The organism is Shewanella sp. 10N.7 (assembly GCF_020806285.1).
GTDB classification, from domain to species: domain Bacteria; phylum Pseudomonadota; class Gammaproteobacteria; order Enterobacterales; family Shewanellaceae; genus Shewanella; species Shewanella electrodiphila.
The window spans coordinates 1-57,671 of the sequence record NZ_JAJGZS010000018.1 but is presented as its reverse complement, the minus strand read 5'-3'; the positions used below and the strand labels follow the sequence as shown (position 1 = coordinate 57,671).

The window sequence follows — 57,671 nt, the reverse complement described above, 5'->3', positions numbered from 1 at the left end:
TGCCACTTCTGAAGTTACGGTTACTAAAGACAGTATTGTCAGCTGGGATCGCGGTTTTGACAGTAACGATAAACAAGTGTGGGGCGCTGAAAAAGCAGGCTATATTTTCTTGAAAGAGTAAATAGCCTCCATACAATTAAGTTGAAGCCGCGCACCTTTTCAGTCTGCGTGGTTTCAACTTTTAAGCTTCAAAACCTTTCCCAATCCCCCCAAAAAAAATTGACTCTTTTAAAATAAAAAACACTGGTCAAAGCTGACTTAGTCTATAGCTATGATAAAGTGAGTTATCTAGCAGGTTTTGTCGTTAAGTTGCCGTTTTTTAAGAGGGTGTTGTGGAAGAACTGAATATCGTCATCGACTTTTTAGCAACCTATAAGTTGTTTGTAACCGTATTAATCATCCTATTACTGTCGATGCTTAAACGCTTTGTGGTGTCTAAAATTCGCGGTGATATTGCGTTTGTCAGTGAAGGGCAACGTAAATGGATGTCACGAACGAAAAATGGCACTTTTATCTTAATTGTCATGATCCTGTTTTTATTGTGGCAAACCGAAATCAATAAATTTGCCCTGTCAGTGACTGCAATTGCGATTGCCTTTGTGGTGGCATCTAAAGAAATTATCTTATGTTTTACTGGCTCGATTCAGCGGGCGAGTTCTCGCTCATTTGTGATTGGGGATTGGATTGAAGTGGGTAAGCTTTGTGGTGAGGTCATTGAGCACAACTTAATGGCAACGGTGATCCAAGAAATCGATTTGCACCATGGCCAGTATCACTACACGGGTAAAACAGTCACCTTCCCTAACAGCATGTTTTTTAGCTATGCGGTGAAAAACCTCAATTTCATGAAGCGTTATGTTTACCATAGCTTTACGATTACTGTGGTTGAGTTTGTAAATCTGTACCCTTTATTTCCAGCGTTAACCAGCAAGATTGAAGCGCATTGTGAAGACTTTTTAGAAGTGGCAACCCGCTATAACAATATTATCGAAAGACATGCTGGCGTTGACTTACCAGGACCTGAGCCACACATTCATATCCATAGTGGACCTGCGGGTGAACAAATGGTGCATATTATGATTTTTTGCCCAACAGAGCGCGCAACCCATTTAGAACAACACATTAGAGAAGACTTTATGATTGCTTATCATGAAGCATTTCCTAAAGCGGCTGACGCTATTACTTTGAGCTAATTCTTTGAGCTAGTACTTTGAGCTAATAGTTCGAGCTAATAGTTCTAGCTAACGATTTACCAAAAAGAAGCCACTCAATCGAGTGGCTTCTTTTTATGCTAAACAGACGAGCAGCCTACTTCACAGCATGCAACTCATCATGCAGTTGATGCAAATCTTTCACTTCAAAAGTAGGAGTAATCCCATCAACGGTCTCTTTGCCGTGATGATTAAGCCAGCAAGTATCGATACCTGCATTCACGCCACCTAAAATATCGGAATGTAAGTTATCACCTACCATCAAAACGGTATTTTTATCTGGGTTACCCATGAGCTCAAAGGTATGCTCGAAAATGCTCACATCGGGTTTCGCTTTGCCAAATTGCTCTGAAATCACCACATGTTCAAATGAAGACTTAAAGCCTGTGCGCTCTAGGCGTACATTTTGTAGTTCAGTCAAACCATTAGTGATAATGCCCAGTGTCGCTTTACCTTCTAAACTTGATACCAGTTTTTTTGCACCAGGTAAGGGCTGACAAATGTCTGCCATGGCAGCTAAAAAGTCACTGTTCAAGCGCTTAGTGGTAACCCCAAGTTTTTCAGACCAATGTAAAAAACGCGTATGTTGTAATTGCGCTGCATCGATCAAGCCTTGTTGATAATCGACCCAGAGTTGTTTGTTTACCGACTGATAAAAAGCAAAATCATTGTTATCAAAGTCGATATCAAAACGGGAAAACATGAGTTTTAAGCCAGCAAAAATATCGAAATCAAACAAGGTTTCGTCTGCGTCAAACAATATCCATTGGTACTTCATTGCTTACTCTTTATGTTTTTAAATAAGGAAGATTTAAATAATCGAAATCGCCAATTTAATCAAGATTTTTTAACCAACAAGACCTTTATTAAATTAGGCGCTTATTCAAAAAGTCTTATTCAAAAAATGCCTTAAGTGACGACTCTTGTGCAACTAAACTTTTGAATACGGTAAGCTGGTTAGCTGCGCGATCTAGGTTATGACCTTCGCGATGAATACCAAAGTACACGTCACCATTTAAATGGTCGGCTAAAAAGCGAGAACCCAACATGAGAGCCATCACTTTAATGCCTAACCAAAGGCTGCGCTTTTCAAGCGGGGTGAGAATATCTGCCAATTGCTCGGTATAGGCTTCACAAGCCGCTTTGATAATTTCTGGTCGTGCAATGACTTTATCAAGCGCTGTTGAGTCTTCTTCCTCTGGCGAGCAAAACGCGCGCACCATGTCACCAAAGTCATACATTAAGTAGCCTTTCATGCAGGTGTCGATATCGATGACTGCCATGCTCGACATATCACGCTTATCAAACAGCATATTGTTGATTTTGGTGTCGTTATGGCAAATACGAAGTGGCAGCTGACTTTCCACGTGCTTAAGCTCATCAAACAAGCTTTGCTGCGACAAGACAAGCTCTGCCCATTCGCGGCAATCAACCAATCGTGCTGACTTATCATCTGCTATTGCTTGTTTAAGCTGAGTAATACGCTGCGGGAGATTTAAAAAATTAGGAATAACATCATTTAGGCTATTAGCATCTAAATCACTTAATGCATGGGCGAAATGCCCAAAGGCACTAGCGGCCATTTTGGCTTCTGCTTGATTAGTTACGACTTCAATAGTGTGGCTGTTAGCTAAATAGCTGATGGCGCGCCAAAATCCTTTATCGCCTAAATCGGCAGATAAGCGACCGTCTTTTAGCACTACCGGAGAAATCACATCGAGCTGATACTCACCATTGTTGGCTTTTTGAATGAGGTGATGGCTGACTTTAGCGGCATTTTCGATTAACACTTCAGGCTCAGTAAACACTGTAGTATTAATTTTTTGTAGCACTATCTGGCCTGTTGCCCATCTTACTAAGTAAGTTTGGTTAATATGGCCATTGCCTAACGGCGAAATACTCGCATGTTCATCATTAATTCCATACAAAGGCAAAATCGTTTGCCTAATAAACTCAACCACCCAACTCTCCATATCTTTTCATTGCGAGCGAGACAGTTTAATACGATTGATATAAACCACAACACTTACTTACAAAGACATTTACTCGCGAATTAACACCGTTTAGTGTAATTCGCGATGTTTTCTATCATAAACCTTTAATGTATTTCTCAAAGGCAGGTTGACTTGATAGCGTGGCTTGGCTGCCTTTCAAGCTAAAGTTATAGCCACATAATTTAAAGCTGCCGCGCATGGCGACATTATTAATAATGCGGCTATTATCTAATGGTGAGAATCTGGCTTCTGTGCCACTGTCAGCCATTAAATCGACCTGCATTGGCCTAAACTTGCTGCCATCATTAAAGGTCATTTCAGCACAGCGCTTATCACCTTTTGCGGTATCAAGTCGCCAAATAGATTGTGCGTCGCCTTCGTCGCCTAACCAGCGAAGTACTAATACTTCATCTTCAAGAATTAACCAAAAACCATCGGGTAATTTAACCCTTGTGGTGTCGTTAATGGCAACGGGCGCTTCAATCGGGGCTGTTTCTAATGGTGCTTGCTCTACTTCTTCGCCGGTAAATAGCAAACTGATCAAATAGATAATAATGCTTATTGCTAGGACAACGCCTAAGCCTTTAGCGACCATTATCAACATTTTTTGATTGCCCTGCGCCCAAATCAGCCAAGATTTAAGTAATTCAGACAATGAACCAGACTCTAGTGCACCGCGATCAACCCGATAACTTGGTTTGTCATCTGCGCCGTATTGGGATTCACTATCTTCAGGTATTTCACTATGGTTTGCTGCCGTTGGCGTTTCTTTATATACGGTTTCTTGTTGGTAACCTGGCTCATATCCATGCTCTTCATCGTAAAAGCTGGCGTCACTTCCACTGTCAACGTCCTCAGTATTAAAGCTACTTTGGTTTTGCTCACCAATGGTTGGCTCTCTTCTTCGGCGTGCGTGCCCATGGCCTGCATCATCTTTGTTATGCGGGCCGTTATAGCCTTGCACATAGACTGTTTTACGTTGATTCGTTTTAGAATCAGCAAACCAACCAAACCCAGCAGCCACCGCTACGCCAAGTATAAACAGCACACTGGATACAACCGCGGGAAAACTAAGGCTTAACGATAAACTAAAGAGTAATAATAAGGTCACAGGCACAGCGACAAGAGAGCTAGGTTTAGCGGCGTCTCGTAAACGGCGTAAACAGCTTAGGGCACAAACAGGTAACGCAATGACAGCTGCGATTAAGGTCACAACGGTATTGGCAAATAATAGCGAGATGAGTAATACCAACACTAAACAACTTATTTGAATAGCGATAGCTCTTAGGCCGTTGTCTCGACCTTGACGACAAAATAAGGATGCGAATGACACAAGAAATCCTAATATCTAAAAAATGATCTGTTGGCAGACTAAACAATTTCACCGCCAAAGTCAGTGAAACCACCAAAAAATGGCTTAAAAAATTCTAAAAATGTCAATTTGAACCTAAATCGGCTCGAAAGCTTAATCAGTCTGCTTTTTAATTAAGGTTAATTTCAGTCTATCTGGGGGTTAAGCGCATGCCACAAAGGCGTTAGCAAACAATGGCGCTGCATTAAATCTGTTTTTTCAAAGCTCAGATTTGTGCACTTTTATCCGTCACGTATCTCGCAAATTTTATCGCTTTGAGTATAATACTCGCCCTGATAAATAATCTGGTTGGAAATTGCACTATGAGCGCTCGTGGAAATCTATTTATTGTGTCTGCCCCAAGTGGCGCCGGTAAGTCTTCACTTATCTCTGCATTACTAAAAGATAAACCTAGCGACATGCAAGTGTCTGTGTCACACACCACCCGTAAACCGCGTCCAGGTGAAGTTAATGGTCAACATTATCACTTTGTTTCGGTTGAAGAATTTAAAGCACTTATCGCTGATGAAGCTTTTTTTGAATGGGCGGAAGTGTTTGGTAATTACTACGGCACATCCCGCACGGTTATTGAACAAACATTAGCGAACGGTATTGATGTATTTTTAGATATTGATTGGCAAGGCGCCGAACAAGCTAAAAAATTGATGCCTGACGCGATTGGGGTATTTATTTTACCTCCTTCTAGAGCTGAACTTGAACGTCGCCTAACTGGTCGCGGTCAAGACAGTCAAGAAGTCATCGATGGACGTATGGCTGAAGCCGTATCAGAAATGTCACACTATAAAGATGCAGATTATATTATTGTTAATGATGATTTTGACGTCGCTTTAGGCGATCTTTGCGCGATCATTCGCAGTCAAAGATCAACCTGTGCTAGTCAGATCCATACTCACAATGATATGATAAACGATCTGTTGGCAGATTAATTGTCATAGTGTACAATTTTGCGTCATTTTTTCCCATATATAACACTGGAGTTTCACCACATGGCTCGCGTAACTGTAGAAGACGCCGTAGAACAAATCGGCAACCGTTTTGATATGATCCTGGTTGCAGCGCGTCGTGCACGCCAAATCGCTGTGCAAGGTAAAGACCCAATGGTAGAAGAGATGAATGATAAGCCAACGGTTATCGCTTTACGCGAAATCGAATTAGGCTTAGTCACCTCTAACACTTTAGACGCTGATGAGCGTCAAACTGTTCGCGAACGTGAAGCCGCTGAAATTGCTGCAGTAGCTGCAATTGCTGAAGGCCGTACGCTTTAAGGAGTAGCGCCACTTGTATCTGTTTGAAGGTCTAAAGGAGTCTGCGTCAGGTTATTTAGAACCCGCGCAAGTAGAGTTACTCAAGCAGGCGTACATTGTTGCGCGTGATGCCCATGAAGGGCAAATGCGCACAAGTGGCGAGCCTTATATTACTCATCCCGTTGCGGTTGCCCGCATCGTGGCTGACATGCGTCTTGATCACGAGACATTAATGGCAGCCCTGCTCCATGACACCATCGAAGACACCCCAGTTACCAAAGAAGAACTCACTGAGTTATTCGGCGTTACTGTGGCTGAACTTGTCGAAGGCGTGTCAAAGCTCGACAAAATTAAGTTCCGCGATAAAAAAGAAGCCCAAGCTGAAAACTTTCGCAAGATGATGATGGCAATGACGCAGGATATCCGCGTTATTCTAATCAAACTTGCTGATAGAACGCATAACATGCGCACTTTGGGTGCGTTACGTCCTGACAAACGTCGTCGTATCGCCCGCGAAACCTTAGAAATTTATGCTCCGATCGCCAACCGTCTTGGTATTCATAATATCAAAAGCGAGTTAGAGGATTTAGGTTTCCAAGCCTATTATCCAATGCGTTATCGTGTGCTTAAAGAAGTCGTCAAAGCAGCCCGTGGTAATAGAAAAGAACTGATTAATAGTATTGAAGGTGCTATTACGACTCGTCTTGAAGATGCCGGCATTAAAGGCACCGTCAAAGGTCGTGAGAAAAACCTTTATTCCATCTATCGTAAGATGAGTAATAAAGAACTGCAGTTTCAAGAAGTCATGGACATCTATGCGTTCAGAGTCATGGTCGATACCATTGATACCTGTTACCGCGTGTTAGGTGCCATGCATGGTCTTTATAAGCCACATCCTGGCCGCTTTAAAGATTATATTGCCATACCTAAAGCCAATGGTTACCAATCATTGCATACCTCATTATTTGGCCCTCATGCGGTTCCTGTTGAAGTACAAATTCGTACTGAAGAAATGGATCTCATGGCGGATAAAGGGGTTGCTGCTCACTGGATGTATAAGAGCGGCACCAATAGTTCACAACAAAGTACCACTCAAATTCGCGCCCATAAGTGGATGCAAAGCTTGCTGGAGCTGCAACAAAGTGCCAGCAGTTCGTTTGAGTTTGTGGAAAACGTTAAGACCGAACTATTCCCAGAAGAAATTTACGTCTTCACCCCAGAAGGCCGTATTTTAGAATTACCGGTTAACTCAACTGCAGTCGATTTTGCTTACGAAGTCCACACCGATGTAGGTAATACCTGTGTTGGCGCACGCGTTAACCGTCAAGCATATCCGTTAAGTCAGCCATTAATCTCAGGTCAAACCGTTGAGATTATTACTGCTAAAGGCGCTCGCCCGAATGCGGCGTGGCTAAACTTTGTGGTGACCGGTAAAGCCCGCGGCAAAATACGCCAAGTGTTAAAGAGCTTAACCAGTGATGATGCAGTTGCACTCGGTAAACGCCTATTGAATCACGCTTTGGGTGAAACCAAGCTTGATAGCATTGACCCTGAACAACTCAATAAAGTGATTTCAGAAACCAAGCATGACGACTTAGCGTCATTGCTGGCTGATATCGGTTTAGGCAACGCCATGAGTATTGTGATTGCTCAGCGCTTGTTAGGTCAAAAGCTGACGACAACCGATAAAGATGACGACACTGAAGAGCACTTGATGCCAATCCGTGGCGCTGAAGGTATGTTAGTGACCTTTGCTAACTGTTGTCGCCCTATTCCAGGTGATGCGGTTGTTGCCCACGTAAGTCCAGGTAAAGGCTTAGTGGTCCACATGGAAAACTGCGCCAATATCCGTGGTTACCAAGGTGAGCCTGACAAGTATATTCCAGTGCATTGGGATAACGTCGAAGGCGAAACTTACCAAGCAAATCTTCGTGTTGAGATTGTTAACCATCAAGGCGCTTTGGCTAAAATTACCAATATCATCGCAGCTGCAGGCTCAAATATTCATAACTTGAGCACTGAAGAACGCGATGGGCGAGTTTATTTAATTAACCTGCGTATCTCGGTCGACGACCGTGTTCACCTCGCCAATGTAATGCGCCGTATTCGTGTATTACCGGAAGTCTTGCGTACCTCACGTAATCGCTAGTAAGATTAAAGCAACTACCTAAGCTGAATGATTCTTTTATAAAATTCAGGCTTAGGTTTGCTTGCATCTAATTTAAATTACCCAGAGGGCGTCATGGCAGAAAAAATCATTATCGCAACTGATAAAGCTCCACAAGCAATTGGCACATATTCTCAAGCAGTAAAAGTAGGTAGCACTGTTTACCTGTCTGGCCAAATTCCACTTGTACCAAGCACCATGAAAATGGTTAGCGATGACTTTTCAGAACAAGTCGTTCAAGTATTTGAAAACTTAACAGCTGTTACCGAAGCGGCTGGCGGCAGCATGGCTGATATCGTTAAGCTAAATATCTTCCTGACTGACTTATCTCACTTTGCCACGGTAAATGAAATCATGGCACGATACTTCACTCAACCTTACCCAGCACGTGCTGCTATTGGCGTAAAACAACTGCCAAAAGACTCTTTAGTCGAAATGGATGGAATAATGGAGATCTAGGTCACAAACCGACTTTTCCACTACAGGCGCCTATTGGCGCCTTTTTTATTAGAGTTATTACTCGATGTCGGTTCACTTTTCAGCAAAACCTGCTAGTTTATTAGTCGTAATTGCCTAAATTTTATAGGTTATCGTTTGCGCAGGTATCTTTATAAAGCCATACTGATACCGATCGTATTGAATATCTTATCGTTCACTGGGGGCTGATCAAGGTACGCTTTTTAGTTTTAACATTCAGTATTGGCTATTCGCTTTTACTGCATAAAACTAATCTATAGCGAATTGAGACTGGTCTGAACTGATTAGATATTCAATAGGATTACAATAGATTATTGCGTTAATGACATTGAAATATGTACGTCCTACATTAAAACAAAAACGAACACGGAATTGTCGATGGAAAATCTAATGAAAACACCAGTAGAAATGTTATCGCACTGGGTTGAGACTCAAGGCGACGAAGTATACTTACGTCAACCAATTAACGGTCAATACGTTGACTTTACATGGCGTGAAGTACAACAAAAAGTACAGCAAGTCGCAGGTGCACTGCGTCATTTAGGTTTAGAGCCTGGTGACAAAATCGCTGTACTCTCAAAAAACTGCGCAGAGTGGTTTATTACCGATTTAGCCTTAATGCACGGCGGCTATATCAGCGTGCCTATTTACCCTACCGCTAACGCTGAAACGATTCGTTATGTCCTTGAACATAGCGGTGCAAAAGCTATTTTCACCGGTAAGTTAGATTACTGGGCAGATCAAGAAGCCGGTGTCGGCGGCGAAATCCTACGTATTTCGATGCCATATGAAACTATGCCAGCTCAGTACCACTGGGAAAAGTTTGTTCAATTAGGCACGCCATTAGTAGACGCGCCTACTCCGTCAGCTGAAGATATGATGACCTTGATTTACACGTCAGGTTCAACAGGTAAGCCAAAAGGTGCCATGCAAACCTTTGGCAGCTACGGCTGGACTTGCGAAGCAGTGGTACGCGATTTAAAAACCAATACGGCTGATCGATTACTTTCTTACCTACCTTTAGCGCACATAACTGAACGTGTGGCGATTCAAGGTTCTTCTTTCTACTCAGGCTCTTCAGTGGCTTTTGTTGAAAGTTTAGACTCGTTTGTTGCCGATGTTCAGCGATGCAGACCAACGGTATTTTTCTCAGTGCCGCGTTTGTGGACGCTATTTCAGCTCAACATTATTAACAAAGCGGGTGAGTCTAAACTGAATTTCTTACTTAAGCTGCCAATTATTAGCAGTCTAGTTAAACGCAAAATTCAAAAAGGACTAGGCCTTGAGCATTGTCGTTTATTAGGTTCAGGCTCAGCACCTATTCCGCCAACTCAATTAGAGTGGTACAACAAAATCGGTATGAATATCTCAGAAGCTTGGGGCATGACCGAGAATTGTGCTTATTCCATTATTAACTTCCCATTTGATGCCACTAAAATCGGCACTGTAGGCCGCCCTGTTGAAGGTTGCCAAGTACGTCGTACTGACGATGGTGAATTAATGGTGAAAAGCCCTGGCTTAATGACGGGTTATTACAAACAAGAAGAAGCCACTAAAGCCTGTTTTGATGAAGACGGCTTTTTCCATACGGGTGATTTATGTGAAATCGATGAAGATGGCTACATTTCAATTACTGGCCGCGTTAAAGATAACTTCAAGACGTCTAAAGGTAAGTATGTGGCGCCAGTGCCAATTGAGCGTAAGTTAGCACAGGACTCTCATATTGAATTATTGTGTGTTATTGGTTCAGGTTTACCGCACCCTGTTGCCTTAGTGCAGTTATCAGAAGGTTCAGCTCTTCAGCCTCGCGAAGAAGTGCGCTCGTCACTCAAAGCAACGCTTGATAGCATCAACCCTAATCTTGAATCACACGAACATGTCGATGCCGTTGTGATAGTCAAAGAACCATGGACTGTTGAAAACGATGCACTAACGCCGACATTAAAAATTAAGCGTCATGTGCTTGAAAAGCAGTTTAGTGCCAAAGTTGATGGTGTACGCGGTGCTAAAGTGGTCTGGGAAGATGAACTGTAATTTCCTTGCGTAACCACGCCGATTTATAACACTTAAAAGCACACATCATTGTGTGCTTTTTTATTGGTTGAATTAATGAATTTTAATCACTCGATTGGATAAATTAGATTGCGTATTATTAAAAAATACCTATGCTTGCCATCCTTTTCGATTTAACCCATTTGTGAGCCTTGTTCATGTTAATTCTATTATCGATTATTGGTGGTTTTGTCATCCTAACTATTGGGGCTGAAGCCCTTGTGCGTGGTGCAAGTCAAATTGCCCTAAAGCTAGGACTAACCCCCTTAATTATCGGTTTGACTATTGTAGCCTTTGGTACCAGTGCACCAGAGCTTGCCGTGAGTGTAAAATCTGCACTGGCAGGCAATAGTGGTATAGCTTTAGGCAATGTGATTGGTTCAAACATTGCCAATATTGGCCTTATTTTAGGTATTACGGCATTAATACGCCCGATTAAAATTGAGTCACAAATGGTGCGCCGTGACATTCCTATTATGATTGCCGCATCACTGCTATTTTGGAGTTTGTTACTCGATGGCGGCTTAAGCTTTTGGGATGGAATGCTGCTGACCTGTTTATTAATCGGTTACCTGTCTTTTAGCTACCTAACCGCTGATAAACAAAGCAATGAAGATGGTTTAGCAGTTAATGCGCAAAGTAACTGGTTGTCGATAATCTTGATTATTATTGGTATTTCTATGCTTGTAGGTGGCGGTATTTTGTTTGTTGATGGCGCAGTAGCCATGGCTAAGTCATTTGGTATTAGTGAAGTTATTATTGGTTTAACTATCGTCGCTATTGGTACTAGCATGCCAGAATTAGTCACCTCCATTGTTGCGGCAATGAAAGGTGAAAGTGATATCGCCATTGGTAATGTGATTGGATCAAACCTATTTAATATTCTAGGTATATTAGGGGTTACCGCCTTGATCCATCCAATATTAAACAGCGAGATAAGCTCGATTGATTGGATAACGATGATCGCACTTGCCGTAGTATTGCTGCCATTTGCTTACACAGGTTTACGGATTGGTCGCCGTGAGGCTGTTGTATTAGTTCTCAGTTATCTTGCCTATATCGGCTACCTGATCGTACAAGTATAAGCCTGACAGGCTTAGAGGTTTATAAGCTTCACAATACCGTTAATGAACGCCAGCCTATTAACCCGATAGGCTGGCGTTTTTGTTAGTCATTGCTACCGCTTTTGCTTATCACTTGATATCGAATGTTTTCACTGATGACATTTGTCACCTCAAACTGATGACGTTTGTGCCTGCACAGTTTACGCCCATTCTTAGATACTAACTCCGAAGCAACAAACCTTTAATTGAATAAACGGAGTTAATCATGAAAACATTATTTATTACAGTCACCCTTTCATTAGTCAGCCAAAGTAGCATGGCAGATATTAGCGCAATTGATTCAGCAGCAAACGCGATGAACATAAATGAGCTTAAACAAATCAGCGAACAAAGCGTGGATTACGAACATGCTTACGCAGAATATCGCACCGCAATTACCGCGAATATTGTCGGACAGCGTGGCATGTTCAAGCGCTCATTAGATGAAGCTCAAACCACTCTCGAAAATATTCTTGGCCGTGAAGATGATGTTGAGTCAATGGCATTACTCGCATCAGTGTATGGCATGCAAATTTCAAATGATCCAACGAAGGGGCAAACATTGGGCATGAAAGCTGGCACTCTACTCGCACAAGCTGAGCAGATTGCCCCCAATAATCCTCGTATTGCATTGGTGAAAGCCATGAGTGCTTATTACACACCGACTCAATATGGCGGCGGTATGGATAAAGCAAAACAATATGCCTCTGTTGCTATCGAGCGCTTCCAAAGTCCATGTGATGACATTTGTTGGGGACACAGCGAAGCTTATACGTGGCGCGGACTTGCTCAGCAAGAGCTAGGTAATCAACAAGATGCCGAGCAAGACTGGCAGCAGGCTATCGATATTGACCCTAACTATAGCTGGGCTAATTTTTTACTTAATCCACCGACTTCAGCGCAGCAGTATTAATAAATCCCAGTATTCACACAACTTGAGTTACTTAAGCGGCTGACGAGTAACGTCAAACTGCTTGATAGTGTAAAACGAGCATACAGTTGCAGGTTTTTAATCTGCTACTGTATGCTAACTCAGCAAGGAGAGGTTATGAATCATCAACGATTAGCCCAGCAAATTGAGCAAGGAAAGGTTCACCAGAAAATGACCAACAGCGACACAATTCAACCTGAACGTGACTATAAGCAAAAAACCGCTTGGGTATACTTACTTAACTTGATTTTTTACTTCATCCCATTGTGGTTTATGCGGGACGACGTATTACGTATCAGCGTGAGTTTGTTGCTCCTAATCCCTTTTGTATACAGTTACTATTGGGCATTTAAAAGCGCCTCAGCTAAAGCCATTTACCCCATTGGGTTAATGCTACTTACCGCCAGTGTTGCAGCACCATTTACCAGTGGTGCCATTTCACTTTTCAGTTTTGCCGCCTTTTTTATTGGTTTTTTCTATTCGCTTCGCACCGCAGTATTCTGCTTTTTCATTTTATCTGGATGGTTGTGGACTCTGGATTTTCTGATTGGATTTGAAGCCTATTACTTCCCGCTCTATGGCATGCTCATCATGTTTGTCGTGGGATTACTTGGCGTGATTGAACACAACAGCGAGCGAGTGAGACGTCAGCAGCGTCAATCAAGCGATGAAATAGCCAGCCTCGCAACCGCGTTAGAACGAGAACGTATTGCCCGTGATTTACATGACATTATGGGTCACAACTTGTCGTCTATTGCCCTTAAAGCCCAGCTGGCTGAAAAATTAGTTGAAACAGGGAATTTACCTTTAGCCCAACAACACTTGAGTCAACTGGCCGATATTGCTCGTGAAAGCCTAAGCCAAATACGTCAGACGGTATCGGACTATAAACATAAAGGGCTAACCGATACGCTGCAGCAGTTAACGGGGTTATTGCGTGAACAAAGTATTGAAGTGCATCTCAAAGGGACATTACCCAAGATGCCTGCATTACATGAATCACAATTAGGGTTAATGTTCACCGAATTGGTCAATAATACAATTAAACATGGCAATGCCACTGAATGTGTATGGCAGTTCGCCCATGAAGATGAACAACTGAGCATTAGCTTTAGCGACAATGCATCGACTAAGGAGATCATTGAAGGCAACGGGCTTAAAGGAATCAGAGAACGAGTCGAGTTGTTATCAGGTGAGTTTAATTACACTACGGAAGAGGGTTATCGATTTATAATTTCTTTACCACTTTCAGCCCAACAAATAGCACAAAACAAGGACGTGGTTGAATGAGAATTTTACTGGCAGAAGATCAAGCTATGGTGCGTGGGGCACTTTCTGCATTGCTAACCCTGACAGACGATGCCGCACTCGGTAAGGTAGAAGTCACCGAAGCCGAAGATGGCGCCCAAGCGATGGCGTTATTAAAACAGCAGTCCTTTGATTTACTGCTCAGTGATATTGAGATGCCACAACATACGGGGCTCGAACTCGCACAATGGCTGCAGCAATATCAAGCTGACTCATCCCATAAAACTAAGATTATTATCCTGACAACCTTTGGCCGTGCGGGTTACATAAAGCGCGCACTAACCGCTGGGGTTGAAGGTTTTTTACTTAAAGATGCCCCAACCGAGAGCTTACTGTCAGCCATTAAGCAGGTGATGTCTGGTAAAAAGGTTATTGATCCCGAATTGGCGATCAGCGCAATTGGCGATATCGATCCACTCAATGATAAAGAGCGCAAAGCCTTAAGGCTTGCCAGCGAAGGCTTATCAACCAGTGATATTGCAGCACAATTATTTATTGCCGAAGGCACATTACGTAATTACCTGTCCGAAGCAATCAGTAAGCTAAATGCCACCAATCGCATTGATGCAGCGCGGATTGCTAAACAAAAAGGCTGGTTATAGAGTCGCTTAGCATAGAATCAGGTAATATTATTGCCTTGTTTTAAAACTCTGCTAAGATAAGCCATACATATGTATATATTTACAGTACTATTGTCCCTAGCATTGATTAACGCTGCAAAGTGAGTTGTATAACTCTTTGGATAACTCTCTTTGCCTGCTAAGCGCAAAATGAGATAAACCGTAAATAAAGTCGTTACCAGACACTATAAAGGCATTGTGGATTTGCAACCATTGGATCAGGTTCCTATAACCGACTTAAAAGGCGTCGCGAAAAAAGTCGCCGAAAAGCTCGAAAAACTGGGTATTAAAACAGTGCAAGATATACTGTTTCATTTGCCTATGCGCTATGAAGACCGCACCCAAATCTATCCTATTGCCAGTCTATATCCTGCCATGTACGGCACTGTTGAAGCTGAAATCGTTTCGACCCAAATCGTACCCGGTCGCAGACGTATGCTGACCTGCACCATAGCTGATGACAGCGGCATGCTGACTCTGCGCTTTTTCAACTTCTCAGTTGCCCAACGTAATGGCATGCAAAACGGCGCCATCATTCGTGCTTATGGCGAAATAAAACGTGGCAAACGTCACTTCGAGATCATTCATCCCGAATACAAAATCATCAAAGAAGGTGAAAACCCTGCTTTGAGTGATTCGCTTACGCCTATTTATCCATCCACTGAAGGCCTAAAGCAAGCCAGCTGGATTAAACTGACCGAACAAGCCTTAAATCAATTAACACAAGGTGGATTAACCGAGTTATTGCCTAGCGAGTTACAGCCCAATAATATGAGCATTGGCCGCGCGCTTCACCTCATTCATCGCCCCCCAAACGACATTGAACAGTCTGATTTAGAGCTTGGTATGCACCCAGCTCAGCAGCGCTTAGTGCAAGAAGAGTTACTGGCACATAACTTAAGCATGCTGAAACTACGTCAGCGTAATAACCTTGATAAGGCTGTGACCTTGCCCGCTACAGGTCAGTTGCTAAATCCATTTTTGAAAGCATTGCCATTTAAGCCGACAGGCGCACAACAACGAGTCGGCGCTGATATTAGCCGTGATATCGAACAACCCACCCCAATGATGCGTTTAGTGCAAGGGGATGTAGGCTCCGGAAAAACCTTAGTCGCGGCGCTCGCGGCGCTACAAGCAATAGAAAATGGCTACCAAGTCGCTATGATGGCGCCCACTGAATTGCTGGCAGAACAACACGCGGTTAACTTTGCTGCATGGTTTGAGCCACTGGGGCTAAAAATTGGCTGGCTTGCAGGAAAATTAAAAGGCAAAGCAAGAGCGCAATCGTTAGCGGACATCGCAGATGGCAGCGCGCAAATGGTGATTGGCACTCACGCCATTTTCCAAGAGCAAGTTAGCTTTAATAAACTCGCATTAATTATCATTGATGAGCAACACCGTTTTGGGGTGCATCAACGTTTAGGCTTGCGTGAAAAAGGCGTCAGCCAAGGTTTTCATCCTCATCAGTTAATTATGACGGCGACACCTATTCCCCGAACTCTCGCTATGACGGCTTACGCCGATTTAGAAACCTCGGTGATTGATGAGTTGCCACCAGGTCGAACGCCAGTATCTACTGTCGCCATCAGTGATAATCGCCGTGATCAAGTGATTGAGCGAGTGAAACAAGCTGCACTAAATGACAATCGACAAATTTATTGGGTCTGTACCTTAATTGAAGAGTCTGAAGTGCTCGAGTGCCAAGCCGCTGAAGATACAGCCGAAGAACTCAGTCATTTACTACCAGAGCTTAAAATAGGCCTAGTTCATGGGCGGATGAAAAGCGCTGAGAAGCAACAAATAATGGCCCAATTTAAAGCAGGTGAGCTACATTTATTAGTAGCAACCACTGTGATTGAAGTCGGTGTGGATGTGCCCAATGCCAGCTTAATGATTATCGAAAACCCTGAACGTTTAGGCTTAGCGCAACTACATCAGTTACGTGGTCGCGTGGGACGTGGCTCGATTGCCAGTCACTGTGTATTACTCTATAAAGCGCCTTTATCGCAAACGGCGACCAAACGTTTAGGGGTGTTACGCGAAACCAGTGATGGCTTTGTGATTGCACAAAAAGATTTAGAAATTCGTGGCCCAGGTGAAGTCCTAGGTACACGTCAAACAGGGCTCGCAGAGATGAAAATTGCCGACTTGGTCAGAGACCAGTATTTAATTGATAATACGCAAAAGTTAGCCGCACATGTCATGCAACAAGTCCCTGATAATGTTGATGGCATCATTCACCGTTGGTTAGGTGATCGCCAACAATACGTACAAGCATAAATTATTGTTAACCTAAGCTGTTATCACTAGACAAGTCTTAGGAATATTGCAGAATGAGATTTGAGCTTAAGGCTAAATAGTCTGATTTTAAGTTAGATAGACTTTATCCCGTGTTCAGTTCCACTTTCGACGTTTAAAGCTAAGGAATAGAAATGCAAGTCAATCAAGAAGACAGAGCGACACCACAATCAGATAAATCAAGTGGTAGCAATGCAGGCGTCATTGGGATCACGGTAGCCGTATTATTAGCGGGGGCGGGGTATTTCTATTTCACTTCAGAAAAGGAACCTGAAATCATTGAGCCTATCCCTGTTCAATTACCAGAACCTGTGCCAGAGCAGCCAATCGAGCAAGAGCCAATTGAAGAAGTGATTGTTGAACCTGAAATCATTGAGCCTGAAGTTATTCCTGCAGAACCTGAAGTGGTCGTTGAGCCTTTACCTGCACTGACTGAAAGCGATGATTTTGTGGAACAAAAAACCATTGCTATGGCTGATGGCATGAAAATCGAATCGATGATCCTTAAAAAGGATATCGCACGCCAATTTGTGGTCTTTGTCGATAACATGGCACAAGGCGAAGTCATTCACAAAGCTAGCCCATTAAAGGGCCCTAAAGACAACTTTAGCGTCAGTGAAATCACTAACAAAACTTACTTAAATCCAGACAGCTACCACCGTTACGATTTATATGCAGACATGATTGCAGGTATGAATGACGAGCAGCTTGTTAGTACCTTTGAAGAGTTATCGCCTTTGTTCAATGAAGCTTTTGAAGAGCTAGGCTACAGCGACATGAGCTTTGATGAACGCATGCTTGAAGCTTTCCAGATGATTTTAGCAGCGCCGATTATTGAAGACCCTATTGAGCTGTCATCTATCAGCGTGAATTATCAATTTGTTGACACTAAGCTTGAAGCCTTACCTAATGTGCAAAAGCTGATGGTCAGAATGGGCCCTGAAAACACCCGTAAAATCAAAACTGCCGTCAGAAAACTGCAGCAGCAACTGAGCAAATAACGAATAGCGTAACGCTATATCGTGAATGCTGGTTCCATATTTATTTGGAATTTTTGCATAGCTATGTGAGCTTGATAAAAATAGTGACATTCGTGTCGCTATTTTTATTTCTGCTCATTGCAAAAAGCTTCATTAAGTCGCAATTATTACGGTACAATTATTACGGTTCAGCCTGATAGTTGTTTTAGAGCAACGCATTAATAAATCAAAAGCACGGAAAATGTCACCCAGTTAGGGATAACGGGGTCATATCAGAGGCAAAATAGTGCAATTAGTATTTGATATCCTGTCGTGGGGTGCATGGTCTGTGGACTTTCAAGATAAAGAAAGCTGGACTCATTGGGATAAAAGCACCGCACCGTCATTAGACAAAAAAGATTCTCCTGCATTAGCCCATGTTCCTGCGATGCAGCGTCGCCGTTTTAGTCGTTTAACTAAAATGATGCTCTCTGCTGCCCATGATTGTCAGCCAGCCCAAGATTGCCGTAGTGTATTTTCCTCACGTCATGGTGAACTCACGCGCACCCTTGGCTTACTAGAAGATATTGTTGCTAAAGAAGCCTTATCTCCCCTCGCCTTTAGTCAGTCAGTACATAATACCGCCAGTGGGATATATGGCATCGTAACTGGCAATACTGCGCCTTCAACGTCAATTGCTGCAGGTGAAGAAACCTTATCTCAAGCCGTGATCGAAACTTATGCTCAGTTAACTGAAAACCCAGCTCCTGTATTATTAGTGTTTGGCGATGATCCGGTGCCTGCGGTTTATAATCAGTATACCCAAGAGAATGAACTACCATTAGCCATGGGTTTGTATTTAGCACCAGCAAATAATGGCCAACAACCCGCTATTGCCCAGCTGACATTAAGCTCTTCAAACGAACAAGCTATGGCAGATAACGTAAACGGCCAGAAAACATTAAGCTTTGCAGAGTTCATCAATGGCATCGCTTGCCAGAAATCACTATCAGGCCATATAAGTCAGTGGCACTGGCAGTTAACAGCCATTTCTGACTCTGTTGGGCGGTTGTAGTCAATGAGCCTAACTCATCAAGGTCACTTTAAGCATCCAAAGCCATTCCCATATTTAACAGGAATGGCCTATATCCCTCGCTGGATTGGTGGCGTGATGTGTTATGTGGTCTTTGGCATAGGAGGGTTATTAAGTTCATTAACCATTTTGCCTGTACTGCGTTTTTGGCCTGGCTCAAAACAGCAGCGTATCGCTAGAGTTCAAAAAGCGGTGCACTATATGTTTAAAGGTTTTGTGTGGATGCTAACCTTCACAGGGTTAATTAAAGTCAGCGCCCCAAATACCCAAGCATTAGCAGATGCCAAAGGCGTGATTGTTATTGCTAATCACCCAACATTAATCGATGTCGTGGTGCTAATAAGCCTTATCCCCAATGCAGGGTGCATTGTTAAACAATCGCTTTGGCGCAACCCATTTATGCGTGGTGTCTTATCATCAGCTGGTTATATTCCAAATCGCGGCGCAGAGTTACTACTGAAAGATTGCCAACAAGTGCTGAACGATAGCACCAACCTCATCATTTTTCCTGAAGGAACCCGCACTGTGGTTGGCACCCAAATCAACCCATTTGCTCGCGGCGCAGCAAACATTGCAATACGCACCCGCACAGATATCCTTCCTGTTTTGCTACATGTCGACGTAGCAGGACTCACTAAGCAACAACCTTGGTACGAACCGCCAAGACAAACAGTAAATATGTCTGTAGAAATTGGCGCAGCTTTTGACCAGCTAAGGTATGATATAAACCAAACTAGTGATGCAAAAATGGCTCGCGTACTGACCAGAGAGTTAGAGCAGCTTTATTCGCAGCAGATAACCGCACTACCGCCCTTATCTGCAACGACTAAGAAATAATTACAATCAAACAAATTAGAATATTAATATGAATCTACATAACGAAATTAAACAACTGATCATCGACTGCCTCGACTTAGAAGATGTCAGTATTGATGATATTGACACCGACGCACCACTTTTTGGTGAGGGACTGGGGTTAGACTCAATTGATGCGCTTGAATTAGGCTTAGCGATTAAAAAGCAATTCGACATCAAAATCGAAGCAAACTCTGATGCCACTAAAGCACACTTTTTCAGTGTGGCGAGTTTAGCTAGCTTTATCGAATCTCAACGTTCTTAGGAGTTATCATGAAAAATCGTGATCAAATCCTAGAGATGCTGACGCAAATATTAGTCGATGAGTTTGAAATCGAAGCTGAAGATATCAGCCTAGATGCTTCACTTTATGAGTCTTTAGATTTAGATAGCATTGATGCTGTTGATTTAGTGATTAAGCTACAGCAAATGACTGGCAAGAAGATTCAACCAGAGCAATTTAAAACTGTGCGCACAGTTGAAGATGTGGTCAATGCCATTGAAGGCTTAATGAAAGATTAATGGTGCTACTACTGCAAATCGTCACAGCCATCGTCATTATCTGTTACCCGTTAGCGGTTTACTTTGGCTTGCAGTACCTTCCACCAGGCACCATTGCGCTATTACTTTGCGCCATATTAATCGCACGCTTAGCGCTAAATAAACAGCAGTTAAAAACCATGGTGTTGCCCATACTGGTTGGTATTGGCTTAACTGCTGCCAGTTTTATTGCCAAACGTAATGACTGGCTACTGTATTACCCTGTAGTCATTAACATGACTATGCTGGGACTGTTTACTAGCTCGTTAATAAAAGGCCCAAGCATGATCGAACGCTTGGCCAAGTTAAAAGAGCCTGATTTACCAGATTCAGCCATTCCATATTTAAATAATGTTACTCGCCTTTGGTGCGGATTATTTATCATTAATGGATTAGCTGCATTTTATACTGCAGAGTTTGCCACATTGGAATTGTGGACACTTTATAATGGATTAATTGCCTATATCTTCATGGGTTTACTGCTCGGTGGAGAATGGATATATCGCAACTTTTGGTTGAAAAAACATGAATAACTTGCTGATAAATTGGCTTAATACTGGCCCTAAAACGCAACAATTGATTAGTTTCAATCATCATGACATCGTAACAGGCTCACTGTTTACAGCTCATGTTGCCCATCTATTCGAGCAACTCAATGCAAGCCCAATTAAGCGTTGGTTATTGGCCGCTGAAACCAGTGATTTATTTGCTGCTGGCATTTGCGCAGCGCTATTAGCAGGTAAACAAGTCATATTGCCGTCAAATACCCAGGGCGGCACATTAAACGAATTAAATCATGCTTTCGATGGCATCATTGCAGATCAGCCATTGTCTGAAGTTAAACACTTTATTCTATTAAAAAAAGAAATGGGCTTAGCCAATAAACCTTGGCCACAATCACCTCAAATCGGTGATTTAGTCCTATTCACCTCAGGCAGTAGTGGTGAACCTAAAGCGATTCAAAAATCCATTGAACAACTGGATGCCGAAGTCAGCGTACTGGAAAGTACTTTTGCGTCAAGATTACCCCAATGTAGTGTGGTATCAACGGTTTCTCACCAACATATTTACGGTTTACTGTTTAAAATCTTGTGGCCATTAGCTGCCAGCCGTCCCTTTTTAAGTGACTTAATTGAATACCCAGAAACCCTGAGTTATTACATCGCATTAATGCCAAACCTGTGTTTAGTCAGCAGTCCTGCGCAATTGTCACGATTACCTGAAGCCCTTGAGTTTGAGCAACAACAGCTTGCACCAAGCCTTATCTTCAGCTCTGGCGGTCCGTTAAGCTATGAAGCGTCGCAGCATATTCATACCTGTTATGGCCAATTTCCAATTGAAGTCTTTGGTAGCACTGAAACTGGCGGCGTTGCTTATCGTCGTCAAATGTCGCCAAACAGAACCTGGCTACCATTCAGTCAAATTGATATTGCCAGCAATCCAGAAGATGGCGCCTTAATGATCAAATCGCCATATTTAGCCTCTGATTCTGAGTGGCTAAAATGTGATGACAAAATTGAGCTTGCAGCCGACGGGCGTTTTACCTTGCTTCACCGTCTCGATCGTATCGTGAAAGTAGAAGAAAAACGCTTATCCTTGGCGCAGATGGAAGGCTTGCTATGCACTCACCCGTTTGTCAAAGAAGCTGCGGTGGTTCAATTAACAGAGCCAAGGATGATGCTAGGTGCAGCCATCACCTTAACAGAACAAGGTCTAGCACAACTGGATGAATCCGGTAAATTGAGTGTTAACAACCACCTTAAAAAACATTTACTTAGCGAGTTCGAACGAGTGACTTTACCTCGTCGTTGGCGCTACCCAGAAGCCTTACCTGTCAATGCACAAGGTAAGCGTATACAAACGGATTTATTGACAGTATTTAATGATGATTAAATCAGCTTTACCCCAAATAATCAGTCAGCAAACCACTGATGATGGCATCAGTTGGCAAATTTTTGTTGCCGCAGAACTGGATTACTTTAAAGGCCATTTTGAAGAGCAAGCAGTTTTACCTGGCGTAACCCAACTCGACTGGGCTATTCAATTAGGTTGTCAGGCATTTGGTTATCAGCCCGATGTTGCCAGCCTTGAAGTGCTTAAATTCCAGCAACTGATGCTGCCCGACAGCCAAGTGGAATTATTTATCAGCCATAACGCCGCAAAATCAAAACTCACTTTCAGCTACCGTGATGGTGAAAAACGCTATGCTTCTGGCCGTATTGCACTGACAGAAAATGCTGGTTCAAGCACTAGCAGCAAGGAGCGCCAATCATGAAATTGGCACTGATCATTCCCAATTATAATCATCAACAGGCCATCGCAGAGACCTTAGTGGCGTTAGCACCATTTGGCTTACCTTGCTATCTGATTAACGACGGTAGTAATGACGAGACTCGTTATTTATTACAATCGTTAGCGGATAAATATGACTGGGTGACGCTGTTAACTCACCCATTTAATCGTGGCAAAGGCGCTGCTGTGACGACTGGACTGCGTGCAGCCTTTGCCGATGGCTTTACTCATGCATTGCAAATCGACGCCGATGGTCAGCATTGCTTAGATGATATTCCTACTATGATTGCCGCCAGTGAAGCGGAGCCTCTTGCACTGATTTCTGGTAAACCTCAGTATGATGAATCTGTGCCTAAAGGCCGTTTATATGGTCGCTACATCACTCATTTTTGGGTATGGGTTGAAACCTTAAGTTTTGATATTCAAGATTCTATGTGTGGCTTTAGGGTTTACCCTTTAGCGGCAACTGAGCAACTCTTTCGCGAGCAAGCATTAGGTGAGCGAATGGATTTTGATATTGAAATCATGGTGAAACTGCACTGGCAAGGTGTACCAGTAACGCACATTCCAACCAAAGTGATTTACCCAGAAGATGGCATCAGCCACTTTCAGGGAGTTAAAGACAACATCCGTATTTCAGCCATGCACACTGGGTTGTTTTTCGGCATGTTAAAGCGCTTACCGAAAATACTTTCAAAAAAAAACGCTAATAAACATTGGTCTTCCATGGGAGAACGTGGCAGCTACTGGGGTATAAAGCTCATCGCCGACAGTTACCGTTTAGGCGGACATTGGCTGTGTAGAGCGATCATGTACCCAGTGATTTGTTACTTCTTCTTGACGGGTGTGACAGCTAGAAATGCTTCAATGGACTTTTTACGTCGAGTTAAACTCAAGCACCCACAACATGAACAGTTATCAGATCCTGTCACTTGGCGAGACAGCCTGAAACACTTTTTTGCCTTTGGTAATGCTGCATTAGACAGAATTGATGCTTGGTGCGATCGGATTAAACTCGCCCAAGTCGACTTTCCTGATAGGCATATCTTAGCTGACCAAGTTGAGTCAGGCCAAGGCGCGGTATTGTTAGTGTCTCACTTAGGTAATCTTGAACTCTGCCGAGCGATTTCTATCCACCAGCAGCAAGTTAAAGTGAATGTCATGGTGCTCACTAGCCATGCTGAAAACTTTAATAATGTCCTGAAGCAGCTTAACCCGAATAGTGGATTAAACCTTATTCAGGTTAACGAACTTGGCCCAAGTACAGCCATGTTATTGCAAGATAAAATTGCAGCAGGCGAATTGGTCGTGATAGCCGCAGATCGCACCTCATCAGATACTGCCGGTCGAGTGTTTTATCACGACTTTATTGATCAAAAAGCGGCATTTCCTCAAGGTCCATTTATCCTTGCAGGCCTGCTTGATTGTCCTGTTTACACCATGTTTTGTTTACAAGAGCAAGGTCGATACCGAGTTCATGTAGAACACTTGTCAGATAGTTTAAAAGGCCCACGAGCCGGACGTACTGAGCGTTTAGATGACGCGGCTTGTGAATATAGCCGCCGTCTTGAACATTTTGCTACCAGCCAACCGTTGCAGTGGTTTAATTTTTATGATTTTTGGCGTCGCGACGAAGACTCACAAAGAGTAAAGGCAGAACAAGCACCAACAACTGCTGAATCTGATTCATCGCATAGCAGTTCAACACAGAGCAGTTCAGCACAGAGCAGTTCAGTACAATCGGCTTCGTCACAGCACTCTTCACCTAACAATAAGCAGGAACAGTAATACCATGAGCCAATCGACTTCATTTTCAGCAACCCCAAATTTGGCAACGGTAAACTTCGGTCAACGATCTATTAGCCTTGAGCAAGTCGTCAGTGTCGCTAAAGGTGCGCCTGTAAAGTTAAATGAGACACCTGAATACCAAGAATACATTCAAAAAGGTGCTCGTTTTATCGATAGCTTATTAAACGAAGAAGGTGTGGTTTATGGCGTAACAACAGGTTATGGCGACTCATGTACTGTCACTGTTGGTTTGGATTTAGTCCATGAGTTACCGCTACATTTGTCCCGTTTTCATGGCTGCGGATTAGGTGATATTTTCTCGCCGATGCAATCTAGAGCCATTATGGCTTGTCGATTAAACTCACTCGCTGTGGGCAAATCAGGAGTGACTTATGAGTTACTTCAACGCATTGAATTATTACTTAACCTCGATATTACCCCTGTTATTCCTGAAGAAGGATCGGTAGGCGCAAGCGGTGACTTAACCCCGCTGTCATACTTAGCAGCGGTATTGATTGGCGAGCGAGATGTGGTTTATCAAGGCAAGCGCCGCGCTACAAAAGAGGTATACGCCGAGCTAAATATTGTGCCATTAACGCTGCGTCCTAAAGAAGGGTTAGCATTAATGAATGGCACCGCAGTGATGACCGCTTTAGCCTGTTTAGCTTACGATCGCGCTCAGTATTTAGCACGCTTATCCAGTCGCATAACTGCTATGGCATCGCTGACACTTAAAGGTAATTCAAATCACTTTGATGACATCTTATTTGATGCTAAACCGCACCCGGGGCAAAACCAAATTGCAGCTTGGATCCGTGAAGATTTAAACCATCACACCCACCCAAGAAACTCAGACCGATTACAAGATCGTTATTCGATTCGCTGTGCACCGCATATCATTGGTGTACTACAAGATGCATTGCCATTTATGCGTCAATTCATTGAAACCGAATTAAACAGCGCCAATGACAACCCAATTGTCGATGGCGAAGGTGAGCATATTCTTCATGGTGGTCACTTCTATGGTGGTCATATCGCATTTGTGATGGATTCAATGAAAAACACCGTCGCTAATCTTGCCGATTTAATCGATCGTCAAATGGCATTGGTGATGGACACCAAATTTAATAACGGCTTACCCGCTAACTTATCGGCAGCCGTTGGGGCAAGACAAGCGATTAACCACGGCTTTAAAGCGGTGCAAATTGGCGTGTCTGCTTGGACTGCTGAAGCATTAAAGAACACTATGCCAGCCAGTGTGTTTTCTCGCTCCACAGAGTGCCATAACCAAGATAAAGTCAGCATGGGCACTATTGCTGCACGTGACTGTATGCGTGTATTACAACTTACTGAACAAGTGGCTGCTGCCGCATTATTAGCGATGACACAGGGGATACACTTACGTATCGCCCAAAATGAATTAGCACAAGATTCATTAACACCATCGTTAGCTAAAACTGTTGCACAGGTCAGCGAAGACTTTGAGTTACTCACTGAAGATCGCCCACTGGAAGCGGTTTTACGTCAAACGGTCGAGAAAATTCAATTAGGTCAGTGGGAGGTTTGCTGATATGAAAGCCATTTTCAGCACCGAACTCGCTATGGTGGTGCCCTTTCATGATGTGGACTCAATGGGCATCACTTGGCATGGTAACTATTTACGCTATTTTGAAGTCGCTCGCTGTAAATTGCTCGATGAACTCGGTTATAACTACCGTCAAATGATGCACTCAGGTTACGCTTGGCCCATTGTGGATACTCAGCTTAAATATGTAAAAAGCAGTACCTTCGATCAGCACTTAATTGTGAATGCTGCCATTGTTGAGTGGGAAAATCGCCTGAGGATCAACTATCAAATTCGCGATGCTGAAACCGGCCAGCGAATAACAAAAGGCTATACCATCCAAGCAGCGGTAGAAATCGAAACCGAAGAATTGTGCTTTGTCACCCCAGCTGTATTTAGGCAGAAAATTTTACCGTTGTTGGCTGAGGGTGATGTAAAAAATGAATTAACTGCTGAACTTGCCAGTCATAGCCAAGAAGTAGCGCAAAATGCCACTACAAATGAAACCCTTATTAATAAGAGTGTCAGTTAATGAGAGCCTTACTTACCGCAATCATTGCTATAACGCTGCTTACTGGTACTGCGATAGCTCAACCAACTGCAGCCATTACAAGTCAAGATGAGACTGAGTCTGAGTCTGAAACTGAGTTATCCAACCTGCAGTTAGCTACGCTATTTACGACCCCAGCGACCGCAGCACAACTCAACACCTTAGCGCAGAACCTTCAGCTAGGTGAACAAGCTAAAGGTGAGTTTCAGCAAACACGTTCTCTTGCGGTACTTAAACGCCCACTTAAAAGCGCTGGTCAGTTTATTTTCAGTCAAAATATCGGCTTACTTTGGCAACAAACCTCTCCTTTTAATAGCACCTTATTACTGAAACAAAATACCCTGATTCAACAAGATAGCTTAGGCAATATCACTCAAAGCAAAGCCAATCACACCAGCGCTGCAATGGCTGAGCAGTTGCCGCAATTGATGCAAGCATTGTTAACGGGTGATCTTGATGTAATAGCTCAAGACTTTGCTTTGTTTATGCTTGAAGCGGCTAATGAAACATCAGATAACAACTCGGAAAACACTGACTGGCAACTGGGCTTAGTGGCAAAAGATCCATTAATTCAACAAGCCATTGGCGCAATGGTGTTAGAAGGTGGCAATGTTAATGGTAAGCAGCAAATTAATCGCCTTACTATGCTATCAAGCCTTCCCCAAAAACAAGCCAGTGCCACGACGGATAAAACCCTTATTCATTTTTCAAATGTCGTCCAAGAACTGACTGAAGAGGATGTGAAAAAGCTGACACTCTTGCCAGTCACAGCGACTGAAGATGTCGTTAGTGAAGCCAAGTAATGTCCAAACTGGCTAGTTGGTTTAACTCACCCAAACAAGCTGTTCCACGCTTTATCATCTGGTGCTTATTGATTGCGCTAGTGAGCGCTTATGGCGTTTTGCTATGGCAATCAGGCGCTAAAATTCAGAGTAACATTTTGGCTATGTTGCCAAAGCTTACTGAAACCCCATTAACCCAAAAAGCACTTGATAAGGTTGAGCAGCGCTTAGCAGATCAAGTCTATATTGGTCTATTAGCGGACAACAAGCAGCAAGCTATCAATGCTGCAACTCACTTAATCGAGCAGTTACAACAGTCACCCGATGTATTTACCGATATCCGCAGTGGCGAAAGTCAGCAGATGCAGACATTAAGTCAATATTACTTTGATAAGCGCTTTTTTTTACTGACCGATGAGCAATACGGGTTGCTTGCTGATACTGAACACTCTGCAGACTGGCAGCAATTATTACTCGCAGCTCAGCAGCAACTATACAGTAGCTTTGGCTATGCCAGCAGTGCATTGCTGACTCAGGACCCTTTACTGCTTTTTCCTGACAACCTCATTGCGCTCGCTCCGACACAAAAGCTCACGAGTGAACAGCATATTTTATTGAGTAAATCTGAGCAAAAATTTGTGGCTATCGTTATGGCAAAAGGCGTTAAAAGTGCCTTTAACCCTGATGGTCAGCAGCAACAAATGACCGTATTGAATGATGCTTTCAGCTCGCTCAAATCTGTTAATTCACAACACGCTCCCAATTCATACCGCGGTGATAATACCGATATTGAAGTCTTGAAAGCGGGAACCTTATTTCATGCGCAAGCGGCAACCGATTCCGCTAAGTTTGAAGTATCGACCATTGGCTCTTTGTCGTTACTCGGCGTGATGATATTAGTTTGGCTAGGGTTTAGAAGTGTGATGCCATTAGCGCTTGCCGTGCTGACCTTATCTAGTGGTTTCTTGTTTGCAGTGGTTGCCACCCTGTCTATATTTGGTGAATTACACTTGCTGACGCTGGTGTTTGGCACCAGTTTGATTGGCGTTGCCATTGACTATAGTTTTCACTTTTACTGTGAAAAGCTATTGTTAAATAAACCTAACGCCACAGCAGTCATCAATAGAATTTTACCTGCAATGACACTGGCTTTATTAACCAGCGCCATCGCCTTTATTGCGATCGGAATGACACCGTTTCCCGGTATGCAACAGGTGGCAATATTCTGCGCGGCAGGTCTATTGGGCGCATACTTAACGTTAGTCTTTGCCTATCCATTATTAGCTAACTCTCGACTCCCCACCTCATCGTTCTTGCTGGTTTGGGCTGAGCGGTATTTGCAATGGCTCACTAACGTTACGACTCACAGCGCACATACAAATTTGAAAATATCTGCGGTGGCATGTGTTATTGCTCTCTTCATTATTGGCGGGGTATCCACACTCAAAAGTAACGATGATATTCGTAACTTACAACAAAGCCCTGAACGGATTACCACTGAAGAGAATAAACTCAGACAAGTGCTAAGTGGCGGAACGGATAATCAATTTATCTTGGTCACGGCAAATGATGAACAAGCCTTACTCAACGAACTCGACAAAGCGTCAACCTTGCTATCTGATGCGGTTGTTGCCAACGAAATCAGTAGTTTTGTTAGCTTAAATCGTTACTTACCGAGTGTGGAGAAACAAAAGCAAAACTATCTCGCTTATCAGCAGTTATACCTCCATCATTTAGATGAGATTATTGACGCTCTTGGTTTAGATGAATCGCTTAAAGCAGAGTTGCTGAACCAGCTTTCCTTGAGCGAAAACCAGTTTATTTCTCCAGATTCTGTGCTCAATATTGCCAGCAATGATTTGGCCAGTTTGTGGTTAAGCCCTAACGCAGAAATGAGTACAACGACTCCTATAGCAGCTAATATAAGAGCCAATTTAAAAACGGATTCTCAAGCCAGTTCGAACAGTGAATCACATCAGTTTGGCAGCATTATTTTATTAGGCGGGATTAATGATTTATCCGCGCTCACCATTCGCGCAGAGCAAAGTGGTTTATCGGTTAACGTTATCGATAAAGTCGGCGAAATATCTAATCTAATGGCACAATTTAAGCAGCTGACCTTACAATTGCTGGTCTTAGTCTGCGTCGTCGCAATATTCATTTTTAGTGTTAAATTTGGCATAAAACTGGCCATCGGTATTGTATCTGTACCCGCGAGTTCGATACTGCTTACATTAGCTAGCCTTAGCGTCGTCGGCTCACCACTGAGCTTATTTCACGCATTAGCATTGATCCTCGTGTTAGGGATCGGCATTGATTACAGTTTGTTTTTTGCCTCGGTAAAATCAAGTTCTCCAGCTAAGGCAAGTGGCGTGATGATGGCAGTCTTGATGTCCGCCTGTTCAACCTTATTGGCTTTTGGCTTATTGACCTTTAGTCAAACCAATGCGATACATTATTTTGGCCTCACTTTATTGTTTGGCATTGGATTCACTTTTTTACTCGCCCCCTTGATAAGTATAATAACCAGAGAAGTAGTACATAATGGTAAATAACCCTGTAGGTTCCAGTATGGATGCACCAAAAGAGACACCGCGAGACATAAATATCGATGTCGTCATCATCGGCGCAGGGCCTTCAGGAGCCATTGCTGCAAGTTTACTTCATCAACAAGGCAAACAAGTGCTTGTACTTGAAAAGCAGCATTTCCCACGCTTTTCAATTGGCGAAAGTTTATTGCCTTATTGCATGCAGTTTATTGAACAGGCAGGCATGCTTGAGGCGGTTGAACAGGCAGGATTCCAATTCAAAAACGGCGCGGCATTTCGTCATAATGGCACTTACACCACTTTTGATTTTACCGAAAAATTTACTCAAGGCCCGGGAACGACATTCCAAGTTCAACGAGGACAATTTGATAAACTGCTCGCTGATACCGCAGTTTCACAAGGCGTTGAAATTCGTTATGGGCATCAGGTTAATGATATCGATTTAGGTCAAAATGCTTCATCTACGTCAATTTTAACAGTGACAGATGAGCACGATAGGGTTTATCACGTCACGGCCAAATATGTGCTGGATGCCAGTGGCTTTGGTCGAGTATTACCAAGGTTATTACACTTAGAAAAACCGTCTAATTTACCTGCTCGCAGTGCCATTTTCACCCATATCGAAGATAACATCACTGATGCTAGTTTTGATCGCGAGAAGATTCTCATCAGTGTTCACCCTAGTCAAAAAGATATCTGGTATTGGCTTATCCCATTTAGTGATGGACGTTGTTCAGTCGGTGTTGTTGCTGAGCCTCATTTAATTGAGCATTGCCAAGGCGATCTTGAAGAACAGTTATGGCAACTACTCAACGAAGAACCCGGCTTAAAAGCTCTACTGAGCAATGCCAAAGTATTGCAGCCTTGCGCCAGTTTAAAAGGTTATTCGGCCAATGTATCAACCTTAGCGACTTCGCAGTTTGCACTATTAGGTAATGCTGGAGAATTTTTAGACCCGGTATTTTCATCAGGTGTGACGATTGCCATGCAGTCAGCATCAATGGCTGTTGAGACCTTAATCAAACAACTTGATGGCAATGAAGTCGATTGGCAACAAGAATACGCCAAGCCATTAATGCAAGGTGTGAATACCTTCCGCACCTATGTTCAAGCTTGGTACGATGGTCGTTTTCAGGATGTCATTTTTTATGACGACCCAAACCCAACCATAAAACAAATGATTTGCTCTATCTTGGCAGGCTATGCTTGGGATACAAACAATCCGTTTGTAAAAGACTCTGAGCGTCGACTCAATATGATTGTCGACCTGTGTCGCGACCACAATAAAGCGAGTTAATTATGTCTCGAATCATTGCTTTTTCGATTGTCATTATGGCCATGTTTGTTTCTGGTTGTAGTCAACAATTACAGCGTCAAACTTGCGTTAAACTGACACCAGAAGTGAATTATTGCCTTGCACCTATGCTGCAATCGCCAACCAATAATGAACAACTGCTCAGCCAAAAAATCAGTTTTACTCATGGTGAAAAACACCACGAATTACTGACTCAATTGGAACTTAACTCAACCCAAATGACTTTGGTGGGTCTTGCGCCAATAGGCCAGGCTTTATTCACAGTGACCTTTGATGGTGATGAGGTCATCAGTCAGCAAAACGTGCTTATGGGTGAGGATTTTAAGGCAGAGTATTTGATGGCGATCATGCAGCTGATATATTGGCCTCATGAGCAAGTTAATCCGTACTTTAATCAAGGTGAAATGCATGATATCGATTGCACTAAGCAGCGCTGTAGTGCACTTATAGTCAATGACCAGCAAGCCATCACTATTGATTACTCTAATACGAATCCTTGGCTTGCTGAGGTAATATTGCATTTCCCAGCCGCAAATATCACCTTATCGATATCGCCCTTATTATGATGAAAATGGTAAAAACGAAACAGGTTATAATCAATATGCTTGTAACCAAAGTGAATATTAACCATCACCAACAAGATAAAAGCCAATGACGATGAGCCGTTCCATAGCAATTACACAAATTGGACTATGTACTCCATTAGGCCAAACTCCTGAATCTGTATTAGCACATTTACTTGCTGGTAATACTGATTTTATGGTGCCGCGTGATGAGTTAATGTTTAATGCAACCACTCGCGTAGGTGCAATCAAAGACACTGACTTGTTGGCGATACCCGAAAGGCTTGCGCAGTATAATTGCCGAAACAACCGATTATTGTTCACAGCTGCAATTCAGTTAAAACAGAACATTGAGCAAGCCAAAAGACGATTTGGTCACGATAGAATAGGCATTGTACTTGGTACCAGTACATCAGGTATTTCAAAAGGCGAAGCGGCGCTTGATTATCATCAGCAAAACGGTCATTTCCCATCGAGCTTTCATTACGCCCAACAAGAACTTGGTAGCACCAGTGACTTTTTACGCCAACTCTTTGAGCTAACAGGCCCTTGCTATACCGTTTCAACAGCATGCTCTTCTAGCACCAAAGTATTTGCCAGCGCCCAACGATTACTTAATGCTGATTTATGCGATGTCGTCATTGTCGGTGGCGTTGATAGCTTATGCCAATTAACATTAAATGGATTTAATTCCCTTGAGTCTGTTTCTAAAGGCCTATGTAACCCTTTCAGCCAAAATCGAGATGGGATTAATATTGGCGAAGGTGCAGCGTTATTCCTACTGCAAAAAGCGAATACCCTAGATAGTCAGCCTGAGGTGATACTTGCTGGTATCGGCGAGTCCTCTGATGCACACCATATTTCAGCGCCGCACCCTCAAGGTTTAGGCGCGATTGCAGCAATGAAAGCTGCACTTAATGATGCCGATATCAATGCAAGCCAAGTGTCATACGTCAATTTACATGGCACAGCGACCCCTAAGAATGATGCGATGGAGTCAGTCGCCATGCATCAAGTGTTTGCTGGCGAAATAACAAATACTATTTCTAACACGAGTACTCAAAATACAATCCCTCTATGCAGCTCGACCAAGCCTTTAACGGGTCATTGTTTGGGTGCTGCTGGCGCCATTGAAGCAGCATTTTGCTATTTATTATTAAGCTCATTCAACCAAGATCAATTACTGCCTCTCCACGTATGGGATAAGCAACAAGATCCAAACGATCCAATATTACCTCTTGTTGAGTCAGCACCTTTAAATGGTACGGTTCAGTCAAAGCCACTGAATTATATTATGAGTAACTCATTTGCTTTTGGTGGCAGTAATGCCAGTATCATTTTCGCGAAAGCAGGAAACCAAGATGTCTGAAAATATTGCAGATAACACTTTACTAGCAAAAAACATTGCTGAGTTTGTGCCCCACAGAGCACCGATGATCTTGATAGATAGAGTCATTCAACACCAGCAAGACAGCCTTATCACCGAAGTGGTAATTACCCCACAAAGTGCTTACTTTAACCACGCTATTAATGGCGTTCCCAATTATGTCGGCATTGAATATATGGCGCAAAGTATTGCTGCATTAGCCGGTGTTGAAGCCCACTTAAGAGATGATAAAATTCGAGTCGGTTTTTTATTAGGCACACGTAAATTAGTCATGCATCAGCCACAATTTACACTAGGCGAAAAGTATCGAATTAGCGTGACAAGGTTATATCAAGAAGACTCTGGTTTAGCGGTATTTGATTGCCAAATATTAGCGGGTGACACGGTTATCGCCTCAGCCAATGTTAACGTATTTCAACCCCAAGATACCCAAGCGTACATACAAGACAATCAAGTGTAGCCAAGCATAGCCGCTTGCGCAGAACAATCACAACAAGCTGGTGCTGCACTTTTGGAGAAAACATGACAGCAATGAATAACAGAGTTTTAGTCACAGGCTCAAGCCGCGGAATAGGTAAAGCCATCGCGTTAAAATTGGCCTCTCAAGGTTTTGATATCGCAGTTCACTACCACAGTAATGTGAATGCTGCAGAGCAGACCCAAGCTGAAATTCAGGCCCTTGGCGTTAATGCCAGTTTGATTGCTTTTGATGTTGCAGACAGACAAGCCGCTAAAGCACAAATTGAACAAGATATTGCCCAGAATGGGGCTTATTACGGCGTGATCTTAAACGCTGGGATAACCAAAGACACCGCATTTCCTGCAATGACAGAAGATGAATGGGACAGCGTGATCCATACTAACCTCGACGGATTTTATAACGTTATTCAACCCACTATTATGCCCATGATCCAAGCTAGAAATGGTGGCAGAATTATTACTATGGCTTCTGTTTCAGGGATTGCTGGTAATCGTGGTCAAGTAAACTATAGCGCCTCTAAAGCTGGGCTTATTGGCGCAACAAAAGCACTCTCACTTGAGCTTGCTAAGCGTAAAATTACCGTTAACTGTATTGCACCAGGTTTAATTGAAACCGATATGGTAAGTGACTTCCCTAAAGATATAGTTAACCAAATTGTGCCAATGCGCCGTATGGGTAAAGTCAATGAAATAGCAGGGCTGGCTAACTTCTTAATGTCTGATGATGCAGCTTATATTACTCGCCAAGTGATCTCAGTTAATGGAGGCATGATATGAGCAATAGAGTCGTTATTACTGGCATCGGCGGCGTTTCAGCACTAGGCCATGATTGGCCAACGATTGCTCAGCGATTACAGCAAAAATATAACTGCGTTGTCACTATGACGGAGTGGGATAAATACCCTTCGCTCAATACTCGCCTTGCAGCACCTGTCACTGATTTTGAACAGCCAAAGCATTATTCACGTAAAAAAATTCGCTCTATGGGGCGAGTGTCCATTATGGCAACACGCGCCAGCGAAATCGCCCTTGAAGATGCAGGTCTGCTAGGTGACCCGGTGGTATCTTCTGGTGACATGGGCATTGCCTACGGTTCATCAACTGGGAGCACTGAGCCCATTATTGGTTTTGGCGATATGCTAAAAAACGGTGATATGTCGGGTATCAATGCCACCAGCTATATTCGTATGATGGCGCATACGACAGCGGTAAATGTCGGGGTGTTTTTTGGCCTTAAAGGCCGCGTTCACACCACCAGCAGTGCATGCACATCAGGTAGCCAAGCAATAGGTTATGCCTATGAAGCCATTAAATTTGGTCAACAGACCTTAATGCTAGCAGGTGGTGGTGAAGAGCTTTGTCCCACTGAAGCGGTAGTGTTTGACACCTTATTTGCCACCAGCACTAAGAACGATGAACCTCAATCCACTCCGAGACCCTTTGATAGTCAACGAGACGGTTTAGTGATCGGCGAAGGCGCTTGTACCTTAGTCTTGGAAGAGCTTGAGCACGCAAAATCTCGAGGCGCCACCATCTATGCTGAACTCGTTGGTTTTGGCACTAACTCTGATGGCTTGCACATTACACAGCCTAATTCCGACACCATGGAAGTGGCTATTCGTCTTGCACTAAAAAATGCCGATGTTGATGCTGAAAAAATTGGCTATGTTAACGCTCACGGCACCGCCACCGACCGTGGTGATATTGCAGAGTCAAAAGCCACTTATGCAGTATTTGGTGAACACACACCAATTTCATCACTTAAAAGCTATACAGGGCATACCCTCGGCGCATGTGGTGCACTAGAAGCTTGGGTCAGTATTGAGATGATGAATGCAGGCTGGTTTGCTCCAAGTCTTAACCTTGATCAAGTGGACCCAGAGTGTGCACCGCTTGATTATATTAAGGACGACGTCCGACCGATTAACACCGACTATGTCATGAGCAATAATTTTGCTTTTGGCGGGATTAATACTTCATTGATTTTTAAACGTTGGCAGGCATAATTGCCTGCAATTACCTCAACTATCATTCATAAGGATATGTAATGAACTCTGCTATCAAGGCACTCATTTTAAACACGCTGATTATTATTAGTCTCTTACTTCTCAGCCCAGTCACATTTGCGAAAAGCTATACAACGGAAGAATACCAACAAATCTTTGCTGGGGACGATACCTACAAGCAAGAACAAGCCATTGAGTCGATGATTTTAGTGGGTCTTGAAGATCCTGAAATCTATAAAACCATTCAATCGAAAATTGAAACTCTTGTACCAACAGCCACCGATAAATACTCCATTGATAATATCGCTTGGTTAACAAAAGGCTTAGGTTATTCAGGCGACCCACAATATCGAGAGTTTCTAACTAACCTCTCTGAAGGCGACGCCCATAAGAAAATCAGAAAATACGCTAAACGCGCGGTTAATGATTTAAATAAATTTGAAATTTGGAATGTCATTCTGCAAGACAAAACAGGTTATGACGACAGCCAACCTCACCGCCAAAATGTATACGCAGCAGCACTTCGTGGTGATGATTTAGAGTTAATGCGACTAACAGCTAAACGTATTGCCAGTGAGTATATATTTGACGATTACATGCTTGAACAGCTCGTTAAGCAATTAAAACCAATGCGCTTAATGGATGACAGTAAGCTTGCTATTGATACTTATGCCTGGGTAACTCGCGCACTAGCAAGCTCAGGCAACGAAAAATATAAACCTGTTGTTGAAGCGGTATCACAAACTGCAGAACAGAAAAAACTGAGAAAGTACGCCACTAAATATTTAAGAAAATATTACTAGCGCCCTTATGACAAATCGCTACAGCATCAATAAATGCTGTAGCGATAAAACTGATCTACCCTACTGCCTGCTGCTTACTCACTACTCAACTTTCCCGCGATAAACAGCCCCCTTTAAGTCAACTTGCTAATTGTTCTACCGACACCAATAGCTTGAAGCAATTATTTCAGGCTTGATTTAAACACTTTATTAGAATAATCTTATTGAGATAAATCTTATAGAAATGAATTTTATAGAGATAAGTTTTATAGATAGTCAATAAACGATTCGTAGAGTTAACATTAGCAGGTGGGTTCATCATGACAGACGCAACTATAGTTTCAGACCATAGCAATTTATCAACCGCTGCAACAAAACTAGCAGGTAAACAAGAAACAGATATTTGCTGGCAGCTCGTTAAACAAGGCGCGCCGTTAATTGATGTTAGAAACCCTGATGAATTTGCTTTAGATCACTTGCCTAATGCCATCAATGTTCCATTAACAGAGCTTGCTCAATGGTTGCGCGCGCATAAAGCAAAACAACAACAATTTGTTGTATATTGTGGTGCAGGCATTCGGGCACAAAAGGGCTGTGATATTTTTGAAGCTGAAGGGTTTAGCTGCGCTGTAAATGCCGGTGCAATGAAAGACTTACTGTGTTGTGAGTCACTTAATAACTAACATAAAGACCAGTAAAAGTTGCACAGAGTTTATCTGCGCAATGTAGCTGAACCTCTAGTGTCACTTTCACTTTGCCGCCTGTTTTTAATGCATCAAGTGATGCTGATTCAGGCCAAGTGACACTGACTTGAGGCGCTTGAGTAATAGGCGCGATATAGCGGATATGGGCATCGGCTAAGACGATGTTACCTTCAACCCCATGGACTCGTTGCTGCAGCCACAACATTCCCCAACCCGTTAACGTCATCAGAGTATAAATACTGCCAGCAAACATCGTTTGATGTAGGTTAATATTGGGTGCTATCGGTGCTGTGCAGGAAAATTGATCACCATCAAAATGAACGGGGGTCACTTGCATAAACTGACTCACAGGAATGGTTTGGTGCCATGTCTGCTGTAGCTCAAGCAATAATCTTGCTGTCATTGTTGAGTCAGTTTTCATCGATTAAACCTGTTACACCTGCAAGTTAAAAGTCACTGGGCCATCATTAAGTAGTTCAACTTTCATATTGGCGCCAAATGAGCCCGTTTGCGTTGTTACGCCTTGTTCACGGCAAAAGGCGATAAACGCTTGGTATAATTCATTTGCTTGCTCGGGTGTAGCAGCACTGGAGAAACTTGGGCGTAAACCGCGACCGGTATCGGCAGCCAAGGTAAATTGAGAAACGACTAATAACTCTCCGTCAACTTGTTGAAGGTTAAGGTTCATTTTGTCATTTTCATCATTAAAAATGCGGTAGCCGATAACTTTTTTAGCTAACTTGCGCATTTTTTCAAGGTCATCATCTTTCTCGACCCCAAGCAGCACTAATAAGCCTTTATTAATACTACCTGTAACTTGCTCAGCCTGTTCGGGATCTTCGCCTTCAGCGGCAATAGTGACACTGGCATGTGCCACCCTTTGGATTAATCCAATCAATGCTATGTCCTAATTTACGGGATCTATGAACACATTCTACAATATTAAGCGCCTGCGTCAGGCTTAATAACAGGAATTGGCTTAATCAAATCCTCTGAACCTTTTGGCAGTGATTTACCCACTTGCTTAAGGCCTTCATCGGTCCACAACATGAAACGACGTAATTCTTCTAACTCAATTGAATCGACAAATGTAGCTGCACCTTGCACTTGGATCACGCCGCCATTCTCGCGAATAACAAACTTAGCAAAGTTCAGTTTTTGGTTTAATGATCCAATCAATACAAGCAGTTCTTTACTGCCATGTAATTGCGGATGAACAGCAAATAAGCGATTAGTTAAAATTCTATCTACGCCTTGCTCACTCATGCTTGGCTGTAACACAAATTGATTATCACCAAACTGGACAGCCACGCTGGTTGGGCTGAGTTTGGTGGCTAAATAGCTTGATTTCAATAATGCGTTATACAATTCATCAGTGGCTTGCTGATCTGTCATACCTGCCATATTAATCATTGTAGGGGCAGCATTGGTTGCACTTTCTGTTGTTGAATTGTCGGTTGCAGCACAAGCTGTTAAACCTAATACACATGCCGCAATAAGCAATTTTTTCATTTTCGTTCCTTGTAAGTACTTCCGGTATAACCTCATGATGAAGTCATAGCCAATATTTTATTATTATTTACCACTTGGATAGCAATATACCGTGTAGTGCTAGCTTAAGCACAGATAAATTATTCATGTTGTTCATGAACACCTACTGTATCGCTTATCGCTCGGTTGATTTTGTGGCGTCATTTTCTGGGTTAGACACTGCCAGCTCAATCACATCAGAGTGAGAATCAACGTCTTCAATTTCAGCGTTATCTTTACTTGTATTTGCTTTAGCCTGTGCGTGAAGCTGGGCTTTTTTCTTAACTGAAAAAATACCCGAGGTGAGATACTCTGGCAACGCTGCGGTAATTTCAGCGCCTAATAGCACGATGACCCAAGACAAATAGACCCAAACAAATAAAATAGGAATAGTTGCTAGCGCACCATAAATCGCTTCATAACTTGGAAACTGAGTCACATAAAATGCAAACCCTTTTTTACCCGCCTCAAAGAGTATTGCTGCCACACTTGCGCCAATAAGAGCATGCCAAAAATGCACTTTTTTATTAGGTACCACCATGTACAGCAGTAAAATTGAAGCCACTGAAAATAGCATCGGCAAACGCTCCACCATCCAAGTCATTAAGGCAGATATTTCACTGCTATCAAATACCTTGAGTGACACAACATAAGACGTCGCAACGATGCTCGCCCCCATTAAAACGGGTCCGAGTGTCAGTACCATCCAATACATTGAAAATGACACCACATAAGACCGCTTTTCTGTGGTGCGCCAAATATTATTTAAGGCTTTATCAATCGCCGAGATCAACATTAATGCGACAACAACTAAGGCCAGGACACCGACAAAGGTCGCTTTTGAGGCATTATCGACAAATTCATTAATATAAATTTGTACCGTATCCCCTGATGCGGGCATAAAATTACTGTAAATGAAGTTTTCGATCTGACCGCGAATACCTGAAAAACCAGGAAAAGCAGATAACATCGACATCATCACTGCCACCATTGGCACTAACGATAGCAAAGTCACATAGGCTAAATGTCCGGCTTTGACATTGATTTGGTCTTCCTGCAATCTTTGCTTCAGGTGAACTAAAAACCGCCAAATGCTGACATTCATATTTTTTAGATAAGCTACATCTATCTTATTTGTCACAATATTCTCTGATTTATTAATTTCAATTACGCGTTTAACTTCGTACAATGTTATAACACGATAGTTACACTCCTAGGGAGCAATTTAATGTCTCAACAAGGTTCTGCAGGCAATGTTATTGCCGCAATTGCCAGCTTCTTTTTTCCAGGTTTAGGCCAACTGGTTCAAGGACGCATTATAGCTGCAATTCTATTTTTCTGTATTACAGCAGTAGGTTACTTCTTTTGGGTTTTAATTATCCCAGCAATTATTGGTGCTGTCTTTCATCTTTGGAGCATTATTGACGCAGCCACATTTAAAGCAGACTAATTCAACGACAACAATAAAGAGAGCACAAGATGAAGAAATGGATATCACTCGCATTCCTCAGCGTCAGCTTATTATTAAGTGGCTGTCAAAGTGCCTATTATGGCGCAATGGAAAAAGTCGGTTATCACAAGCGTGACATCATGGTCGATCGCGTTCAAGAAGCGAAAGAATCTCAAGAAGAGGCTCAAGAGCAATTCAGCTCAGCATTAGAAGAAATGCAGGCTTTGCTGGCGTTTGATGGTGGCGATCTTGAGGATGCTTACAACAAAGCAAAAGATGAGTATGAATCAGCTCAGTCGGCTGCAGATGAAGTTGGTAGTCGTATTGATAAAGTCGAAGATGTCGCAGAAGCTTTATTTGACGAGTGGGAAACTGAAATTCAAGAGATAAGCAAAGCAAGCCTTCGTCGTAACAGTACCAATAAGTTAAATGAAACTCAGCGTTCATATAATTCATTAGTGAAGGGAATGCGCCGTGCAGAAGCTAAAATGCCACCAATCTTAACCGCGATGAAAGACAATATGCTTTACCTTAAACACAACCTTAACGCCCAAGCAATTGGCGCGATTAAAGGCGAGTTTAATAGCTTACAATCTGACATATCAAGCTTGATCACTGAAATGAATAAATCGATTGCTGAATCAAATAAATTCATCGAAGCGATGGAGCAAGGCTAGCCCAATTGACATTAACTAGCTAAAGCTTAATCGAAAGGCGTAAACAACCACTTGCGCCTTTTTTATTGCCTTTTTTAGTCTCTAAGATGAAGGCAGCTGATAGCGCACCAAATACAGGCAAATGACTTTAGCAATCAATCTATTTGAATTATATTTCAGTTTAGCTATTACAAGGTCGCTCTGTTAGAGCAGTTTTTTAATTTCTTTGTATTATAACTGGTCGATTTAAAACGGTTATCGCACCTGTTTAGTCTTGGTTATTTTCTTTATCAACTTGCTTAACAGCAGTCTTATTATGGTGGATTCAATGAGCAGCTTAATGCATACCATGCGCTTTTTTATACTGCCTATCTTTATCACTTTTCTATCATTAGGCTTGTTACAACATTTTCAAAGTCATTGGATAGATTGGCAAGATACACTGCATTACGCGCCGTATTGGTTGTTAGCTGCCTCTTCATTAATTTGTCTACAGTTCAATCGTAGTCGATTGTTTTATATTGGCTTGTTATTACTTGTTTTTTATACATTACAAAATAATCGCTTATTTCTATCGCCTATTATTCATCAGTTTTTACCATTATTTGGTACCTTGGTCATTTGCATGTTTTGCTTCATTAAAGACCGTGGCGTACTCAGTGTTCATAGTTTTTTCCGGATTGGTGGGATTATTGTTTGCGGTGTTATTGCTTACCTTTGGGTATACCTCACCATGCTATACCCTCAAGCCATAGAGCAATTCCAGCAAACTTTTGGCTTAAATGCCCAAAGCTCTCCTTTATACCTATTGCCCATTTACCCATTAGCAATAGTGCTATTTTGCAAACTCAGCTGGAACAGTAATTTAGCCCAAACAAGCTTAGGGATTTGCCTACTCCTTTGGCTCTGTTATTTCTTGGTACCGACAAACCTGCCGCTATCAATATTATTTTGCTGTATCGCCGTAAGTTTTTTAGTCACTGTGCTGTTTGACTCTTACTTCTTAGCCTACCGAGATGAGTTAACTGGACTGCCTTCTAGACGAGCATTATTTAACTTAAGCCTGGCATTGGGACGAAAATATACCGTTGCAATGGTCGATATCGACCACTTCAAAAGCTTTAACGACACTTATGGTCATGATGTTGGTGATGATGTGTTAAAACTGGTGGCGGTTAAACTGTCTAAAGTGACCGGCGGCGGCAAGACTTTCCGCTATGGTGGAGAGGAATTTACTATCGTATTCCCGCGCAAAGACATAGACCAAGTGTATTCACACCTTGATGATGTCAGACAGAGTATTGAAGATTATGACATTGTCTTGCGTGATGAGAGCCGTAAAAACAGTTCTAAGAAAAATCGTAGTAAAACATCTGTTAAAAAGAAGACCGTTAACGTGACCGTCTCAATTGGTTGCGCCGAACATAAGCCAGACCAGAGCTTTGAGCAAAGCATGAAACTGGCTGATAAGGCCTTATACCGCGCTAAAGATAGAGGCCGTAATCAGGTTAGGTTTTAAATAAAGCTGTCTTTAGTAGAACTCAGTTTCTCGAAGTGTGGATCATCTAAAGGAATAACACCCAAAGCATCTGATCTAGTTAATGCACAAGTGATTATTCATCTATTAAATACTGACATCAAAAAGCCCAAATCAGATTGATTTGGGCTTTTTAGTTAGGCCCTATTTAGTTAAACCCTGTTTTGTTAGACCCTGTTCAGTTAGACCTTGAGCTATGCTCAAGGCGTTAGCAATTTTTTGATGACGGACTTAGTTAGCTAGCCTAACTGCCCTGCCACCATCAGCTCTCGGTTTTCAGGAATTTCATTGTAAGACAGAACGTGCAAACCTCTGGCGAAAGCTAATGCGTAACGGGCTAATATCGGTCTTAATTGTGGTGCGACCAATAACATTGGACTATGCCCCTGCTCTTTAGCATCAGCCAGAATCTGCGGCATGCCTTGTTGCAGCTGCGCCAATAGCGTTGGATCAACAGGGAAGCTATCTAACGCAACCTGACCTTGTTGCTGTGACTGAGTTAGAGCATTCATCAAGGTTTGCTCAAGCTCAGGCGCTAAGGTGAGTACATTCAACTTAGGATCAGCTCCAGCAATACTGTGAACAATGTTATTACGCAATGCACAGCGTACATCTGCAGCCAGTAACACTGGATCTTTGCTGTTTTCACTGCAATCCAATAACGTCGTGGCAATGGTGCGGATATCTTTCAACGACACTTGTTCTTTGAGTAATAAGCGATACACCTTTAACTGCACAATCGGCGTTAATGCATTATTCAGCGCTTCAGCCAGCTTAGGCGACTGTTTGGCTAAACGGTCACTTAAGGCTAATACATCATCATGCTGCAGCATGTCAGGCAGGTTTTCACGAATGAGCTTACTTACATGGGTGGCAATTACGGTAGCATTATCAACCACTGAATAACCTAAATTAAGTGCACGGGCTTTTAAGTCCTGCTCAATCCAAATCGCATCCATATTGTAAGCAGGCTCTTTAGTGATAATGCCGTCAATATCACCAAATACAGGGCCACTTTGAATTGCCATCAGCTTTTCTGACTGCAGCTCAGCTGTAACCGCTGGGTTACCCATCATATTAATTTGATATGCATTAGGCGCTAACGATAAATTATCCCTCACCCGCACTTCGGCTAACAAGAAGCCCGCTTGTTCTGATAACGTGCGGCGTATCCCTGTTAAACGTTTTTGTAATTCAGCCCCTTTAGTGCGCTCAACTAAATGCACCAGCTGATAGCCTAAACGTACCTCAATTAAATCGGTATAAGGTAAGGCATCCCAGCTCGGCGGAGAAGGTTCTGCGGTATTGGTCTCAAGCTTTTGCTCAAGCTTTGATTCCACGATCTCAGGTTTGTTTTGACTCTGCTTCCAGGATGCAAATGCCAGCAAGGCAGCAAACGAGATAAATACCATCGCAGGCATACCAGGTACGACACCTAAGATAAGCATCACAATGGCAGCTGTTGCCAAGGTTTTCGGATTAGCCAGTAGCTGCTTTTGTAACTGCTCTGGCATTTCTTCTGCGTCTGAAACACGGGTAACAATAATCGCAGCAGCAGTTGCTAATAATAGCGACGGAATTTGTGCAACTAAACCATCACCAATGGTAAGAAGAGCAAAGGTTTTGAATGCATCTGCAGCACCCATATCATGCATGAATACACCAATGGCAATACCACCAATGATGTTTATCATCAGAATTAATATACCAGCAATGGCGTCGCCACGAACAAACTTAGAGGCACCGTCCATCGAACCATAGAAATCTGCTTCGCGCGCGACTTCTTGGCGACGCACTCGCGCTTGTTCCTGGGTGAGTACACCAGCATTTAAGTCGGCATCAATGGCCATTTGCTTGCCAGGTAAGGCATCTAAGGTAAAGCGAGCAGATACTTCAGATATACGTTCGCCACCTTTAGTGATCACCACAAAGTTAATGATCATCAATATTAAGAAGATAACGGCACCGACAACATAGTTACCACCAATGACCACTTCACCAAAGGCTTGAATCACTTTACCCGCTGAATCACCACCTTGATGGCCTTCAATAAGCACCACCCTTGTTGATGCAACGTTTAGCGTCAAACGCATTAACGTCGCCAATAACAATATTGTCGGGAACACTGAAAACTCTAGCGGCCTACGAATAGACACACTGACCAGCAGCACCATAACAGCAAGCACAATGTTAAAAGTGAATAGAATATCCAACAGCCAAGGTGGCAAGGGTAAAATAACCATAGCCAAAACGGCGAGTAACATTATCGGAATACCGATATAACTTCGATTGCCAGTAAATACTTGCGCAAACCAATTCATGGCTTAATGCTTCCTTTAATCATGTCGTAAATGTGGAGGAATATAAAAATGCGGTAACGGTTCAGGTTTATCCTGAGTCCCCGTTCTTGCGGCTTTGATTTGCAATACGTAACTCAGCACGTGTGCAATGGCGACAAATAATGCAGCCGGAATTTGTTGCTCAATTTTGGTGGAATAATAAATCGCACGCGCTAACGCTGGGATTTCAATTATTTCAACGTCATTGCGTTGGGCGACTTCGCGCATATATAAAGCCAGTTCATCCACCCCCTTTGAAATAACATATGGCGCATCGGCTTTATCTGCATCATAACGAAGTGCAACAGAGTAATGAGTTGGGTTAACCAGTAATACATCTGCTTGTGGCACTGCAGAATCAGCACGTGAACGACTGATTTTTTGCTGCATTTGGCGAATTTTTGCTTTAATTTCTGGCTTACCATCTTGCTGTTTATGCTCATCTTTAACTTCTTGATGAGACATTTTGAGTTCTTTATGATGATGCCAATACTGATAAGGCACATCGATAAAGGTAATGATCAATAAGCCAACGCCTAGATAAAACATCCCTGCTGAAATCGTATCTATGCTATATCGCACAGCTTCATCAACAGGCAACTGACTACTGGCCATAATCCCTTGCAAATTGCTGCTCAAAAAGTACAGCATGATGCCAATCAGCAAAGTAATTTTAAGTATCGACTTAACAAGCTCAACCAGTGACTCTATCGACACCATGCGTCCTAACCCTGCAATAGGGTCGATTCTGCTGTATTTAAAAAATGCATTTTTAATACTAAACAGTGGCCCGCCAGGCAAAGCACCTGCAATCATTGCAATAGCACCGACTAAAATAAATAACGGCCCTAAAATATGCAGGATCCCCACGATTGCGGCCCCAATATGCATTTCTAACATTTTAGGTTCGTCTAGCTGCTCTCTAGTGATATTCATATTGAAACGAGTGATTTCTGCCATTTCACTGGCAATCCAATCCGCGCTTGTCGTTAACATGACTGCACAACCAATAATCAGTGCAGAAGCGGCTAAATCTTTTGAGCGGGGAACTTGGCCTTGCTCGCGTGCTTTCTTTAGTTTTTGCGGAGTTGCATCTTCTGTTTTGCTTTGGCCAGTATCTTTATTACTCATGCATTAGCCCCCAATAAACTGATGCATTGCAGAAAGCGCATCGAGGCAAATATCACTATAACGACTTGCTAAACCGCTAAAGGAAAAGAACACACACAACAGCCCCATCAACATAGACATAGGGAAGCCAAGAGCAAAAACGTTTAATGAAGGTGCTGATTTACTGAGTACACCAAAAGTCAGGTTAACCATCAGCATGGCAACAATAGCAGGTAACGCCAACATGAATGCTGCGGCAAATAACCACCCCACCCGCTCAACAAGCCCCATTAAGGGTAATTCGAATACACCCGAGCCAATTGGCCATAAATAAAAACTATCAACAATCACTCCAATCGCGACTAAATGACCATCTAGAGCAAGAAATAGTAACGTGCCATACAGTAAGAACCATTGGCCAAGAATGGGGTTGGAGTTGCCATTAGCAGGGTCATTCATGATCGCCATGGCTAAGCCCATTTGCATCGACATCATTGCGCCCATTTTGGTCATCACACTGATCAGCAAAAGTAGAAATAATGCCAGCATAAAACCGACAAGCAATTGCTCAATAGCCAAAATGAGTGCAGCAAAAGACAAGGCGTCTACCGCAGGTACAGGGGGCAATAAAGGAGCGACAAGCGCACTAAGCAGCACAGCAAATAATATTCGTATTTTAGCGGGAATATAATTACTGCTTAAAAAGGGCATCACAATAAATGCCCCCATAAAACGACAAAACGGCCACCAAAAGGTACCGATAAATGAACTGATTTGAATTGATGTTAACGACAGCATAATAGGGCTAAATTTAGCATTAATATTGCGCCGTTAAATGAGGTCATCCCGTTCATTTTCTTCGCCTTAGCCAATCACATGGGGAATGCTATAAAACAGACGCTCAAACAAATCACTAATTTTCATCAACAGCCATTCACCGGCAAATAACACCATCAATAAAGTCAGCACTAAACGAGGCAGGAAACTTAAGGTTTGTTCATTCACTTGCGTCGCAGCTTGGAAAACAGCAACACATAGGCCAACAAGTAAACCAGGTACAACTAACACCCCGACCATCATGACCACTAAAAAAATGGCTTCCGCAAAAAATGAAGTTAGCTCATTCACGTCCATCTTAAAATTTCCTACAGCCATTTAACCGACAAAACCAAAGTGGGCTTTGTAATTTTGCTAGAAAGTGGATCTTAGTTTTCAACATCGTTATTGACCCTAGCTAACCAAAACTCGCTGTTAAGGTACCAACCGTCATCGCCCAACCATCAACAAGCACAAACACCATTAACTTAAAGGGCAAGGAAATAATCAAAGGAGACAACATCATCATACCCATCGACATCAAGACACTCGCCACCACCAAATCAATCACCAAAAAGGGAATATAAAGTAAGAACCCAATTTGGAAGGCAGTTTTAAGCTCGCTTAATACAAACGCAGGCATTAATACAAAGAATGGAATTTCATCGGCGGTTAACGTGACAGGCTCATTGGCAATCTTAAGCATCTGTTCTAAATCGGTTTCGCGGGTTTGCGCTAACATAAACTGTCTTATTGGTACTTCAGCACGAACAATCAGTTCAGTTAACTCTATTTCACCTTGGTCATAAGGCAAGAATGCATCTTCATAAATGACCTCACCAACGGGGCGCATGATAAATACCGACAGTACTAGCGCAATCCCAATAAGTACCTTATTCGGCGGACTTTGCTGCAAACCAAGTGCTTGCCTTAAAATCGCCAGAACGATAATGATCCGTGTAAAACTCGTCATCATCATCAACATCGCAGGAATAAAGCTTAGCATGGTCATCATGGCTAAGATTTCTAACTTGACGTTGACGGTCTGCGACTGGTCGCCATCCGCTAGTGTAAATAGCGTTAAGCCATCATTAGCATAAACATTGGGTGCTAATAAACATAACAGTAGCAGAATGGCACGAACCATATTAGTCGTTCGCTCCAGTCAAGCTAATGGCTTCTACTTCAAGCAGTCTCACACCATAGCGGCCATTCACTTCAACCACTTCGCCACGACCCAATAAAGCACCGTTAACACGAATATCAAGTGGTTCACCCACCATACGATCAAGCGCCACGACATCACCCTCTCCCATTTGGGTTAACTCACCCAACGACATTTCAGTGCTGGCGAGTTCAAGGGTCACCTGTACAGGTAGCTGATGAAAAAAAGACATATCTTTTAATGCCTTAGGCTTTGGATCTGGTTGAGTCTCTACCAAGGTATCTTCTAGCAACAAGTCATCATCAAGTAAGAAATCATCATCTTGTAAAAGTATATTTTCAGGCATGGGTAGTGTCCTCTGAGCGAAACGCTTCCTGGGTAAGTTTGGCAACCATTTGTCCATCATCATTGTGAACAGTGGCATAGAATAACGGTCTGCGACCTATAGTAACGGGGCATCGAGAATGTAAATTCATCGGTAAAATATCACCCACTTTTAATCCTTCAAGAGACGTTACAGGCACCAATTGATGACCAAGTTCTAATGTCGCTTTAATCGGAATTTGTCTTAATCGTTGGCTCAATTTAGCGGTTAAGTCAGTTGCCGCTTGAAACTCACTCGGCTGTTCAGCCATTAACCCAAGAGCAAACTCTGTCATGCATAACATCATTGGCGGGCCAACATGCTCTGCAGGAAAACTTAATGTCCATGCCAGCGGCACTTCCATAGGAGTGGTATTCACGACCAGCTCAAGATCTAAGCCGTCATCTTCGAGTTCGGTAATGGGCAAAACATCTAACGCAGAACGCATTAACCGTTTTACTAATCGAAACTCCGACAAACTTGGTGCTCTAAGGGGCGACTGAAGCGGGCTTGAAAAGCTGCCGTAATAACCGCTGGCCAACTGATCTAACATACACTTGTCAATCCGCCACCATGCAAGTGGTGTGCGTCTATAGCTCATTAAGAACCAAGCATGATTCAAGTCAGGCACAACTGGACTAAGCTCTGTAGATAACTCTACTTTTGATAACGCATGATGACCTTGGCCAATAATGGGTCCTAATAAGTCATTAATATTATCTAGCAACGAACGATGACAGCGCTCTAATTGAAGCACAAGTCGACTACGAGCTAATTTCTCTTGAACTAGCGCGACAGTTCTGACTTTCTGAAGTTGCTGTTTTTTTATTAAACTTGCTTTGGCTGTGGTTTTCATTTTAATTTAAAACTCACTTCAACATAAATACATTTATTCATGAACGTTTAATACTAGTAATAATTTTTATCGACAAAAACAGTCCCAAAGGAAGTTAGTCGAACTAAAATTAACCAATCTCGTCAATTAAAAACCAAATCGACACTTTTTTGACGTAATAATATATTTTGACGAATTACATATGAGCAAAAAATATTAATAGAACTTCTAATGGCGACCATAAATCAAAAAAACAATAAAAACCAAAAAAAATTAATTCAAAACTAAAAGCTGTATATAAGGCGACTAAACTTTCAAAAAACTAAAACAAATTTCAAAATAAACTTAAATATTAATTTTTATTATGAAAATCAGCTATTTAAAAACTGAATACCTGACAAACACCTTAGTATGTCTATGTAAAACCAGTATTCCCGCAAGATACTACATCATTTAATTCATTAAAAACAACATAGAAAACATTATTAACTCACATAGTTTGATTAATTTAAAAATTTACAAAAAATTCATTTGAATAGTTTTTTATTTAGTGTTTAATACTGCAAAACTTAATTAAACAATTAATTTACAAATTAAAATAGGATATTGATAGTTGAAAAAAATAATACCAATAACAATTATATCTCTTATTTTTTCATTAAACTCCTATGCTGATACCATAGAGAACACTTATAAGACTCCAATGGAGAAATCCTCTTGGGAGTTTTCCGGAAATATATTCAAGTGTGATATTAGCCACGAAATTGAAGGGTTCGGTAGATTTAATCTCACAGCAAGCCCTGGAGATGAATTAATCATTAGTTTGCAAGCCGATTGGTTGAAGTTACAAAATCAATCAAGTGAGATTTTGATTGAAAGCTCAACTTGGCAACAGCAACTTAATAAACCTTTCGCTGTCTCTGAATTAAATTGGCAAGGCAATATTGCTCACACCAGTCGAAATAGCTCTGCATTTCTAGAAGCGCTAGAACAAGGGCTGACATGGCAAGTGAACATAGATCCAGTCAGCAACGTTAAATATCAAATTCGCTCAACACCAGTATCAACCCGAGGTGTGGTCAGAGAATTTAGATTGTGTAAGCAAGATTTATTACCGAAACCTTTTTCGTATGTTCGACGAGTTGATTTGCAATTCAATAGCAATTCAAGTCGTTTAGAAGAACAGTTCGAATCTGATCTCATTGCTATTGCGCGCTACATTGATGCTGATGCCAATATCACTGAAGTACTTATTGATGGTCATGCTGATGCAACAGGTGATCGATTGGTTAACTTACAACTGAGTAAAGAACGAGCTTTTGAAGTCCAGTCCAGATTGATCGAGCTCGGTGTACCTGCAAGTATGATTGAAGTGAGAAACCATGGTTCTAGGAATCCTATTGCCAGTAATAATAGCACCCAAGGGCGTGAGTTAAATCGTCGAGTGATGGTGAGATTAGTTAAAGGTAAAGCACTTGCATCAGTCCAGCCACACAAGGCAGTTCGATGAAGCAGCAATATTCAATACAATTAGTTGATACCCAACTATCAGAAGCCGGGGCAACTTTGCTGCTAGATCATGGGTTTCAACTGTGGAATACACCTCATTCTCAGCCATGGCTCAATTTAGTTAATTTATCTGACTGTGAACCAGAACAAGTCCGCCAGCGCTTGTCTATGTTCCCAAGCAAAAACCAAATAGCATTATTAGACCCAGAGCAAACAGAACTTGCTGGGATAGCAATGCAATCAGGCGTGCAAGATTATTTATTATTGCCTATTGAAAATCAGCAGCTCATCTCTTTACTGAATCGCCTTAAAACAATAGATAAAACAGACTCAGAAATCATTGCTTCATCAGCAGTGAGCCGCCAACTACTCATGCTAGCGCAGCGTGCTGCAGTGACCAATGCCACTGTATTACTGACAGGCGAAAGCGGTACTGGTAAGGAACCTCTTGCACGCTATATTCATCGTCATTCAAATCGCGCTGATTCCCCTTTTGTTTCAATCAATTGTGCGGCAATCCCTGAAAGCATTTTAGAATCTATCTTGTTTGGTCACGTTAAAGGGGCATTTACAGGCGCCGTTAACGATCAATCAGGTAAATTTGAGCAAGCCAATGGCGGCACACTTTTACTGGATGAAATAGGTGAAATGCCGCTGCTGTTACAAGCCAAATTGCTACGAGTGTTGCAAGAGCGAGAAGTTGAGCGTTTAGGTAGCCACAAATCGATCTCTTTAGATATTCGCGTCATTGCCTCGACCAATAAAGACTTACGCTTAGCGGTAGAAAATGCAGAGTTTAGACAAGACCTTTTTTATCGGCTTGATGTGCTGCCATTAAAAATTACCCCGCTGCGTCAGCGCCGTGAAGATATCTTACCGATTGCAGAGCACTTTTTAGATATTTACCACAATAACAATACTGAACAAGCATGCTACTTCAGCGACCAAGCACGTAATTTACTGCTAAGTCATGACTGGAGCGGTAATGTCCGGGAGCTTGAAAATACCATTCAACGCGCGTTAGTCATGCGTAGAGGTCAAGCAATTCAAGCGGTTGAACTTGGTATAGAACAACCACAATCGTCGCGAGTGGCTAGCCAAGATTCAGGACTGAAAGGCTCAAAGCGTCAAGCTGAGTTTCAATATATTCTCGACACCTTAAAGCGCTTCAATGGTCAACGAAATCTCACAGCAGACTCATTAGGTATGACGACCAGAGCATTACGTTACAAGCTGGCTCAAATGCGTGAACAAGGCATTGATATTGAGCTTGCCCTTGGCAAAGTGGCTTAAATAACCCTCTTACTCTTAGTACCTTAGTAATAGATAGGAAAATAGATGTCTAATGCAACTATGGTGAACGCACCTATGGTGAATGTTCAATCTTTGATGGATCAGATGAACGTACATTCAGAAATGGCTAAAGGCGCCATCAAAGTAGCCGCTAATCCGCGCGACTTTGGTACTCAAACGCCCTCTTTTACTGAATTGATGGAACAAAAAGTTGCAGCAGTAAACACTGATCAAAATACATCTTCTGCGTTAATGCGCGCTGTAGATAGTGGTGAAAGTGATGATCTTGTTGGCGCGATGGTGGCCTCACAAAAAGCCAGTTTATCTTTTTCAACCATGATCCAAATTCGTAATCGCTTAGTGCAAGCATTTGATGAAGTAATGAAAATGCCAATTTAAATGTAGAGTTTTTAACGAGCTCAATATCGATAAATCCCTATAGATACAAAGCATTTTAGCCCAAGGATATTAGAAACAATGCCTACAACTCTTACTCAGCCTAACCAACCTGTTACTGATGTTGGTGAGAAAGCATCGCCATTTAAGACGATAAAAGAGAAATGGACTAGCTTTAACCAAGGTGACAAACAAGTCGCTGTGTTAGCAGTATTTGCCATTGTAGTGGCCTGTGTCATCGTGTTAATGCTCTGGACTGCTAGCCAAGGCTATCGCCCGCTGTATGGCAGCCAAGAAAAGGTCGAAACCGCGCAAATCATTGAAGTACTGGAAACCGAAGGAATTAGCTATCGACTAGATACTATTTCAGGTTTAGTGCTAGTACCTGAAGATAGATTAGGCAAGGCACGGATGATCTTAGCGGCTCGTGGGGTTAAAGCCCAAATGCCGATGGGAATGGAATCACTGGGTGATTCTGGTATCGGTACGAGCCAATTTATGGAGCAGGCAAAATATCGTTATAGTCTAGAAGGCGAACTATCTCGCACCATCATGGCGTTACGCTCAGTTCGTACTGCACGAGTTCATCTTGCTATTCCAAAGAAAACCTTATTTATTCGCCAGCAGCCAGAACTACCATCAGCATCGGTCATGTTAGACCTTTATGCAGGCAGCAATATTCAAACAGAGCAAGTCGAGTCAATTGTTAACTTAGTCGCAGGTAGCGTCACGGGCATGACTGCCGAGCAAGTTCAAGTCGTCGACCAACAAGGTAATCACTTAAGCTCAGCATTAACGCTCAACAATGACATTACCCAAGCTCGTGACCGTCAACTTAAATACACTCACGAACTAGAACAAAACTTAATTAATCGCGCCTCTAGCATGCTGATGCCAATTTTGGGACAAGAGAACTTTCAAGTTCAAGTGGCAGCACAAGTTAACTTCAATCAAGTTGAAGAAACCAATGAGTCACTAGATCCACAATCAGTTATGCGTACTGAACAGCAAAGTTCAAATGAAGTTAACGGCGATATGGCTATGGGCATTCCTGGGGCATTAGCCAACCAACCGCCTGCTCCAGCTGTTGAGGGCGAAGACAATAATCAGCGTCGTAACCTCACTCAACAAACTAACCGTAACTTCGATGTCGGTCGCACTGTCACGCACACCCGTTATCAGCAAATGCAGTTAGAAAATATTTCGGTTTCAGTGCTACTGAACAACCAAGCGGCTGGAGAAAATGGCTGGACTCAGGCTCAACTAGACTCAATGAGCAGCATGGTTCAAGACGCCATTGGTTTTGCGGCAGTACGTGGCGACCAATTCAGTATCAATAGCTTTGATTTTGCGCCAGTAAGAATCGCCGAATTCCAACCTATGCCATGGTGGCAAACTGAAGGTTACGAGTCATACCTTCGATACTTCATTGGTTTATTACTGGGTATCGGCTTAATCTTCTTCGTATTAAGACCATTGGTACGTCACTTAACTAAAACTGTTGATTTAACAGCACTTAAAGATATCGAAGAAGAGAAAGACAGCCTTCAGTACCAAGAAGCTAGCTCGGCTAAATTGGCAAATAGCAGTGACGATGCACAATCACTTGCTGATGAGTTAATGGGATTAGGTCAGCCGCAAGCAGATGATGATCTAATGAGTATTGGCTTACCAGAGACTAGCTCACCACTGAAAGTGAAAATGGAACACCTTAGCGTGTTAGCAGAAAAAGAGCCGGCACGTGTTGCCGAAGTCATCGCCCACTGGATCAGCGATAAAGACGCTAAACAACAGTAATTGCTGAACAGGAAATAATAGAATGATGAATGAACTTGATATCAATTTAGATAACCTAGATCAAGCCGCCATGATCCTGCTTAGCATGGGCGAAAAAGGCGCTGCACAGGTAATGGCGCATTTAGACCGCAATGATGTTCAGCATCTCAGCCATAAAATGGCGCGGCTATCTAGCATTACTCAAAACGAAGCTGATTTTGTCATTGGCCGCTTCTTTAAGCGCTATCAAGAACAATCAGGTATTGCCAGAGCCTCGCGCTCTTACCTGCAAAAAACCTTAGATTTAGCCTTAGGTGATCGTGTGGCTAAAAGCCTGATCGACAACATCTACGGCGATGAAATTAAGACATTAGTAAAACGCTTAGAGTGGGTAGACCCCAAACTACTGGCACGTGAAATCACCAATGAACACAGTCAATTACAAGCTGTTTTATTAGGTTTACTGCCACCAGAAAGCGCCGCACAAGTGTTATCAGGATTACCAGAAGCGGGTCAAGATGAACTATTAGTGCGTATTGCACAACTGGGTGAATTAGAACGTGGCGTGGTTGAAGAATTACGTCATTTAGTTGAACGCTGCATGCTGATCGCGATGGAAAAAAGTCATACTCAAGTGTCAGGTATTCGCCAAGTCGCCGACATCTTAAATCGCTTCGAAGGTAATCGAGAGCAGTTAATGGAAATGATTAAACTCCATGACCAAAAGCTTGCAAGTGAAGTCGCTGACAACATGTTCGACTTTATTATTCTTGGTCGTCAGAAAGCTGAAACCCTACAAGAAATCATGGCATTAGTACCTGCCGACACCTTAGCTCTCGCGCTTAAAGGGATTGAGCCAGAGCTGAAAAAGACCTTATTACGTGCCCTACCCAAGCGTATGTCGTCTGCCATTGAAACTCAAATTGAAGCCATCGGTACCGTACCATTAAGCCAAGCTACTGCTGCCCGTAAAGATATTATGGAACTGGCTAAGCAAATGATGGATGAAGGTCAAATTGAACTGCAGCTGTTTGAAGAGCAGGTTGTTGAGTAATGAGTAAATTATTGAACCAGCAAAAGAGTGCCCTAATGAACAAGTCACACGGCTCCGATATTCGATTTCGCCTCAATGGTGAGCGCATTCGTCGCCATCAATTTAGTCCGTTACATGTTAATGAAACCGATCCAGCTGTAGGCGAGCCTTCTTGGCAGGATTATCAACAAGCATTTGATAAAGGCTATGATGAAGGTGTCGTAAAAGGCCATGAGGCAGGTCTAGTTTCAGGTCATGAAGAAGGCCAACAATCTGGATATGCCGCCGGTTTTAATCAAGGTCGTATTGAAGGTCAGCATAAAGGCAAAGATTTAATTGATGATCAATTGAATCAACTCATCGCGCCACTTGCAGCCATAAAATCTTTGCTAGAAGAAGGCCATAGTCAACAAATCATGCAACAACAAGAGCTGATTTTAGACTTAGTACGCCGTGTATCAATTCAAGTGATCCGTTGTGAACTCACCTTACAACCGCAGCAAATTCTTGCGCTGGTCGAAGAGACATTAGCCGCCATTCCTGACGACCCCACTGAAGTTAAAATCCACTTAGAACCAACTGCAGTGAACAAGCTTAAAGAGCTGGCTGCAGATAAAATTCAAAACTGGACCTTGGTTGCAGACAGCACTATTAGCGCAGGAGGTTGCCGTATCGTTAGTGAAAAATCAGATGCTGACGCCTCTATGGAAACGCGATTAAATGCCTGCTTAGATCAAGTAGAAAATCATTTAAAACGCACAGATATCGAGCAAAAACTGGCGCAATCAGCAGCACAAGAGCCAGTACTTGAACCCGCTCTTGAGCCCACAGACACTGAAACTAATCTAGAAACCGATAGAGGCCAAGGTGAAAGCTAGCGCCAAGTCAGCTATCGTCACATCCAGTCAATCTAGCGCCACAATTTTAGATTGGCCAACAGTGCCTGTAGCACAAGTTTACGGCAAACTGACCCGTGTTAACGGGCTGCTACTTGAAGCGGTGGGTTGCCAACTTGGCACAGGCGATCGTTGTAATATTGAATGTCGTGACGGCCGGTTAGTCGAAGCTGAAGTCGTCGGCTTTTATAAAGATACCGTTTGCTTAATGCCCATTGAGCAAACCTCAGGGTTAATGCCTGGGGCGCGCGTCATGCCCATCGCTGAGCGCAGCCAAATTCCAGTAGGCAAAGGCTTATTGGGTCGAGTGTTAAACGGCTTAGGTCAGCCATTAGATGACTTAGGCCCACTGACTCAAGTTCAACAAATTCCTATGGTGCCAATGAGCACCAATCCACTCAAACGTAAACCGATTACTGAACCGCTAGATGTGGGTATTAGAGCGATCAACGCTCTGCTGCCAGTTGGCCGTGGTCAACGCTTGGGTTTATTTGCAGGCTCTGGTGTCGGTAAAAGTGTCTTGCTAGGCATGATGACTCGATTTACTGAAGCTGACATTGTCATCGTTGGCTTAATCGGTGAACGTGGCCGTGAAGTGCGTGAATTTATCGAACAATCTTTAGGTGAGGAAGGTCGAGAGCGTTCAGTGGTAATCGCCGCACCAGCTGACACAACACCATTGATGCGTATGCGTGCCATGCGTTTATGTCATCACATCGCATGTGCTTATCGCGATCAAGGCAAGCGAGTGCTATTACTGGTTGACTCCCTCACTCGTTATGCCCAAGCACAACGTGAAATTGCCTTAAGTTTAGGTGAGCCACCAGCTACCAAAGGTTATCCACCTTCAGCGTTTGCCCAACTGCCAAGTTTGGTCGAAATGGCAGGTAACGGCCAACATCCTACAGGCACCTTAACCGCTTTTTATACTGTATTAACCGAAGGCGATGATCAGCAAGATCCTATTGCAGATGCAGCCAGAGCGATTCTGGACGGCCATATTGTATTAGACAGAAAATTAGCTGAACAAGGGCACTACCCTGCTATTGATATTGGCGCATCAGTGAGCCGACTCGCTGCACAAGTAGCCAGTTCAGATAGCTTGTCTCATGGACAGGTATTCAGGCACTTAAACAGTAAATATCAGCAGGTCAAAGAGTTACTGCCGTTAGGTGGTTATCAACCAGGCCAAGATAAAGAACTGGATATTGCTGTTCAGGCTTACCCGCAAATGGCAGCATTTTTACAGCAAACAACCCATAGCCAAGCGGATCATCATCACAGCATCACTCAGCTGCAATCCTTAATCGAAGGCTTAGGCTATCAAGCGCCAATTGCTGAATGAATCATGTTGAATTAACGCTTATCTATTACAAAATGGGCCAAATTAAATGAAACAGCTTTTACAGTTATGCCAACAAGAAGAAAAGAAACTGCATCAGCTTAGTCAGCAAAAAAATGCTAGCCAACAACGATTGATTGAAATAGGTCATCAGCAACAACAACTTTCTAGCATGGTCAGCCAATACCATGCATATCCCCAACAATGTGCCAATCCCTTATTAATGCAAAACAGCGTGCAAATGATTAACGCTATTAAGCCACTGCAGAAAAAGCTCACCCGCCAAAAGATTTTATTGGAACAAGAACACCAAAGAGTGGATAAGATCTGGCGTAGCCAATTAGGCCGTCAACAAGGGATTAATTGGTTCTATCAAGATCGCTTGAAACAACGACAGGCTCATTTGGATAAACAAGAGCAAAAGCAATTGGATGATTTAGCCTGCAGGTATCAGCTTAAGTAAACATACTTAAATGATGTTATTCATTGCCAAACTGCATTTGGATTTTCTGGCATTGGGGGGTCCTTCCCGTATTTCCAAACTTCGTTTGGATTAGATCAAAGTCGTGGCGCTTCGCCCACCCCGACTAAAAGGGAGTGAACTGCGACTCCCTCTTAGAACACCCCGCAGCTCCGGC

57 protein-coding genes and 1 pseudogene (1 of these 58 running past the window's edge) are annotated in these 57,671 nt (G+C 42.7%); 44 read left to right on the top strand and 14 right to left on the bottom strand.

From position 1 onward, the window contains the following. On the top strand, positions 1-121 hold the final stretch of the coding sequence (locus LMH66_RS12645; protein ID WP_229370463.1) for a chromophore lyase CpcT/CpeT. It extends 512 nt beyond the left edge of the window; 121 of the gene's 633 nt are visible here — the last part of the coding sequence; its start codon lies beyond the left edge, outside the window; the stop codon is at positions 119-121. Between the two features lie 211 nt (positions 122-332). Further along, positions 333-1,193: a mechanosensitive ion channel family protein gene (locus LMH66_RS12640; protein ID WP_102526812.1), complete on the top strand. Its 861-nt coding sequence runs from the start codon at positions 333-335 to the stop codon at positions 1,191-1,193. A gap of 115 nt (positions 1,194-1,308) precedes the next feature. Here LMH66_RS12640 and yjjG read toward each other — a convergent pair whose 3' ends face one another. The 3 genes from yjjG to LMH66_RS12625 all read right to left on the bottom strand — a co-directional run bounded on the left by yjjG (position 1,309) and on the right by LMH66_RS12625 (position 4,538). Beyond that, entirely contained in the window at positions 1,309-1,989 is a 681-nt protein-coding gene (gene yjjG, locus LMH66_RS12635; RefSeq protein WP_229370462.1) for a pyrimidine 5'-nucleotidase, read from the bottom strand. Between the two features lie 115 nt (positions 1,990-2,104). Then, positions 2,105-3,172, bottom strand: coding sequence for a phosphotransferase enzyme family protein (locus LMH66_RS12630; protein WP_102526871.1), 1,068 nt, complete (start codon positions 3,170-3,172; stop codon positions 2,105-2,107). Positions 3,173-3,299: 127 nt separating this feature from the next. Then, entirely contained in the window at positions 3,300-4,538 is a 1,239-nt protein-coding gene (locus tag LMH66_RS12625; protein ID WP_229370461.1) for a hypothetical protein, read from the bottom strand. A 341-nt stretch (positions 4,539-4,879) separates the two neighbouring features. Between LMH66_RS12625 and gmk the strand changes: the two genes are divergently transcribed. The 31 genes and pseudogenes from gmk (at position 4,880) to LMH66_RS12470 (ending at position 36,965) form a co-directional block, all read left to right on the top strand. After that, positions 4,880-5,503, top strand: coding sequence for a guanylate kinase (gene gmk / locus LMH66_RS12620; protein ID WP_229370460.1), 624 nt, complete (start codon positions 4,880-4,882; stop codon positions 5,501-5,503). Positions 5,504-5,563: 60 nt separating this feature from the next. Continuing rightward, positions 5,564-5,842: a DNA-directed RNA polymerase subunit omega gene (rpoZ, locus tag LMH66_RS12615; RefSeq protein WP_055025248.1), complete on the top strand. Its 279-nt coding sequence runs from the start codon at positions 5,564-5,566 to the stop codon at positions 5,840-5,842. 13 nt (positions 5,843-5,855) lie between these two features. Then, positions 5,856-7,970, top strand: a complete 2,115-nt coding sequence (gene spoT / locus LMH66_RS12610) for a bifunctional GTP diphosphokinase/guanosine-3',5'-bis pyrophosphate 3'-pyrophosphohydrolase (protein ID WP_229370459.1) — start codon at positions 5,856-5,858, stop codon at positions 7,968-7,970. A gap of 93 nt (positions 7,971-8,063) precedes the next feature. Further along, positions 8,064-8,447, top strand: a complete 384-nt coding sequence (locus LMH66_RS12605) for a RidA family protein (RefSeq protein ID WP_229370458.1) — start codon at positions 8,064-8,066, stop codon at positions 8,445-8,447. Positions 8,448-8,843: 396 nt separating this feature from the next. Further along, complete coding sequence (locus LMH66_RS12600; protein WP_229370457.1) at positions 8,844-10,499, top strand: AMP-binding protein; 1,656 nt, start codon at positions 8,844-8,846, stop codon at positions 10,497-10,499. 176 nt (positions 10,500-10,675) lie between these two features. Continuing rightward, positions 10,676-11,602: a calcium/sodium antiporter gene (locus tag LMH66_RS12595; protein WP_229370456.1), complete on the top strand. Its 927-nt coding sequence runs from the start codon at positions 10,676-10,678 to the stop codon at positions 11,600-11,602. A gap of 244 nt (positions 11,603-11,846) precedes the next feature. Then, positions 11,847-12,533, top strand: coding sequence for a tetratricopeptide repeat protein (locus LMH66_RS12590; RefSeq protein ID WP_229370455.1), 687 nt, complete (start codon positions 11,847-11,849; stop codon positions 12,531-12,533). Between the two features lie 135 nt (positions 12,534-12,668). Then, positions 12,669-13,841, top strand: a complete 1,173-nt coding sequence (locus LMH66_RS12585) for a sensor histidine kinase (protein WP_324295177.1) — start codon at positions 12,669-12,671, stop codon at positions 13,839-13,841. Then, the gene (locus tag LMH66_RS12580) at positions 13,838-14,461 is read left to right on the top strand and encodes a response regulator transcription factor (protein ID WP_102526804.1); all 624 of its coding nucleotides are present in this window, start codon (positions 13,838-13,840) and stop codon (positions 14,459-14,461) included. Before LMH66_RS12585 ends, LMH66_RS12580 begins: the two co-directional genes overlap by 4 nt. Positions 14,462-14,683: 222 nt before the next feature. Then, complete coding sequence (gene recG / locus LMH66_RS12575) at positions 14,684-16,759, top strand: ATP-dependent DNA helicase RecG (protein WP_229370454.1); 2,076 nt, start codon at positions 14,684-14,686, stop codon at positions 16,757-16,759. A gap of 152 nt (positions 16,760-16,911) precedes the next feature. After that, entirely contained in the window at positions 16,912-17,778 is an 867-nt protein-coding gene (locus LMH66_RS12570; protein ID WP_102526802.1) for a DUF3014 domain-containing protein, read from the top strand. 265 nt (positions 17,779-18,043) lie between these two features. Next, positions 18,044-18,811, top strand: coding sequence for a beta-ketoacyl synthase chain length factor (locus LMH66_RS12565; protein ID WP_229370453.1), 768 nt, complete (start codon positions 18,044-18,046; stop codon positions 18,809-18,811). A gap of 3 nt (positions 18,812-18,814) precedes the next feature. Then, positions 18,815-19,666: a lysophospholipid acyltransferase family protein gene (locus LMH66_RS12560; protein ID WP_229370451.1), complete on the top strand. Its 852-nt coding sequence runs from the start codon at positions 18,815-18,817 to the stop codon at positions 19,664-19,666. Between the two features lie 28 nt (positions 19,667-19,694). Continuing rightward, the gene (locus tag LMH66_RS12555) at positions 19,695-19,949 is read left to right on the top strand and encodes a phosphopantetheine-binding protein (RefSeq protein ID WP_102526799.1); all 255 of its coding nucleotides are present in this window, start codon (positions 19,695-19,697) and stop codon (positions 19,947-19,949) included. Positions 19,950-19,957: 8 nt separating this feature from the next. Then, the gene (locus LMH66_RS12550) at positions 19,958-20,206 is read left to right on the top strand and encodes an acyl carrier protein (RefSeq protein WP_102526798.1); all 249 of its coding nucleotides are present in this window, start codon (positions 19,958-19,960) and stop codon (positions 20,204-20,206) included. Then, positions 20,206-20,757 (top strand): hypothetical protein, encoded by a 552-nt coding sequence (locus LMH66_RS12545; protein ID WP_102526797.1) that lies wholly within the window; start codon positions 20,206-20,208, stop codon positions 20,755-20,757. The genes LMH66_RS12550 and LMH66_RS12545 overlap by 1 nt, the downstream gene beginning before the upstream one ends. Next, on the top strand, positions 20,750-22,117 hold the full coding sequence (locus LMH66_RS12540; protein ID WP_229370449.1) for an AMP-binding protein: 1,368 nt from the start codon (positions 20,750-20,752) through the stop codon (positions 22,115-22,117). The genes LMH66_RS12545 and LMH66_RS12540 overlap by 8 nt, the downstream gene beginning before the upstream one ends. Next, entirely contained in the window at positions 22,110-22,499 is a 390-nt protein-coding gene (locus LMH66_RS12535) for a thioester dehydrase (protein WP_102526868.1), read from the top strand. The genes LMH66_RS12540 and LMH66_RS12535 overlap by 8 nt, the downstream gene beginning before the upstream one ends. Then, positions 22,496-24,304, top strand: a complete 1,809-nt coding sequence (locus tag LMH66_RS12530; RefSeq protein WP_229370448.1) for a glycosyltransferase family 2 protein — start codon at positions 22,496-22,498, stop codon at positions 24,302-24,304. Before LMH66_RS12535 ends, LMH66_RS12530 begins: the two co-directional genes overlap by 4 nt. Positions 24,305-24,308: 4 nt before the next feature. Next, on the top strand, positions 24,309-25,874 hold the full coding sequence (locus LMH66_RS12525; protein WP_229370447.1) for an HAL/PAL/TAL family ammonia-lyase: 1,566 nt from the start codon (positions 24,309-24,311) through the stop codon (positions 25,872-25,874). Position 25,875: 1 nt separating this feature from the next. Then, positions 25,876-26,301 (top strand): annotated as a pseudogene (locus LMH66_RS12520) (acyl-CoA thioesterase); the annotation flags it as partial. 98 nt (positions 26,302-26,399) lie between these two features. Next, positions 26,400-27,221: an outer membrane lipoprotein carrier protein LolA gene (locus tag LMH66_RS12515; protein ID WP_229370445.1), complete on the top strand. Its 822-nt coding sequence runs from the start codon at positions 26,400-26,402 to the stop codon at positions 27,219-27,221. Continuing rightward, entirely contained in the window at positions 27,221-29,755 is a 2,535-nt protein-coding gene (locus LMH66_RS12510; protein WP_229370443.1) for an MMPL family transporter, read from the top strand. Before LMH66_RS12515 ends, LMH66_RS12510 begins: the two co-directional genes overlap by 1 nt. Positions 29,756-29,771: 16 nt before the next feature. Continuing rightward, entirely contained in the window at positions 29,772-31,046 is a 1,275-nt protein-coding gene (locus LMH66_RS12505; RefSeq protein ID WP_229370499.1) for an NAD(P)/FAD-dependent oxidoreductase, read from the top strand. A gap of 2 nt (positions 31,047-31,048) precedes the next feature. Then, entirely contained in the window at positions 31,049-31,630 is a 582-nt protein-coding gene (locus tag LMH66_RS12500; RefSeq protein ID WP_229370442.1) for a DUF3261 domain-containing protein, read from the top strand. Between the two features lie 91 nt (positions 31,631-31,721). Continuing rightward, complete coding sequence (locus LMH66_RS12495) at positions 31,722-32,996, top strand: beta-ketoacyl-[acyl-carrier-protein] synthase family protein (protein ID WP_229370441.1); 1,275 nt, start codon at positions 31,722-31,724, stop codon at positions 32,994-32,996. Continuing rightward, the gene (locus LMH66_RS12490; protein ID WP_229370440.1) at positions 32,989-33,474 is read left to right on the top strand and encodes a hotdog family protein; all 486 of its coding nucleotides are present in this window, start codon (positions 32,989-32,991) and stop codon (positions 33,472-33,474) included. The genes LMH66_RS12495 and LMH66_RS12490 overlap by 8 nt, the downstream gene beginning before the upstream one ends. A 71-nt stretch (positions 33,475-33,545) precedes the next feature. Beyond that, entirely contained in the window at positions 33,546-34,271 is a 726-nt protein-coding gene (locus tag LMH66_RS12485) for a 3-ketoacyl-ACP reductase FabG2 (RefSeq protein ID WP_229370497.1), read from the top strand. Further along, complete coding sequence (locus LMH66_RS12480; protein ID WP_229370439.1) at positions 34,268-35,500, top strand: beta-ketoacyl-ACP synthase; 1,233 nt, start codon at positions 34,268-34,270, stop codon at positions 35,498-35,500. The genes LMH66_RS12485 and LMH66_RS12480 overlap by 4 nt, the downstream gene beginning before the upstream one ends. A 41-nt stretch (positions 35,501-35,541) precedes the next feature. Next, on the top strand, positions 35,542-36,303 hold the full coding sequence (locus LMH66_RS12475) for a hypothetical protein (RefSeq protein ID WP_229370438.1): 762 nt from the start codon (positions 35,542-35,544) through the stop codon (positions 36,301-36,303). 299 nt (positions 36,304-36,602) lie between these two features. Next, complete coding sequence (locus LMH66_RS12470; RefSeq protein ID WP_229370437.1) at positions 36,603-36,965, top strand: rhodanese-like domain-containing protein; 363 nt, start codon at positions 36,603-36,605, stop codon at positions 36,963-36,965. Here the strand turns inward: LMH66_RS12470 and LMH66_RS12465 are convergent. The 4 genes from LMH66_RS12465 to LMH66_RS12450 form a co-directional block, all read right to left on the bottom strand. Continuing rightward, positions 36,955-37,407: a thioesterase domain-containing protein gene (locus LMH66_RS12465; RefSeq protein ID WP_229370436.1), complete on the bottom strand. Its 453-nt coding sequence runs from the start codon at positions 37,405-37,407 to the stop codon at positions 36,955-36,957. The genes LMH66_RS12470 and LMH66_RS12465 overlap by 11 nt on opposite strands. 12 nt (positions 37,408-37,419) lie before the next feature. Further along, entirely contained in the window at positions 37,420-37,884 is a 465-nt protein-coding gene (gene dtd, locus LMH66_RS12460; RefSeq protein ID WP_229370434.1) for a D-aminoacyl-tRNA deacylase, read from the bottom strand. A gap of 44 nt (positions 37,885-37,928) precedes the next feature. After that, entirely contained in the window at positions 37,929-38,498 is a 570-nt protein-coding gene (locus LMH66_RS12455; RefSeq protein WP_102526782.1) for a hypothetical protein, read from the bottom strand. A gap of 154 nt (positions 38,499-38,652) precedes the next feature. Continuing rightward, the gene (locus tag LMH66_RS12450) at positions 38,653-39,657 is read right to left on the bottom strand and encodes a virulence factor BrkB family protein (protein WP_102526865.1); all 1,005 of its coding nucleotides are present in this window, start codon (positions 39,655-39,657) and stop codon (positions 38,653-38,655) included. Positions 39,658-39,744: 87 nt separating this feature from the next. On the opposite strand from LMH66_RS12450, the gene LMH66_RS12445 reads away from it, so the two are divergent. The 3 genes from LMH66_RS12445 (at position 39,745) to LMH66_RS12435 (ending at position 42,141) form a co-directional block, all read left to right on the top strand. Further along, a complete protein-coding gene (locus tag LMH66_RS12445) occupies positions 39,745-39,966 on the top strand; it encodes a hypothetical protein (protein ID WP_229370432.1) in 222 nt (73 codons plus the stop codon). Positions 39,967-39,995: 29 nt separating this feature from the next. Further along, complete coding sequence (locus tag LMH66_RS12440; protein WP_153912426.1) at positions 39,996-40,643, top strand: DUF2959 domain-containing protein; 648 nt, start codon at positions 39,996-39,998, stop codon at positions 40,641-40,643. Positions 40,644-40,950: 307 nt separating this feature from the next. Then, positions 40,951-42,141 carry a GGDEF domain-containing protein gene (locus LMH66_RS12435; protein WP_229370430.1) on the top strand — a complete coding sequence of 397 codons (1,191 nt, stop codon included), beginning with the start codon at positions 40,951-40,953 and terminating at the stop codon, positions 42,139-42,141. A gap of 257 nt (positions 42,142-42,398) precedes the next feature. Here the strand turns inward: LMH66_RS12435 and flhA are convergent, their stop codons facing one another. The 7 genes from flhA to LMH66_RS12400 all read right to left on the bottom strand — a co-directional run bounded on the left by flhA (position 42,399) and on the right by LMH66_RS12400 (position 48,809). Further along, positions 42,399-44,480 carry a flagellar biosynthesis protein FlhA gene (gene flhA, locus LMH66_RS12430; protein WP_153912430.1) on the bottom strand — a complete coding sequence of 694 codons (2,082 nt, stop codon included), beginning with the start codon at positions 44,478-44,480 and terminating at the stop codon, positions 42,399-42,401. A gap of 15 nt (positions 44,481-44,495) precedes the next feature. Continuing rightward, complete coding sequence (gene flhB, locus LMH66_RS12425; protein ID WP_229370428.1) at positions 44,496-45,629, bottom strand: flagellar biosynthesis protein FlhB; 1,134 nt, start codon at positions 45,627-45,629, stop codon at positions 44,496-44,498. Between the two features lie 3 nt (positions 45,630-45,632). Continuing rightward, on the bottom strand, positions 45,633-46,406 hold the full coding sequence (fliR, locus tag LMH66_RS12420) for a flagellar biosynthetic protein FliR (RefSeq protein ID WP_229370425.1): 774 nt from the start codon (positions 46,404-46,406) through the stop codon (positions 45,633-45,635). A 66-nt stretch (positions 46,407-46,472) separates the two neighbouring features. Beyond that, positions 46,473-46,742 (bottom strand): flagellar biosynthetic protein FliQ, encoded by a 270-nt coding sequence (locus LMH66_RS12415; protein WP_153912436.1) that lies wholly within the window; start codon positions 46,740-46,742, stop codon positions 46,473-46,475. Positions 46,743-46,842: 100 nt separating this feature from the next. Next, complete coding sequence (fliP, locus tag LMH66_RS12410; RefSeq protein WP_153912438.1) at positions 46,843-47,571, bottom strand: flagellar type III secretion system pore protein FliP; 729 nt, start codon at positions 47,569-47,571, stop codon at positions 46,843-46,845. Between the two features lies 1 nt (position 47,572). Then, a complete protein-coding gene (gene fliN / locus LMH66_RS12405; protein WP_229370424.1) occupies positions 47,573-47,935 on the bottom strand; it encodes a flagellar motor switch protein FliN in 363 nt (120 codons plus the stop codon). Then, positions 47,928-48,809, bottom strand: a complete 882-nt coding sequence (locus LMH66_RS12400) for a FliM/FliN family flagellar motor switch protein (protein WP_229370422.1) — start codon at positions 48,807-48,809, stop codon at positions 47,928-47,930. Before LMH66_RS12400 ends, fliN begins: the two co-directional genes overlap by 8 nt. A 682-nt stretch (positions 48,810-49,491) precedes the next feature. Between LMH66_RS12400 and LMH66_RS12395 the strand changes: the two genes are divergently transcribed. From LMH66_RS12395 to LMH66_RS12360, 8 genes are all read left to right on the top strand, one after another. Next, complete coding sequence (locus LMH66_RS12395; RefSeq protein ID WP_229370421.1) at positions 49,492-50,298, top strand: OmpA family protein; 807 nt, start codon at positions 49,492-49,494, stop codon at positions 50,296-50,298. Continuing rightward, positions 50,295-51,590: a sigma-54 interaction domain-containing protein gene (locus tag LMH66_RS12390; RefSeq protein WP_229370420.1), complete on the top strand. Its 1,296-nt coding sequence runs from the start codon at positions 50,295-50,297 to the stop codon at positions 51,588-51,590. The genes LMH66_RS12395 and LMH66_RS12390 overlap by 4 nt, the downstream gene beginning before the upstream one ends. Positions 51,591-51,650: 60 nt before the next feature. Beyond that, positions 51,651-51,989, top strand: a complete 339-nt coding sequence (gene fliE, locus LMH66_RS12385) for a flagellar hook-basal body complex protein FliE (RefSeq protein ID WP_324295178.1) — start codon at positions 51,651-51,653, stop codon at positions 51,987-51,989. 78 nt (positions 51,990-52,067) lie between these two features. After that, positions 52,068-53,783, top strand: coding sequence for a flagellar basal-body MS-ring/collar protein FliF (gene fliF / locus LMH66_RS12380; RefSeq protein WP_229370419.1), 1,716 nt, complete (start codon positions 52,068-52,070; stop codon positions 53,781-53,783). A gap of 22 nt (positions 53,784-53,805) precedes the next feature. Further along, positions 53,806-54,816 (top strand): flagellar motor switch protein FliG, encoded by a 1,011-nt coding sequence (locus tag LMH66_RS12375; RefSeq protein ID WP_229370418.1) that lies wholly within the window; start codon positions 53,806-53,808, stop codon positions 54,814-54,816. Positions 54,817-54,851: 35 nt separating this feature from the next. Next, positions 54,852-55,673, top strand: a complete 822-nt coding sequence (gene fliH, locus LMH66_RS12370; RefSeq protein ID WP_229370416.1) for a flagellar assembly protein FliH — start codon at positions 54,852-54,854, stop codon at positions 55,671-55,673. Then, positions 55,663-57,036 (top strand): flagellar protein export ATPase FliI, encoded by a 1,374-nt coding sequence (gene fliI / locus LMH66_RS12365; protein WP_324295176.1) that lies wholly within the window; start codon positions 55,663-55,665, stop codon positions 57,034-57,036. Before fliH ends, fliI begins: the two co-directional genes overlap by 11 nt. Positions 57,037-57,082: 46 nt before the next feature. After that, a complete protein-coding gene (locus tag LMH66_RS12360) occupies positions 57,083-57,496 on the top strand; it encodes a flagellar FliJ family protein (RefSeq protein ID WP_153912453.1) in 414 nt (137 codons plus the stop codon). Positions 57,497-57,671 lie beyond the last annotated feature (175 nt).

What these genes read in the sequence shown, in the direction of transcription:
- yjjG (WP_229370462.1), bottom strand. Translation starts at nt 1,989, where the DNA reads ATGAAGTACCAATGGATATTGTTTGACGCAGACGAAACCTTGTTTGAT.
- gmk (WP_229370460.1), top strand. Translation starts at nt 4,880, where the DNA reads ATGAGCGCTCGTGGAAATCTATTTATTGTGTCTGCCCCAAGTGGCGCC.
- rpoZ (WP_055025248.1), top strand. Translation starts at nt 5,564, where the DNA reads ATGGCTCGCGTAACTGTAGAAGACGCCGTAGAACAAATCGGCAACCGT.
- LMH66_RS12605 (WP_229370458.1), top strand. Translation starts at nt 8,064, where the DNA reads ATGGCAGAAAAAATCATTATCGCAACTGATAAAGCTCCACAAGCAATT.
- LMH66_RS12600 (WP_229370457.1), top strand. Translation starts at nt 8,844, where the DNA reads ATGGAAAATCTAATGAAAACACCAGTAGAAATGTTATCGCACTGGGTT.
- LMH66_RS12595 (WP_229370456.1), top strand. Translation starts at nt 10,676, where the DNA reads ATGTTAATTCTATTATCGATTATTGGTGGTTTTGTCATCCTAACTATT.
- LMH66_RS12590 (WP_229370455.1), top strand. Translation starts at nt 11,847, where the DNA reads ATGAAAACATTATTTATTACAGTCACCCTTTCATTAGTCAGCCAAAGT.
- LMH66_RS12585 (WP_324295177.1), top strand. Translation starts at nt 12,669, where the DNA reads ATGAATCATCAACGATTAGCCCAGCAAATTGAGCAAGGAAAGGTTCAC.
- LMH66_RS12580 (WP_102526804.1), top strand. Translation starts at nt 13,838, where the DNA reads ATGAGAATTTTACTGGCAGAAGATCAAGCTATGGTGCGTGGGGCACTT.
- LMH66_RS12570 (WP_102526802.1), top strand. Translation starts at nt 16,912, where the DNA reads ATGCAAGTCAATCAAGAAGACAGAGCGACACCACAATCAGATAAATCA.
- LMH66_RS12560 (WP_229370451.1), top strand. Translation starts at nt 18,815, where the DNA reads ATGAGCCTAACTCATCAAGGTCACTTTAAGCATCCAAAGCCATTCCCA.
- LMH66_RS12555 (WP_102526799.1), top strand. Translation starts at nt 19,695, where the DNA reads ATGAATCTACATAACGAAATTAAACAACTGATCATCGACTGCCTCGAC.
- LMH66_RS12550 (WP_102526798.1), top strand. Translation starts at nt 19,958, where the DNA reads ATGAAAAATCGTGATCAAATCCTAGAGATGCTGACGCAAATATTAGTC.
- LMH66_RS12545 (WP_102526797.1), top strand. Translation starts at nt 20,206, where the DNA reads ATGGTGCTACTACTGCAAATCGTCACAGCCATCGTCATTATCTGTTAC.
- LMH66_RS12540 (WP_229370449.1), top strand. Translation starts at nt 20,750, where the DNA reads ATGAATAACTTGCTGATAAATTGGCTTAATACTGGCCCTAAAACGCAA.
- LMH66_RS12535 (WP_102526868.1), top strand. Translation starts at nt 22,110, where the DNA reads ATGATTAAATCAGCTTTACCCCAAATAATCAGTCAGCAAACCACTGAT.
- LMH66_RS12530 (WP_229370448.1), top strand. Translation starts at nt 22,496, where the DNA reads ATGAAATTGGCACTGATCATTCCCAATTATAATCATCAACAGGCCATC.
- LMH66_RS12525 (WP_229370447.1), top strand. Translation starts at nt 24,309, where the DNA reads ATGAGCCAATCGACTTCATTTTCAGCAACCCCAAATTTGGCAACGGTA.
- LMH66_RS12515 (WP_229370445.1), top strand. Translation starts at nt 26,400, where the DNA reads ATGAGAGCCTTACTTACCGCAATCATTGCTATAACGCTGCTTACTGGT.
- LMH66_RS12510 (WP_229370443.1), top strand. Translation starts at nt 27,221, where the DNA reads ATGTCCAAACTGGCTAGTTGGTTTAACTCACCCAAACAAGCTGTTCCA.
- LMH66_RS12505 (WP_229370499.1), top strand. Translation starts at nt 29,772, where the DNA reads ATGGATGCACCAAAAGAGACACCGCGAGACATAAATATCGATGTCGTC.
- LMH66_RS12500 (WP_229370442.1), top strand. Translation starts at nt 31,049, where the DNA reads ATGTCTCGAATCATTGCTTTTTCGATTGTCATTATGGCCATGTTTGTT.
- LMH66_RS12495 (WP_229370441.1), top strand. Translation starts at nt 31,722, where the DNA reads ATGAGCCGTTCCATAGCAATTACACAAATTGGACTATGTACTCCATTA.
- LMH66_RS12490 (WP_229370440.1), top strand. Translation starts at nt 32,989, where the DNA reads ATGTCTGAAAATATTGCAGATAACACTTTACTAGCAAAAAACATTGCT.
- LMH66_RS12485 (WP_229370497.1), top strand. Translation starts at nt 33,546, where the DNA reads ATGAATAACAGAGTTTTAGTCACAGGCTCAAGCCGCGGAATAGGTAAA.
- LMH66_RS12480 (WP_229370439.1), top strand. Translation starts at nt 34,268, where the DNA reads ATGAGCAATAGAGTCGTTATTACTGGCATCGGCGGCGTTTCAGCACTA.
- LMH66_RS12475 (WP_229370438.1), top strand. Translation starts at nt 35,542, where the DNA reads ATGAACTCTGCTATCAAGGCACTCATTTTAAACACGCTGATTATTATT.
- LMH66_RS12470 (WP_229370437.1), top strand. Translation starts at nt 36,603, where the DNA reads ATGACAGACGCAACTATAGTTTCAGACCATAGCAATTTATCAACCGCT.
- LMH66_RS12465 (WP_229370436.1), bottom strand. Translation starts at nt 37,407, where the DNA reads ATGAAAACTGACTCAACAATGACAGCAAGATTATTGCTTGAGCTACAG.
- LMH66_RS12455 (WP_102526782.1), bottom strand. Translation starts at nt 38,498, where the DNA reads ATGAAAAAATTGCTTATTGCGGCATGTGTATTAGGTTTAACAGCTTGT.
- LMH66_RS12445 (WP_229370432.1), top strand. Translation starts at nt 39,745, where the DNA reads ATGTCTCAACAAGGTTCTGCAGGCAATGTTATTGCCGCAATTGCCAGC.
- LMH66_RS12440 (WP_153912426.1), top strand. Translation starts at nt 39,996, where the DNA reads ATGAAGAAATGGATATCACTCGCATTCCTCAGCGTCAGCTTATTATTA.
- LMH66_RS12435 (WP_229370430.1), top strand. Translation starts at nt 40,951, where the DNA reads ATGAGCAGCTTAATGCATACCATGCGCTTTTTTATACTGCCTATCTTT.
- flhA (WP_153912430.1), bottom strand. Translation starts at nt 44,480, where the DNA reads ATGAATTGGTTTGCGCAAGTATTTACTGGCAATCGAAGTTATATCGGT.
- flhB (WP_229370428.1), bottom strand. Translation starts at nt 45,629, where the DNA reads ATGAGTAATAAAGATACTGGCCAAAGCAAAACAGAAGATGCAACTCCG.
- fliR (WP_229370425.1), bottom strand. Translation starts at nt 46,406, where the DNA reads ATGCTGTCGTTAACATCAATTCAAATCAGTTCATTTATCGGTACCTTT.
- LMH66_RS12415 (WP_153912436.1), bottom strand. Translation starts at nt 46,742, where the DNA reads ATGGACGTGAATGAGCTAACTTCATTTTTTGCGGAAGCCATTTTTTTA.
- fliP (WP_153912438.1), bottom strand. Translation starts at nt 47,571, where the DNA reads ATGGTTCGTGCCATTCTGCTACTGTTATGTTTATTAGCACCCAATGTT.
- fliN (WP_229370424.1), bottom strand. Translation starts at nt 47,935, where the DNA reads ATGCCTGAAAATATACTTTTACAAGATGATGATTTCTTACTTGATGAT.
- LMH66_RS12400 (WP_229370422.1), bottom strand. Translation starts at nt 48,809, where the DNA reads ATGAAAACCACAGCCAAAGCAAGTTTAATAAAAAAACAGCAACTTCAG.
- LMH66_RS12395 (WP_229370421.1), top strand. Translation starts at nt 49,492, where the DNA reads ATGGAGAAATCCTCTTGGGAGTTTTCCGGAAATATATTCAAGTGTGAT.
- LMH66_RS12390 (WP_229370420.1), top strand. Translation starts at nt 50,295, where the DNA reads ATGAAGCAGCAATATTCAATACAATTAGTTGATACCCAACTATCAGAA.
- fliE (WP_324295178.1), top strand. Translation starts at nt 51,651, where the DNA reads ATGGTGAACGCACCTATGGTGAATGTTCAATCTTTGATGGATCAGATG.
- fliF (WP_229370419.1), top strand. Translation starts at nt 52,068, where the DNA reads ATGCCTACAACTCTTACTCAGCCTAACCAACCTGTTACTGATGTTGGT.
- LMH66_RS12375 (WP_229370418.1), top strand. Translation starts at nt 53,806, where the DNA reads ATGATGAATGAACTTGATATCAATTTAGATAACCTAGATCAAGCCGCC.
- fliH (WP_229370416.1), top strand. Translation starts at nt 54,852, where the DNA reads ATGAACAAGTCACACGGCTCCGATATTCGATTTCGCCTCAATGGTGAG.
- LMH66_RS12360 (WP_153912453.1), top strand. Translation starts at nt 57,083, where the DNA reads ATGAAACAGCTTTTACAGTTATGCCAACAAGAAGAAAAGAAACTGCAT.